This window comes from Jeotgalibacillus sp. S-D1, from assembly GCF_004358665.1.
In the GTDB taxonomy this organism is placed as follows: Bacteria; Bacillota; Bacilli; order Bacillales; family Jeotgalibacillaceae; genus Jeotgalibacillus.
Map to the genome: position 1 here is coordinate 173,015 of NZ_SMZR01000002.1, position 57,671 is coordinate 230,685.

Genomic DNA, 57,671 nt, shown 5'->3' on the forward strand with positions numbered 1-57,671 from the left:
GCCCATCAGCAGGGCGGAAACAGAGCCTATTATCAGAAAAGCAAAATAAGCATATTCAAAAACTTTGAAATCAAAAAGAGATTTAATGTTTTTTCTGCTGTTCCATACTACTTTTAGGAACAACATGAGAATGACAAGATCTGCAATTGCCCGCATTGCTGGATTATATTCTATGAGAAATGGCCTGATAGGCATATAGATAAAGAGCATTGTCAAACCATAAACCGGGCTTACAAAGGCCAGAACACCAAAGACAAGCGTGATCATCCATCCAACGACGGAGAAATTTAAAAACATTCCGATAAATAGCAGGACGATAACCGAAAGTATAAATAATAAATCATTCTTCTTTAAAGCCAACAACATTCACCTTCCAATCAAATAATTGAAGCCTTCTTACAGACCTGTACGTTCGTTATAAATTTTTTTCTTCAGCTTGATATTTTTATAAATTGCCCACAGAAGGGTTACTGTGCGGTTTGCCTGTTTAAATAGTGAATGATAGGCATATGCCCTTGTTTCCAGCTGCTCTGTTTGAGAAATAAATTCCTCCCTGGAGGATTGAATAAATGTTTCAACATACGCCGGAGATGAATTCTTCAGCAGCTGAGATTTCACCTTTGACAGCACCAAAAACCCGTCGAATGCAATGATCTGGGACTTGAATAGTTTGGTTGCTTCCTTTTTCACTGGAAACGATGATGAAATATCAATAATGCAGTTTATTTCATCTGGCGGAACGGGACAATTAATTTCGTATTGCCGGATTAGCGGGTTCAATCCGGGATTTTGTTTAAGCACCCTGGATAGCAGCTCGGCAGTCGCTACATGATCCGGATGTGCATCAACAAATCCCGTTGTATAGATTACCTCCGGCTGAATGTCCTGGACAAGCCGATTTAAGGCCTGTTCTGTTTGTATATTTCCTTTCACCTGTCCATCAGGGGTGTCCAGGTAGTAAATGTGATGAATACCGAGCAGGTCTTTTACCTGGTCAATCTCCTTTTTTCTTACAGCAGAAAGGTCCGCTCTTTTTACTTCGCCATTGCTGCTTGCTCCATCGGTGATAAAAGCACAGTGGACAATCGTGTTGTGCTGTTTGTATTCATATATTGTGCCGCCCAGCCCAATCGTCTCGTCATCCATATGAGGAGCAAGGATGAGGACATGCTTTGATGGCTCTAACGGAGTAAGGTTTTTTTTACGGTTATAATGTCTTTTTAAAATAAACTTAGTTGCCGGATTAATCACAGGTTCAGCTAAACTCATCATCGCTTTTTTTATATTCATAAAAATACTCCTTTATTTCCTGCGCAGGTTTGATAGTAAAAAAGAAAAGGTTTTAACGTTCAGCAGTTTAATGACCGCAATATAAATAATCGCTCCTGCAATGGCAACGAATATCATTTCTGCCAGGTTGGGCAGTGTACTGGTGAAAAAATCAATAGAATATAATACACCTACCATAACAACAACAGCAGCTGTTATTTTCATTATTTCAGCCAGCATTTCTTTTTGGCCGGATCCGCCTATCAGTCTGGTAAAAATGAAATAGCTTACAGCAAAATAAAAGAAAGCCATAATGGAGGACGCCAACGGAATTCCGTTATAGCTGTTCATCACTTCTGTGAGAATATAGTTGAACAGGATATTCAACAGAACAGAGAAAGAGCCGATTGTCAGGATAAGATGTCCTTTTTGCATAGCGTAAAACCCTTTGTTTAATACGGTCTGCAAACTGAAAAACAGGACGGATCCCACATAATAATAGGCTACAATGGTTGTTGCTTCAGCTGCACTTGCACTGAAGGCACCCCGTTGAAATACAAGCTCAATAATATTCGGCATCAGCCACATCATCCCGGCAACAGAAGGAAATAATACAAGACACATCGTTGATAATCCCCGCTGAATACCGGTTTGAAATAGTTCATTATTTTTTGTTGATTGGGCCTTTGATAGTAACGGAAAAATGATGGTTCCAATCGTGACGCCAATAATGGCCTGAGGAAAGTGAACAAGATTTTTCGCATTGTTAATATAGGTAATGACACCTTCCTGAAACCTTCCGGCAAACACATAATCGACTGTCAGATTAATTTGTCCAATCATAACCGTAACAGCTACGGGAATGAATACAATATAAAATGACTTGATCTCCAGCCAGTCAAACTTTCCTCGTAATGTATACGTCCCCTTTTGAATAAAAAACAGAGTTTTCAAAAGAAGCGATAATACAGTACCAAATGCATAACCCAAAGCAAGGGAGTAAACACCAATCGATTCTGCAAAGAGGATCGCTGATATGATAGAAGAAAGGATTACAACAATCTGGGACACGACGGATATAGCAAATCGATTATTCGCATCAAAAAACGCCTCTAACACTGAATTCATCCCAACCGCTACTACGGATGCAAAGAAAATAATGGCGATTAGTACAGCTATTTCTGTGGCCTGTTCGTTAAAGTTTGGATACAGCATGGGAATATAAAGCGGTGCAAGCGCAGCACCTATAACGGAAAAGATGACGCTTACGATCAGCGTGCCCTTCATCACCTGGGATAAATGATAAGGTCCCCGATTTTTTTCTATCGCATTTATATAGGTAGGAACGAGCGCGTTTTTCATTCCTGTATTCAAGAATAGTATCACCATATTAGGTATATTAAAGGCAGCAAAGTAAGCCCCCGCCTCAAAGCTGTCACCAAAATAAAAAGCAACCACCATATCTCTCAGCAAACCGGAAATCTTTAAAAAAAGTGAAGCGATAATAAACAGCAAACTGGCAAGACCTAATTTAGACTTCAAAATAACTACCTCTCTTAAACTTCCATATATTATAGCACTCATCTATTTATACCAAACAATCGGGGAAAAACCAAAGTTGTTTTGAAATAAATCGTGTAAAGTTTAAGTTTCAGTTTCGTGACACCTAATTTCCCCCAGGCAGCTTACTAAAAATCCGAATATAAATTGGGCTGTGACAAAATAAAGAATGTCTTCATGAAATAATTTCATGAAGACATTCTCTTTGTCATTCAGTGAGATGTCCCAGCCTGGGCAGGTTATTCATTGGTTTCAGTGATTTCTTCCAATTCCGTAGTGATCGTGTAGCCATTTTCTCCATCTACTTCAATAACCTCTTTAACGAGGCCAACATCCCGGGCATAGTAACGGATTGTACTCGTTTTTTGACCGGAAGTCTCAGACGTTACCGTTTTTTTCATCATAATCACATCATCACGAAAAGTATCATATGGAACGGACAACTCTTCCTCTAAAACGGTCATATCCCATTTATCGCTTTCACCAGTTCCCTGGCTTTTAATCGATACTGCCTCTTTTGGGGATTCAGCAGGTTTAAAATCTTCAATTATACTGCTTTCATTTTGAGGGTTTTCTTCGCTGTAGACTATTGAGAAACCTTCTTTTCCCCACTGGTAAACATGCTGTGAGCTGACATCTCCAAATTTCACGGACTCCTGTACATATTGATCATTTTGATCAACCACTTCATACGTAATTTGAAATTCATCCTGCACATACGTTCTGATCTTATCCGTTGCCGGCCGGTAGTCGTTCAGATTAATCTCTTCCTGGCCAGATGCAGTTGCCTGCTCTTCAGCAACTTCTGTTTCCTTTTCTTCAACTTGTTCCTGCGTCTCTACTTCTGCTTCATTCGCTGAAGGTTCAGTGGTTTCTTCTGATACTTCTCCGTTGCTTGTTTCAGAAATATTGGATCCAATACCACAGGCAGCCAATAGTAAGCTTAATGCAGCAAATAAAAACAATAGTCTTTTCAAATTGATCGCTCCTTCACTTTCTTATTTCGTCAATTGAATAATTCGGTTTAGCGGCGCTTCTTTTACGACGCCCCCAACAGATATCACTCTTTCCACTACATGTTCCTTTCCATACGCTGAAATGTATTCATCCAGTGACGGGTGTAATTGATCACGTGTAAGAATAAGAGGTGCAGCATGTTTTTTTGATAAAGACGAAGCTGTCAGTGCATCGGGGAAATTAGTCCCCGTTGATACTAATACAGTCGTTGAATGCAAGTCAGATTGGTAATGATTGAGAACCGCAGCTAGTGTTTCATATCGGTCTTTACCTGCTAACCGTTCAACACGGTCCGAACCAATATTGTCTTTAATAAGTGCTTCCACTTCAGGTGAAACAGCCGCGCTGCCTCCAACAATGGTAACGTCCTTATTTTGAAGATAGCTGGCCGTTTGTTCTGTCATCCTCTTAGGATTTACCAGTACAATGGAAGAATTATTATTTACAGCAACCGGTGTTGCACCCAGTGCATCAGGAAAATCGGTACTCGATACTACAATTGATTCAGTTACATTCTTAAGCTTTGAATTCAACTTTAAATTGGTTTCAATACGGTCTTTTCCTGAAATTCTTTCGACTGTATATCCAAGATTTTTAATCTCAGTCATAACCGGACCCGAAACTGCGTTCGTTCCGCCAACAACCGTAACTTTATTTGCTTTTAATCGTTTTAATTCATTTTTAAGTTCAGCAGATATTCTGTCCGGCCGTGTTAAAAGAATCGGTGCATTATTCAGCTGGGCTGCATATGGACCAGCGGCAAGTGCATCTGCAAATTGAAATGCCGTCGCAAGAATGACCGTTTTTTCAGAATGATTCGAATTGAACCCGTTTGGATAAAGTGTTTTCGACACTTCAATTGATGTCAGCATTCTGTCCGGTGCAGAGACTTTATCAGATGTAAAGGTATAGTTGTAGGAAGGATCCAAATTACTGTGAACAATACTGCCTGTGCTTTTATTAAATACTTCTGTGTTTTTCCACAAATCCGAATAAGCAATTGCTTCTTCCTCACTGTAGAAACCTGTTAATGCACCTTTCGTTTTATGACGAACTTCAAAATTCTTCGTTAAATAATTTGACCAGATAATATAGCCCGTCTTTTGATCAGAAACGCTGGTGTTTTGTGTTTTTTGGGCTGTCTCAATGGCATAGTTCCGATCATATCCTGTGTAGATTACACCCTTGCTTGTATGAATTACCTGGTAATCGGGCTCTAAATAATTAGACCACACCACGATTTCTTCTTCATTGTCTATCACACGGGTATTCGCCCACTCTTCAGCAAAAGCAATAGCCTCTTCTTCGGTGTTAAAATCATGCTTAAAAGAGGATTGGGAAGAATGGCGAACAGCATAACGAAGAGAAATATTGTTAAAAATTTCTTCATTTGTTTTTCTGTACACTACTCTCACTTTTTCTCTTGAGCCGGCATAATTTAGTGCACTCTCTTTTGAAGTACTCGTATAGAGAATGTTATCTTTTTCATCATATACAACATAAAAATCAAAATAACTGTCTACCCCGTTTGATATGCCTGTAGCTACTTTCTGCTGAAAAGAAGGATCTTTTATCAGCTTTTCCTCTGTAGGGTTGGACATATAGCCAACTTCTACTAACACTGACGGCATTTGTGCATTGCGGGTCACAAAAAAGTCCATTGGGATCATTCCGCGTCCTTCTGAAATCGGAGCATTTGCAAGCGTACTGCTATGTATGGCCCTGGCAGCTTTTTTACTTTCGGGCGAATAAATCATTTGCATGGGATCTGGAGGATATTCCGGATCAATTTCCTCATCTCTGTCGAAGTAATAGGTTTCAAACCCTCTGAAACTTGGAGAAGTTGTGGCATTGTGGTGTATGGAGATAAAAACAGCCTTGTCATTTTTACCCTTTACATAATCATTGGCAAAATCCATTCTGGCCTTTAAATCTTCTCTGTTTTCATTTTCAAAATGACGATCTGTTTCTCTTGTCATAACGACTTCATAACCGCGTTTTTCAAGCTCATTCCTTAGTTTCAATGAAACTTCTAAATTCGCATGCTTCTCATGATAACCAGTCGAAGCTCCCGAGTATCCAAGTGTACCCGAATACATTCCGCCATGACCCGGGTCAATAACAACAATATTCTTTTCTGATTCAGCTTTCCCTGTAAGAGACAAACATGAAAAAAGAAGCAAAGAAACAATAAATACCTTAATCTCCCTCATAACGACCTCCTGATTTTCTTAAAAAATAGTATATTTTAATCATACTATTGAATTTATCCTACTAATCAATCAAATAATAAAATGGTTCTTTATAATCTTTTTACTAGATATATATTGAATTAATTCCTTTAAAAAGAAAAGAATTAATGGTGTGTGGGAGGTTCTGGAGGTCTGTTGCTTTTCCGTTCGCGATCCCGGGCAGGCCCGGGAATCCAGCCAGTTATCGTACATCTTTTTCGTTTTATCGATCATCTCTTGCGATATATCGATCATCTTCCACAACTTATCGAACTACTTTCTCCTTATATCGGTCTGACAACACCTTACCGACGGTTTATCTAACATGATTTCACTTTTATCGATCATCTTTTTCGCTTTATCGATCATCTTTCCACTTTTATCGGTCTGGGCCGAAGCGACTTGAGTAATGCCACTCGCGATCCCGGGCAGGTCCGGGAATCCAGCCAGTTATCGTGCATCTTTTTCGTTTTATCGATCATCTCTTGCGATATATCGATCATCTTCCACAACTTATCGAACTACTTTCTCCTTATATCGGTCTGACAGCACCTTACCGACGGTTTATCTAACATGTTTTCACTTTTATCGATCAACTTTTTCACTTTATCGATCACATTTCCGCTTTTATCGGTCTGGGCATACGGGGCAAGCGAACGGCGTATGAACCGACGGAGCAACAAACGAGCAGACCCACCGTAACCCCCACCTGCACCGCCCGCGCCCCTTGAGCAGTCAATTTACAGAATCCTCAAGCTAAATAAAACTGCCCTCACGAACAAGTAAATGTTCGTGAGGGCAGTTTGCTCATTAACTTTCCGAAAATAAATGAAGCAGGTATTGATCAGAGGCATCCATTATTTTCATGACGTTTTCTCTGTCTTCCCTATAAGCATTTTCTAAAAGATTTTTTATTTCGTCCGTCTTATAAGCAGCGGAGGTTTCCAGATTGAACATTCTTTGGTCCCGTTTTGCTGACTGCTCAGAAAACATTACCTGGTTGTTAATAAAGGAACCCAGCGGTAAATAGTACCTCATTCCCAACAGGTTGTGATTATACTCCAGCAGATTATGTCCAAATATCGTCATGTTATCAGGTGTAATACCCAGCAGGTTTAACACTGTTGGCATCATGTCAATATGACCGCCTGTATGGCTGATGCGCTCTCCTTCAATTTCGCCGGGAACTGTTACAATAAACGGGACATTAAAGCGGTCTACTAAGGAATAACCTCTGCCGAAGTACTCTCTTAGAAGTGAAACATCTTCATCTAACAGCAGTTGGCCATGTACGCCCGAGTGATCGCCGAAAATGGTTATGAGGGAATCGTCCCACAGCCCTCTGTCTTTAAGGCCCTGGGCAAATTTCTCAATTTGTTTGTCCGTATAATGAATCGATTGCAGATAGTTTCCAATCAGTGTGTCTTCATACTCAGGAGGTAAATCTAACTCCTGATACTTCTCCGGTATGACGAATGGTGTGTGACTGGTCATGGTGACAACATTGGCATATATTTTTTCATTGTCTTTTAACAGCTCGTCAAAAATATTCAACGACTGATCAAATAAATATTCATCAGAAGAGCCAATGCCAATCACATCTTCTTCTCCTAACACCTCTTTATCATAAAATGTGTCGAAGCCTAAAGCAGGATATAAATGATCCCGGTTCCAATAGGTGACATCATCTGTATGATAAGTAGAACTATGATAGCCGTGTTCACCAAGCAGACGCGGCAGTGAAGGAATAGCCATTCCTTTATGCACTTCATTTACAGTAGGTTCAAGGCCGGACGGATATACAGACATATTAAATAATACTTCTGTATCAGATGTATTACCTGCACCTATCTGTTGATAGACCTCATCAAAATATAAGCTTTCATCAACCAGCTGATTTAAAAATGGTGTAATGACCTGTCCGTTTAGCTCCATGTCAATCACAAAATCCTGAAGTGATTCCACTTGGATCGCGATTAGATGCTTATCTTTTGCAGCGCCAAAATATTTCTGCTCTTCAAATGGCACTAATTCATTTCCTTTCAGGGCAAGAATGTCTTCATAGGACATGGAAGGATCATAGCTGCCCATCGCTGATACAGTCTCAGCCCGGCTGAAAGCCTGTAATAATTGTGAATTAATCAGACCATGTTCTTTTGCGTATAAACCAGAGTCGAGCAAAGGCTCGTCAATTTTCAGATAGACCAGCAAAGAAGATAATGCAAGGCAAAAGATCAACAGGATGCTTACCATCTTTCGCTGAAGCACATTGCTCTTCAGCTTTTTCGTACCCTTTTGGAACAAAACAAAAGCCCCTATTAAAATGAAATCAATAAAAAATAGCAAATCAAATGGCGAAAAAAGCATGGAAGCCGTATCTGAAACAGAGCCGGCCTGACTCATTTGATTCATATCGTAGTAGGACGGAATGACATTAAAATAACGCTCATATAAAAGCATGCTGACAAAAAGCAATGAGAAAAGTGCGTTTAAAAAAAGCATAAAATAAGCGGACCATGTTCTGAATAAAAGAGAGATTAATAGAAAGAGGGCAATAAGAAAGGGAAGTTCAAGGTAAGCCATTCGTAAAGGGTTAACATCGCCCAGTAATAAGATCCTTACAATATAAAGTTTTATAATAATAAACATAGCGATCATCACATGAGAAGATCTGAGCCACAAAAGAATTTTTTCCATAAATTTAACACCTCAGTAATATTATCTCACTTTCAATTTATTTTGTAAACATTCTGTAAAAATTGTTACAAAAGAAAAAACAGCTTACTGCGCCTGATTAGAAGCGCGCTGCAAGCTGTTCTGAGGAAAAATTTATTGCTCTAAATAATCGTTTAACTGCTGAATTACATCATCAGAAACGGCGTTAGCTCCACCGATAACTTTAGCGTAATTCATGTCTTCATCCTTAAGGTACTCACCAAGCTCATCCGATACCGATTTTCCTACCAGGTATAAACCGGAGTTCGCTTTAGCTGCAGCAGCTGCACCAGAAAGGGCATCGGCATAATTTGTGCCTGTTGCTACGTAAACTGTATCAGATTCCTGGCCAAAGAACTTAGCTACTTCAAGTGAAGTTGCATAACGGTCCTTACCAGAGATGCGGTACGCACCAGGAGCTTGATTGGCAATAGCATCCGGTACAACAGATTTTCCGCCTACTACATACGTTCGATCCGCTCCAAGCTTCACCAATGCGTCTTTTGTTGCTTTCGGCATTGATTTATCGCCAGTCAGAAGAATCGGAAGGTTTTGATCTGCCGCGTAGCTCGCTACTGACAGTGCATCCGGGAAGTTCAGTCCGTTTACAAGTACTGCATTTTTCGATGTGCCAAATTCACTGGCAATTTTAGCAGCTGTCTCATAACGGTCTTTACCCGAAATGCGGTTTACTTTGATTCCTTGATCCTTAAGTACTTTCACCACATCTGCTGAAATGGCTCCTTCACCGCCAAGGACTACTACATTTTTAGCGCCAAGACGCTTGATTTCATCTAATGAAGCTTTTGGCAATGCAGCTGTACGTGTTAATAGCAATGGTGCATCATGTTTCTTCGTTAGAGGTACACCAGCAAGTGCATCCGCATAGTTGTCGCCGCGAGCAAGAATCACAGTGTCAGCTGAATCCCACTCGGACTGGCTTAATTCAACCGCAGTGACATAACGATCAGATCCGGATACACGTTCAACAAACAAATCTGATTCGTTACGTGTAATGGTCAGCTTGTATGATGTCTTATTGCCTGCGCTGTCATTGGCATGGAAGTTAAATTCATTTTTCCCTAAAGCCAGGTCAACTGTTACCGGCACTTTGCCTTCAAAAGGCTCTAAATATTTCACTTCGCTGTCTCCATAGCTGTTAAACAATACATCGTCTTCAAGTGAAAGTTGAACTTCATTGAAGTTATCGCTTAATAACACGTCCAAATCTACTTTATCTGTCGCCTTATTTACCAGCTTGTCTGTATTGATCACGATTTTCGGAGCAACTGTATCTACAAAGTAACCGCGCGCAATAGAGACGGAGTTTCCGTTTACATCCGTTGCTTCAATGATTACGTCATGTCTGCCATCAGCATCAACCGTTACTTCGGTAGAGAAACTGTATAAACCTTCATCCTCTCCTTCAAGTTTTGTAAACGTTACTACCTTATCGTTCACCTTGATGGATTCAAGTGCTGTTTCCTCTGCCACAACTCCAGCTACAGTTATAGTTCTAGTATTGTAGTGTTTATAAGGTTCCGGAGATGAATCGTCTAAATAAATGACTGGTTCTGTCGTATCATCAGCATAGTTTGTTTCATAACTGAAGTTTAATGCCTTGTCAACAGCTACAACTTCTATTTCGTCCACATCCGCTGCTTTGATTCCATAATCATCCAGCTTTATGGAGGTAGTAGCAGAGTCAATATAATCTGTAGGCAGGATATCTTCATCATTAATATAGACGATATAACCTTCAATCCCAACTCCCGCGTCTTCACCTTTGAAACTCAACGTATTGGTGTCGCGGTCATAAGCAAAATCAGAAATTTCCGGAGCGGTATTATCCACATATAGAGGAATTTTCTTCGACTGCCATTTCGCCCCATCAAAATCTACCCTTGATTTAATTTCGTAGGAATACTTGCCGTCTTCAACTTCCTTGTTCTGCACAGTTCCATCCCAGGTACGTGATGAAACTTTAAGTGGAATTTCAAATTCCTCTGGTTTGCTCGGATCATAGGCAGGGAAGCTGGCTGCGTAATAATTTTTTCGAATATTGTTTTCCAGTATAATAGTTCTAAGCTTCGCGCCATCTTCTTTTAACACATTAAACTGAGTTTCTTTGGCATTTCGCATAAAGACCGGCAGTGGCAGTACATCATCATATAGTCCGTCCTGATTACCAGGTGATAGCGGGAATACAGTTTCCCCATCAACCTCTATTGGGTCAATTATGAGCTCTAATTCGTTAGATATAACATCTGAATATTCTTTACCTTCTGGATAATAGTTGTCAAATACAGATTTTTCGTAGAAACGGTCTCCCTCTTCAAATGTCATTTCATCAACAATATCCGGATTGTCCCATTTACCATGGAAGCCCAGATATGGAACAACGAGATCAGGATTCTCAATATCGGTTGAAACAAGCTTTACAAATCCTTCAACAAATTGGTCCTCAGGCAAATCGACTACTTTTTCATTGCCGTCTGCATCCGTGCCTTTAACCTTTGCGTTTGTAAGGTCGAGGGAAACGGTAATATCAACAGAGCCATTTGCCGGTACCGTGACCGATTCAGGACCATTCACAACTGCTCCTTCAAGATCTCCTGCAACAAGCGCATTAACAGTGACTCCACCTTTTACTTTAAACGTGTCAGAAAGAACAGAAGTATCAAGCGTGTACTCTGCAGCTTTATCTGATAGATTAGATGCTGTTAATGTCATAGAAACTGTTTTAGAAGTAAAATCCTTCAAGTTAACTTTTGCTTCTTTTGTTTCTTTATCCGTTACAAAAACAGGTGTTGAAACGGCTGCGTAGGTCTGCATCATACCTGCACCCTGACGGCGTGGTGAAAACGGCTGACCTTGGAGGTCTTCAATGACATTGGCTGTATTCATTAAGAGCGCCTTCGCCAAACGTGTGCGCTCGTCAGCTGTATAATCTTTAAAGCGGGTATCTTTTTTCAGGTATTGCTGTACGAGAGCACTTCCCCCGGCTACATGAGGCGCTGCCATGGACGTACCGCTCATTATGCCGTATTTATTATCATTTAATGTAGAATAGATGCCTCCGCCTGGTGCTGTTAGTTCAGGCTTAAATTCCAGGTCAGGAGTTACTCCCCATGAAGTAAAGTCAGTGGCACGACCCACTTCCGGTCCTTCTTCACGTGATTTTTGGGTTACATCCATGGTTAACGATGAACCATCCGCTAATGCTTCCTCAAGATCAAGACCTGCTGCCCGCTCAACCTTCATAAACGGAATATCCCAGCCGCCCTGGTCTTTATAAAATATATTACTGGTAGAATTATAAACAATAATACCTGCTGCCCCTGCTTTTGCTGCATTTATTGTTTTATCAACAAATGTCAGTGCGCCGCGCTCCACGACAACCACTTTTCCTGTTACATCAATTCCTGCATAATCCTCTGGTGCACCCAGCGCACCCGGTTTACCGGAAAGTCCTCTTAAGCTGACTACTTCCACTTCACCGAGCTCACTCCAGTCATCAATACCAAAGCCTTCAAAATTAGGAACTCCTTCACCTGAAACAGTATGAGAATAGAAATCTAATTGATTTCCAGATGCAGCCACCTGGATTGTATCTGCATTCAGACCCGGTGCTCCGACTAGCCCAATATCAGGATTTTCATAATGCGGATTATCAAACCCGCGGCCAATATGACCTGAGTTTCCTGCCGAAACAGTTGACACAATACCGTTTTCGACTGCTCGGGTAATCGCAAGATCTTCAGGTGACTCCTCTTCATAGAAAGAAGCAGTCGACCCCAGACTCATATTCAATACATCAGCACCTAATTTAATCGAATCATCGATTGCTTTTAAATAAATATCGGAGAAGGTAGAAGGAAACATAGGATCGTTTGAGAATACTTTCATTCCCAGAATCTGTGCTTCAGGTGCTACCCCTTTAATACCCCCGTTTTCAGTATCTCCATTCGCTGCAACTGTTCCTGCTACGTGCATTCCATGAGGCATCTCATCGGCACCCGTGTCACGAATCGTATTATTCAAATCGTAGTAATTATAGCCGTATGGTACTTTTTCTGTAAAAAAGTCACCTTTAACACTGGAATCAGCCTTTAGCCCGGCTACTTCTTCCTGTGTCAGTTCACCTTCCACCCCGTCGCTAAGGATGAAATCACGGTGTGTAGGATCGGTTCCGCTATCAATAACGGAAACAACCATTCCTTCCCCTTTATACTTGGCATCCGCCCAGGTTTGGTAGGATTGTATAAATTCATGGCTAGTGTCCATGTCTTTCTCAAATTCAGGACGTTCGTACTCATTGGCAATATACACCTTTTTAACGCCTGAGAGCTTTTCAATTTTTTCTAAATCTTTATATTTTACAATTCCGCTAAACCCGTTGAAAGAGGCAGAGAAGTCATTTTTATAATTTACCTTTACACCGCTTGAAGCAATTGCCTGCTTAACGGTTTTTTGAGAGGTGGCTGCATCTTTTTCAAAAGAGTCTTTTTCGCCTTCGGATAATTCTTTATATAAAACACCTTTTTTAGTAGCGTACTGAATAGCTGTCTCCCCGGACAATTCAACAATGACACGCACATCTTCACTTTCTTTTATAGCGGCTTTATCTTCAGTTACTTTCCCTTTTTTGGCTCCTGTCATCTTAGCCAGTTTAGCCTGAACTTTTGATGAAATATCGGCTGGAATAGCAGAATTAGTATCCTTTTTTTCTTTGCCTTCGTTGTTTTCCTGTCCAAGAGCTAAAGAAGAGTTGCCAAGAGCCAGTGAAAGTGCCAAAGCAGTGGTTACATTACGCTTCCATTTTTTCGTCAAGTACGTTTCCCCCTTAAGTATGTATGAAACTAAAATCTATTACACTCGTATAACAAATTTCACCCCACATTACCAAATATATCCGAACAATGTAATTTTATATAACCAATTCTGAATAGTCAATATTTTTCGAGAAATTTATTACATTTCTGTAATATTTGATAACCGAAATAAATACTCGATGAAAAAAGCATATAAAAAAGGCTGCCTTTTTTTCAGGCAGCCTTACTGAAACCATTATTTATTAATATAATCAACAGCACCAATATATGCTTTACTCCAATAGGAGTTGCTTAATGAAGTAATTTCCACTCCGTTGTCACCTGAGTGAATAAATTGATTATCGCCAATATAAATTCCGCCGTGAGATGCGCCAGGCTTATAAGTTTCAAACATGACAATATCCCCGATTTTTGGTGAACTGACTTTTTTCCCATTGCTCCAGATATCCGCTGTCGTGCGCGGAAGGTCAATCCCGTGTTTATCGAAAACGTAATTCAAATACCCGCTGCAATCGAAGCCGGATGGTGTGGTACCGCCCCATAGATAAGGAGTTCCGATGTATTTTTTTGCCGTTGTGACAATTTCCGCCCCTGTATCCACGTTTTTAATTGGTTTAGGCGGATCAAATGCTGAATCCTGCACCACTTGCTTTCCGCCAATCACCACAATATTGCTCGTTTTTTTCTTTTTTAATACGTCTCTTACTGCAGCTGGGACTGAAGCTTTTCTAACCAGCAGCACGGGCTGGTTCTTATTTGCCGCATAGGTAGAACCTGTTAACGCATCCGCAAAACCTTCACCGGTTGCTGCTGTTGCAGTTGAAACGGTTGAAGAATAGAGCGTTTCCGTCACCTTTGCTGCTGTTTCATAGCGGTCTTTACCAGAAATACGGGTTGGTTTAGGTAATGCATTATAAACAGATTTTGAGACTGCTGCCGTTCCGCCGACAACATATGTACTTGTATAGTTCCCTACCTCTTTTTTAACGGAAGGGTCCATTTCATTTTTACCAGTAAGCAAAATCGGATACTGGTTTTTAGCTGCGTAAGATGCTACTGCTAAACTATCAGCAAACGTAGCGCCATTTACAACGATGGCTTTGGAACCGCCTATGCGCTGGGCAATTTTAGCAGAGGTCTCAGACCGGTTTGCACCCTGTATGCGGTCGATTTTTATATTCAGATCCGTAAGTTGCTTTTCAGCCGCTTTTGAAATAACCGAAGGACCACCTAATATCACAACTGTGGAAGCTTTTAGTCTTTTTATTTCATTCAGTGTGTTTTTATTAATACTGTCTTTACTTGATAATAAAATCGGCGCATTTAATTTATGTGCTAAAGGAGCTCCAGCCAATGCATCCGGAAAATTATCTCCTACAGCAAGAACAACTGTTTTTGCGGTTGTCCATTGTTCCTTGGATATTTTAACAGCGGTATCATAACGATCCGCCCCTGAAATTCTGTCGATATTATAGGTTGATGCATCTGCCTGATCTATCTCTATGATCGAGAGGAACATCATCACAATCACAAAACATAAAAGAACTTTAGTCTTATACAATCGGTATCTTCCTTTCAAATATAAAGTTAGTGTAACGAGATTTATTGTAACATTAACTATGAAACTAGCATTTTACAATTAGGTTACATTTAGATTAATAAGGTTTATTTTCCAATTATATCTCTAACGGGACCAGTTAATTTCCGTTGCAGGCGAGGCTTTCCGCTCCATTAAACCTAAGCTTTGGTATTTTAAATTAAACCGAGAATAGGATAATTGACATAACAAAAAACGCCCTAACGAACACATCTTGTTCGTTAGGGCAACTTTTATTGTTTTATACAGCCTAATAGATTCGACTGTTTAATAATCTTTTTCCTGATCAAAGTTATATAAGTACAGATGCTGTGAAAGCTTCCACATAAAGGTGCGTTCAATTTCACTTACTACCCAGCGTTTTGGTACCTCTTCTGAAATATCCCACTGTGCATTGTTTTGAAAATAAAAACAGGCGTCTATGTACCAGGAGTGGAGAACGGTATGGTCAATAAATTCTCTTTCCAGCCCATTAACCCCTTCATCCTTTGCCAGGTACTTATGATAGTATTTGTCATGATTAGCCGTTATCAGTTCTTCCATATCGTTTCTGACACGGGATTGAATTTTCAGCAAATGCTGGTCCAGGGCTTGAACTGATTCGAACTTTTCACCGTGGAGCAGCGTGGATAGTGTCCGTTTAATTTCTTTTTCGACCTCTAAAAAATAAATCAAATTCTGCAGCAGCGATTGTTTATATTGCTCCAAAGTAGGATTTATGTATCGCTTTTTATCTACCTGCTGGCTTATGCTCTGATGAATTGAATCAGTTGAGTAGGATTTTGTCAGCCCGTCCACCATCATTTCAACTTTTCGCTTAAGCTGCTTTTTTTCTTCATTTGTCTGCACTTTTCTATCTTCAGTTGCTGTTTCACCATTTTTCTTGTTCCGTCCAAATGAAAATAAATTCATACAGCCGCTCTCCCCTTTACTTCGCCCTTAATTCTCCCATCCTTCTTAAAACAGACGGATCCCCTATTCCATAACAGTAATTTTCATAATAGCATAGTAATAAAAAACCGGTACCTATTTTCTCAAAAAAAAGAACCTTTTTTCCTGAGAAAAAAAGTTCTGACCACTTGTACTTTTTACTTAATTTTTTTCTTTTCTTTAAAAACCATTGCCATAAATTGCGGAATTGACAGCATTCGTTTCCATCTTGTTGGTTCCTGCGCAAGCCTGAACAGCCATTCTAAATATAGCTTCTGAAATAGAACCGGTGCGCGTTTTAAATTTTCAGAGTAAACATCAAAACTTCCACCGAGACCTACAAAAAGACCCTGATTAAACTGAGGAAGATTATGATGAATCCATTCTTCCTGCTTGGGATAACCCAATGCTACAAACACAATATCAGGCTGAAGATCATTAATCAATTCGACCATTGATTCATCTGATGGAAGATTATAACCTGATCTGTATCCTGTAATATCTACGTTCGGATATTCGTTTTTAACTTTTGAAACTACTTTTGATACATTTTCCTGGGTAGCACCTAGAAAAAAGACCTTTTTCTTATAATGATTTGCTTCTTTAAGCAAACGTAAAAATAAGTCATAGCCGGCTATTCGTTCTTCAACCGGCGTCTTTAGCAGCTTTGATGACAGCACAACGCCTATACCATCCGGTACAATGACATCTGCATTTTGAATAATCGAACTGAAGCCCTTATTGTTCTTTGCATACATAACAATCTCGGGATTTGCAGTGACGATAAAGTTTTTTTCTTTATTTAACAGCTTAGGCAGGATACGCTCCTCCATGAGCTTGTCCATGGAGTGGCGATAAAATTTATATCCCACAATATTTACAGTTGGTGGTTCATTATATTGTGAACTCATATGGATAACACTCCATTTTCAAATTGAGTACCTGACGGTTAATTTTTTGTTGGATCGTAGGCACTTTGAAGATCGGCTCCCTTTTGCCTGAAAGCTTTTTGTTCTTTTTTTGACATCGCTTTATACTCTTTTAAAAATGCTTCATATTTGGGCATTACATCTTCAATTTTTCCAAATTCCTTAACTTTTCCAAACTCCAGCCATAATGCTTTTTCACAGAATTCCTTCATCTGCCCGACTGAATGACTGACGAAAAAAATAGTTTTCCCCTGCTTCTTGAATTCATTCATTTTATCTAAACATTTAGCAGCAAAGGCTTTATCCCCTACCGATAATGCTTCATCTATGATTAAGACGTCGGGATCAATGGTTACTGAAATGGCAAAGCCAAGACGCGACTTCATTCCACTTGAATAGCTTTTTACAGGCTGATCAATAAATTTTCCAAGGTCTGCAAAATCAATAATTTCAGGCTCCAATGTTTTTACCTGTTCTTTCGTAAAGCCAAGCATTAAGCATTTTAACTCGATATTTTCCCGGCCGGAAAGGTTATTATTTAAACCGGATTGAACCGCAATAAGAGCGGATTGCCCTTTCACCTCTACTCCGCCAAATGTCGGAGGAACAATTCCTGCGATAATGTTGGAAAGAGTGGATTTACCTGAGCCATTGACCCCAATAAAACCAATAACATCACCTTTCAGAGCTTCGAAGCTGACCCCTCTCAAGGCAAAAAATTCTTCTCCAAAACTTTTAGGCAAAATAAGATCCAGCATTTTTTCGGACTGCTTGCTATATAGTTTATATCTTTTTGCAACATCTTTTACTATGACTGATTTTTCCATTTTACCTCACCTTGTATTATAAGAAGTCGATTAATTGGTTTCTGAATTTCACATGAAGAATCGAACCCAGCCATAATAAAACAAACATTAATGACCAAAAATAAATAGTGTAATCCCAATGTTCAATAAAATACCAGTTATGATTAAAGAAAGCTGCGCGATACCCTTCTATCAAGTAATACAGCGGATTGATTCGCATGATTGTCTGAACAAAATCCGGCAGACTGAACGAAACCCACAGAATTGGGGAGACATAGATCAGCATGCGCAAAACAGCCTGAACTATCATTTGAACATCGCGAATAATCGTTGCAAGCGTCGAAGTAATTAAGTTAATTGTAAACACTAATACGACGGTTGCAAATAAGAAATACGGAAGCTGTAAATAATAAATCGAGATTGGCGAACCTGTAAATTGAAAAATGATAATAGCAATTGCCAGTAAAATAAAGTGTGGATAGAGCTTGGAAAACATCACAAAGCTTGGGATCGCACTGGTAGGGAAGCTCATCTTGGCAATCATTTTTATTCTGGTATAAATTGATTTTGAACCATGAAGCAGTGCCGGCTGTACGAAAAACCAAACAAGCATACCTGCAAACAGCCAATGGAAAAACGGAACCCCTTCTACAGGTTCATCTCTCCTGATGGCATAACCGAATACAAACCAGTAAATGCTGAGCTGTATTGCAGGGTTGAGCAGTTCCCATGCCAATCCCAGATAATTGTTGTTGTTGATGCTTTTTATTTCATACATAGCAAGTCGCTGTATCAAGTAAAAATGATCGATCTGCTCTTTAATTACGGTTATTAAAGCTTTCATTGGTACCATCCCATCACTGGCGTTCGGAAGGAGAACTGTCAAAAAAAACTTCATCTACTACTCGTTTTGCAGCATTTCCGTCTTCCCAATCGCAATATTTATCATAAAATGAATGATTTATTTCCTTATTTTCATCAAGTTCAGTATTTTTTACTGCTTCAATCAAGATTGAAGTTGTTTTGACAAGCGGGCCGGGTGCAGAAAGCTCCAGATCAAAATAAAAACCTCTGAGCTGGTCACGATACTTGTCTATATCATATACGTAAAAAATAACCGGACGGTTTAAATTTGCATAGTCAAAAAATACGGATGAGTAATCTGTGATTAACAGATCTGACACGATATATAAATCACGAATATCATCGTAATCAGAGAAATTATAAGCAAAGCCTTTATAATTTTCAATATCAAGCTGATCAGCCACTAAATAGTGCATACGCAGTAAAATGATATAATCATTGCCCAGCTTCCTGCGCATTTCTTCTAAATCCATTTTTAAGGAAAATTTATATTTTCCTACTTCTATATATTCATCATCACGCCATGTAGGAGCGTAAAGAATGATTTTTTTATTCTTCGGCAGTTCATTTTTTTCTTTAAATTCCCTGGTGAATTCAGCATGATCTTTATTGTATAACGCATCATTTCTTGGATATCCGCTTAACAGCATATTTCCATTAAAACCAAATGCCCGCTTAAAAATATCAGCGGAGTACTTATTTGGAGCAATTAGATAATCCCAATTGCCAGACTCCCTTGTAAAATTTTTTCTGTATTTTTCAGTGGTAGTTCCGGGCATCTTAACATCAGCAATATCAATGCCTAATTTTTTTAATGGCGTGCCATGCCATGTTTGAATGTAAACGGTATTATGCGGCTTTTTCATCCATAATGGAAGACGGGCATTGATAACCCAGTATTTGGCCGTAGCCATATAGTATACCCATTTAAGCGTAAACCGGGTTAGTATCTGAATGTTTTCGTGTTCGAAATTTTTACGTTCATTTTTATTGATGCTCCAGTACATGTCGAATTCAGGATGGTTTTCAAGCAGGTACTCATAAATTGCCCTGGGATTGCAGCTGAACTGCTTCCCGTGAAAACTTTCAAAAATAATGACATTCTTTTTCCTGGGAAGCTTTCCAAACAGTACAAACAGCCTTTTGAAAACTTTAGATACAAGACCTTTTGCTTTCGCAATGCTTTTTTTCACCAACATACCTTCACCTACTATTTTGGTTTCTATAATTTCTCCAGCATATAATCAACCAGATTTTTGGAGGAATACCCTTTTGAATACTTGTTCCATTCTTCACAAAACATATTAATACGCTGCATCGGAACACTTTCTGCAGGTTGCTTTAGCGCTTCAATGAGTGATTCTGTATCCGTAACTACTGGCCCAGGCACGAGTTGATCATAATTTGCCCATATACCGCGTTCTTTACTATACTCCTTTAAGTCATATGCAAAGAAAATCATCGGTTTACCTAATAGACAATACTCGAATGGTATGGAAGAATAATCAGTTATCAGCACATCAGTAACCTGCAACAGTTCATTTACATCGTAGTCTGCATCAATCAGCAAAAAGGAGCTGCCTGATTGCTCCGGCAGAATAATGGATTGTTTTGTAACTGGATGGAATTTAATAATAAAGAAATACTCTTCACCCAGCTCTTTTTGAAGAAATGATAAATCCAATTGATTTTGATGATCGGGATGGTCCCTGAAAGTTGGTGCATATAAAGCAATCTTTTTGTCTGCCAGATGTGGGTAGTCCCTATAAAAAGATGCACGTATCTTGTCTTTTTCTTTATCAGAATAAAATAAATCAGTTCTTGGTATTCCAGTTCGAAGAAACACATCTTTCTCCAAACCGAATGCTTTTGTAAAGACCCCGGCCATTTCATCTGAGCCGACAACGATCTTAGTAAATCTGTTATAAACCTGACGAAATCTTTTTAATGAAATAGCTGTTCTTTCAGTTGTGCTTTTATCTTCCAAACCAAAACTTTTAACAGCACCTGCTGCATGCCAGATTTGAATGCATTCTACATCTTTTTTAAAACTTGAAACAGCCAGAAATGCAAAATAGTTGTCAACAACCACCAGCTTGGCTGTTGCCAAATGGTAAATTCTTTTAAAGTATAATCGTTTATCTTCCAATGATATAAGCTTGACCCGTTTATCATCCCTCTCAAGCAGGCCTTCATAAGAAGTTCGATTGCAAATCAAGATGATTTCCATTGAATCAGGGCGCTTTTTTAATTCTTGTAAAATGTAATGAGCATTTTGTCGAAAGGTAACATACATAACGATTTTTTTTTGCAGCGGCTGCATATTATAAAATGAAAATACAATTTTAAAAAGAGCTAAATAAAGCGTTTTGATCACATCAATAATCATGCATTTTTCGTTCCTATTAGCAAATCTTTTTTAATTTTGGTTGTTGAAATACCATTTGTACGATCTAAATAAACTACTTCGCAATATTCTTTAAGAAAATCAAATTCGCCTTTCCAGTCATCGCCCATTACAAAAATATCAACCTTGTTATCTATTACATCTGATATTTTTTGGTCCCAATTGTCTTCAGGTATAACTTTATCTACATACTGAATGGATTCAAGAATCAGTTTGCGATGTTCATAGGAATGGTAGGCATCTTTATGCTTCAGTTTATTAAATTCATCTGTTGATAAAGCAACAATTAACTCGTCTCCTAATTCTCTTGCTCGTTTTAATAAGTTAATATGGCCCCAATGAAGCAAATCATAGGTTCCATAAGTGAGTACCGTTTTTGTTTTCCCCATAGTGAGCACCTCTTTCAGTTTAATCATTTTTTTACATTATATTAATATTTACTTATTAATTGGCGGGTAAAATAAAGTAGATCATATAAATTAGACGTATCCCATTAAAATAAGTTACCAATCTTGCAATTCTATTTTTTATCAGTAATAGAAATATCTTACTTTTTCCCTTTTAACCCAAAAAATCTGAATAGATTTTATTCAGATCTTTTGGCGTTTCTTTCTTTCGTTATTTCCTGATATATTCTTTGGCAGTTAAGTTGATCCACCCTGTCAAAGATCAGATCTTTTTTGCTTTTCACTTCTTCGTTTTCTTTAAAGTTAGCTTCGATACTTTCCCGAATGAAATGGATTAGTTCATCCTCACTATTGGCAATATCCCCTAGAAATGTTTCTTCAAATGGACGCATGATGCCGCCTTTAAAAAACGAATCACGGTCAAAATGGTAGTAGATAACCGGCTTGCTCAAATAAGTGAAGTCAAACGATACACTGGAATAATCGGTAATCATCAGTTTATTTTCTTTCAATAAGTCCTGTACATTTTTTTCGCCCAGGCGAATAAATCGAATGGTTTCATCAAATGTTGTCCCAAACTCATCAAAAAACTGCTGCATTCTGTAGTGCGGGTAAAAATTCAATACTAAGTTATTTTCTTTCAGGATGCGGATGAGCTCAGGGTTTTTCAAGAAACTCGTATATCTGCTTAAATATTCAGATTGAAGCAGCGCATCTGTGGTATTTAACCATTCCCTCCATGTTGGAATGAGCAGAATTTCTCTTTTGGGATTGTGGTCTTTGAGAAGCTCATCAAATCGCGATAATCCAGTTACTCTCAGGTCCTTAGCATCATACCCAAGCTGTTCCATCACCATCGTCTTCTCATCGGTTGAACTTACACAGAAAATATCAAACGGCTGTTTGTAATATTTTTTGTTGTACTCCACCATTTTTCTGCCTAGAACTCCGTGCTGTAAAAACACTTTTACTGTATCTTTATAATTAGCCGATTGGATTCCTTTAAATGGAAGGAAATAATCAAAATCATGTGATCCTATCAAGACGGTCGCTTTTGACGCAATGTCAAAATGCTCTGGTGAACCTGAGATTAGGACATTCCCCAAATACTCAATGTTTTTCAGATCATGGGACCCTTCCTCTATCGCATAATAAACTTTTTGATCAGGGTAGGTCAGCCTGCAGTATTTAAAGAAATGGTAGCCGGTATCCTGTGCAGTATCCGGTCTTTCCCCAATCAGCCAAATCTCTTCCTGGTCTACTGATTGTTTTAAATACTGGCTATAGCTTTTATCCATCTTAAATGTTTCAACTTTTAAGTTCCCTCTTGGCGTAATTGTTAAACAATAACTGATATTAATTTGTTCATATTTCGACTGCAAGTCAGTGGAAGCAAGGACATCGTCTTTAAAGTAGTTATATTCCTTTAGCCCGATCTTTTCTCTTCTGATGATCTTCTCATTCTTTATCTCAACATAAAAATCAAGAATATCTTTAGATGAAACGATCAGCTGCTGAAGCTCAATTAAGGAAATACGTGCTTCAAACATTGAATTGGCATGATCTTCTTTTCGCTGAAAATTTCTAATAGACTGCAGCTTTGAAATCACTCTCGAAACAGGAAAGATGATTTCCTCTTCAGTTACCCTGTTGCGTACTGCGATTCTTGTTTCATTTTCAGCCGCCTGATGCAAACCTTCAATATAAGCGGAACCTTTAAGAATAAGATCCAGATTGTCAAACCTGAAGCTCGTCACATTTCTTTTAAGCGGCACCAAAGAATACGTAATTGACAGCCTTTTATAGATCGTCAGGTAAAAGTACATCGCATAGAGAGAATCATCTACAGGATATGTTTTTCTTGATGTTTTGGTAAAGTCACTCTGGTTTGTCTTTAATCTGAACCTTCTTGATTCATTGTTCATGGTTACCTCTATATAAGCATCCCAAATTTTCTTGACAGGCGTAGGTTCATGTAAAAGGTCTGCGTACTTAAAGGAACATACAGCGGTAAATTGTTTCTCTGACTGTTCGTACATTAAAGGAATAGACATACCTTCATCAGAATCACGCTGCCGCAGGAAAAGCGACATAGAAGTAAGTACGTCATCCTCTGCTAAGCGCATCCGTTTTTCTTTAAATTTAGCATGAAAATGAATCGTATCATCATCAAGATGAATATCGAGTGCATCAGAAGTGATCAAAATCGGTTTTATATTAATTGATAACCCTTTTTGTTTAGTGCGGTAGTGAACACCTTTAAGAGATTCTTTATCAGTTGGATAGAAAAATTCTCTTTTTTCATTAAAAATCGTTTTTTCAAATATCTTCATTCTATATTGGTAGATTGTCTCTTGATCTTTAAGACAGATATAATAATCCCAAATCCCTTTTGTTAGATCAAGCTCAGTTAGATCAGCCTCAACACTCCATTTTTCTCCAACAATATCCATTGGCAGGAAAAAAATATTATGTGAGCCTCTGCGTTTAATGCCGACAGATAAATCGAACTGCTGGTTGAAAAAAGCGAGAAATTTTGTATCCACCCACCCCTTCAAATGAAGCCGGCCATTTGTCAGATCGTATTGCTCTACTTTGTTTGGGAGATTCTTTGCAATCTCTATATTCTCCCTTGAAAGAGCATTGATGCTCAAATTGCCAAAAGAAGTGCGATAAGGAGCAAAAAGAGTGTCTCCTATACATATATAACTGTTTATAAAATCGTCCTCAACTGCTTTGACAGGAACGTACAGCCTGTGAGAACGCTGAACAGTGCCATTAAAATTAAGAATGACATTAAATTTGACATCATGATCCTGTAAATCGCTCAATCTGCTTAAATCGAATGCGACAGTAAAAGCAGATCTGCTTCCAGGGAGGATTTTATTAAAAAGAGTATCAATCGTCACTTCTTCTGTGAGTAACGCTTCTTTGGTTTTCGGATTAACTAGAGACATCGTCAAAGGCTTCACGCTTAGATCCGCGAGATGAAGGAACTTTGCCACGCCGCTTATTGTTAAAATACTATTTTCTATTTTAATTTCACTAGCTGACACTTCACTTTTGATCAATTTGACCAGTGAAGAACGAGTTGATTTGATTTTATTTATGAGTATTCTTTTTGATACTCGGGCAACCTTACGAGATGTACTTCTCATAAACGTTTCTCCTTCATGTTCATTTCTGGATACTTTATTATCAGCATATCCCAGGACTAATAATATATCCTCCCCAAAAACATTGCAAATTTCATTTTTGTGACGAAGGTGATGATAATAAGACAGATTAGAGAAAATTCAGAAAACCACTATGCTTTTATACATAGTGGTTTTAATCTGATTATCTGTTTAAAAGCTTTGACCAAAATCCTTTTTGCTGGATTTCTATCGGTGGATTAATTTCGATCGGAAGGCCATTTAATAGGTTTTCTGCATTTTGAATCACGCCAAAATCATTTCCGCAGGAATTCTCCAGCGCTTGAAGTGCTCTTTTCATCGTAAAACCGCGACGGACAGTGTCATGAGCATCAGAAGCGACGAAATGGGCTAGATGATGTTCCAGCAGTTCGATTGAGAACCGTTGGATTTTTTTCCCGAAATCACCTGACACACTTGCAGCCGTTACTTGGGAAAGAGCCCCTTGATTGATTAGCCGAAACAGCTTTTCCGGATCCTCAATAATGGCTGAATTCCGTTCTGGATGAGCAATGATCGGCACAAGACCAGCTACCAGCATGTCATACAGGACCCGCTCGGTATAGGCCGGCACTTGAGAGGACGGCAATTCTATTAGAACGTATTTTGATGTTCCAGCCAAAGTGAGTATTTCATCTTGCTCAAAATCCTCTACTATTTCCCCATAAATCCGGATCTCTTGTCCCGGATGAATTTTAATAGGAAGAGATTTTTTTTGAATAAGTGAATTTAGCTTGTCCACAGAAGAAAGAACATCTGATTTTTCATTGACGTAGCTCCTGTTGCGATGATGGGGAGTCGCAATAATGTCCGTGATGCCATCTGCAATCGCGTGTTCAAGCATGTCGAGTGTATCAGAATCCTCAATCGGACCATCATCAACACCAGGAATTATATGGCAGTGAATATCAATCAAACGCTCCCACCTCCGATTTAACCATTTCCATAATAATAATATTCATCGTTACTCTTCATTTTTTTATCATTTAAAATAACGCCCAATATTCTCGCCTTGGCAGAAAGCATCAGTTCTTTCGCTTTAACTGCCTTTTCCTTATCAGCAATACGGGATCGGACAACCAGGATGCTCCCGTCACATTGATGAGATAACACCTGGGCATCTGTCACCGCTAATACGGGCGGAGAATCAAATACAATTAGATCATAGACGCTTTTAGCTGCCGTAATAAAACTTGTCATGCCACGGGAAGATAACAGCTCCGAAGGATTAGGAGGAATAGGACCTGAAGGCAGAATATCCAGTCTTTCAATTTCTGTTTTTGTGACTGCACCGTCCAGCTCAGATTGTCTCGTTAAAACATTTGTTAACCCAAGCGTGTTCATTATATTAAATGTAAAATGAACCGTTGGCTTTCTCATATCGGCATCAACTAAAAGAACTCGTTTTCCCTGCTGTGCGAAAACGATTGCCAAATTCGCAGCGGTTGTGGACTTACCTTCCCCTGGACTTGAAGAAGTAACAACAACTGTTCGGATATCATCTTCAATGGCTGAAAATTGGATATTCGTTCTAATTGTTCTGTACTGTTCAGATGCAACAGACCTTGGATTTACTTCCGCAATAAGGTTTCTTTTTTTTATTTCACTATTTTTATTTTTTTTACCCGCCATATCGCTCACTCCTTACATCTGCAGTTCGTGATTTCTTTGGTTTTGGATCTTCTTCCACAATGCTCGTAATATTTCCAATGACGCCTAGGAGTGGCAAATCCAGGGTTTTTTCTATATCCTGTTCTGTTTTGATTGTATTATCTAGGTATTCTAATAGGAACGCTAATCCCACACCGATCATTAAACCGACAACCAGTGCAATGGCCATATTCAAAATAGGCTGCGGACTTACAGGCGCCTGACTGGATTTAACTTCTGCAGGTGCCAGAATACTTACATTATCTACATTCATTAATTCTACAATGTCTTCTTGAAAAACTGCCGCCGTACTATTTGCAATGTCAGCAGCTACATGAGGATCAGGATCCTGGACTGACACATTTACGACCTGTGATTCGCTTTCAGTCTGCACAGTAATTTTTTCATTTAATTGTGCCGCTGAAAATTTGCCGTTCATCTGTTCAGAAACCTTATCCAGAATGACCGGACTTTTAATAATTACGTTATATGTATTTATCAATTCCAAGTTTGCTTGAATATCAGAAACGTTTAAATTTGGCTGCTCTGTCCGCTCTTGATTGACAAGTAATTGTGTAGAGGATTGATAGACAGGTGTAATAAAGAAGTAAGATACAACAGCGCTGGCTGAAACAGCGATTAATGCGATCATAATAATCAAAAGCATACGTTTTTTAAGCGTATTAAATAATTCTTTTAAACTAATAGTTTCTTCCATTCTGGTGGTTCCTCCTGACATTGATAAAAATAACCACCTCATTATAGCATAACGGTTAAGTGGAATACGTACTATTTCTCATAATTCGTCAAACTTTTACAAATTACCTACCATTCAATTACAACATCTTATATAATAATAATCGGATATTTACCACAACTTTTATATCATTTTACAAAGGGAGTTTTAACCTATATGATTAGAAAAATATTGATTGTATTATGTTTTTTAGTATGTGCATCCATTATTTTCATAGGAAACCGCATATGGGTAGCTTCTCAGGAAGATATGCTCCGCCAAAAACCGAAAGAAATTCATCCCGCAGATCAATCATCAACAGAATCAACTAATGCAGCAGCTGATGAACAAAAGACTGATTTAGAAAAAAATCTTGAACAGCTTCCTGTTAAAACCATCGAAATGTGGGTAGAGAATCAAGAAAGCGAAAAACCTGTCGATATAACATTCGTAGCCTCTGCATCAGCACTGTCTTCGGATGAGAACTGGACAACGATCGTAGAGGACGAGCTTTCTTCTATTTACAGTGAGACAACGCTTAATTTCTCTGTTATATCAAATGATGGCACATCGGAAGAATGGTTTAAAGCTTTTGAAGAAGGAAGTTTTGAGTTGGATGACGAAGATATAGTGCTGTACGAGCTGCCGACTCTTATGGATAATGGTGTTCTTTCTTCTGAAGATCAAGTATTCTATACTAGTAGCTTCCTGGAAGATTTTACTTCACTTTATCCTGAAGCAAGTATGTTCGTTCTGCCGTCACAGCCACTCTATGACTCTACCTTTTATCCACAGCAGGTTGAAGCTGTTCGGGAAGCAGCAGAAGAGTATGACATTACGTATGTAAATCATTGGACCGACTGGCCTTCAATGGACGATGAAGATCTGAAAAACTATTTAACAGAGGAAAACGATCCCAATGAATTGGGCCACATGACGTGGGGAACGTATCTAGTTAACTATTTTTCTGCAAATTAATTTTTAGGAGAGTGACGTATGAAAAAAACAATGTTCGCTATCGCCGCTACAGCTGCTCTGTCATCTTTTTATGGAGCTGATAACGAAGCTGAAGCAAGCACCACCCACAAGGTAACCTCGGGTGACTCATTATGGAAAATCGCCAATAAGTACAGCACTTCGATTAGCAGTTTAAAAAGTCTAAATAACCTGTCTTCAGATCTTATTCACCCAAATCAAGTATTAAAGATTTCTGGAAGCTCAGCATCACCCTCAACTCCCTCTTCCAGCACGGGATCGTATACAGTAAAATCAGGCGATACTTTAGGCGCGATTGCACAGCGGAACAATATGACACTTTCCACACTGAGACAGCTTAATAATATCAGCGGTCATTTAATTTATCCCGGCCAGACTCTTAAACTATCTGGAGGCTCTGCACCATCAACTCCAGCGCCATCTCCATCTATTTCTCAGCCGGGCACATCATCTACATACACGGTTCGTTCAGGTGATACTCTTGGAAGAATTGCGTTAGACAATAAAGTTACCGTATCAAATCTTAAATCATGGAATAACTTATCTTCAGATCTGATTAGAGTCGGTCAAAAGTTATCAATTAAAGGCGGCAGCAATCAGGGATCATCTCCTGCTCCATCTGCACCTTCTACCGGCGGAAATGTATCAAATAACGTAGTGAGCATTGCGAAAAATCAAATGGGGGTACCATATGCCTGGGGTGGCTCTTCACCAGCCGGCTTTGATTGCAGCGGATTTATCTATTACGTATATAAGCAAGCCGGGGCAGACATCTCCCGTACAAATGCAGAAGGTCAGCACGCACGTTCCTATGAAGTTTCCAGCCCTGCAGTCGGGGATCTGGTTTTCTTTGAAAATACATACAAGAGCGGTATTTCACATGTTGGTATCTATGTAGGCAATAATCAGTTTATCCATGCGAATGATGACGGTGTGCAAATTACAAGCTTAAGTAATTCGTACTGGAAATCTAAATTTGAAAGTTTCAAACGTTTTTATTAAGCTACACTTATAAAAAGCTGTTTCAACAATCGATCATCCATATCGATTGTTGGAACAGCTTTTTTATTTGTTGTGTAGTCTTCCATTGAAAATAATAGTATTTGAGATTTAAAGCCTTTACAGGTTTACATTAATATCAGATGTCGTATTAATACAGGTGAATAAATACAGGCAGGATAGAACATTACTAATCTGGAATAGCAATGTTCTTCCAATATATGATATTATCACTAAAAAGGCTGTAAAATTAAAGCCCCTGCTCTCACTTCAAGCAATCTTCACTCCGAGTTATACGTCATGACTAATCCCTGCCATTCTATAATCGAAAGGACGATAAAAGTGAATGTAGGCTCCATCATCAAGTACTACAGAACAAAAAAGGGGTTAACTCAAACAGAGTTAGCAGAAGGAATATGCTCGACCTCCCATTTAAGCAAAATAGAAACCAATATGTATACAGCTAATGAGGACACGCTCAATATGCTTCTGAAACGGCTGAATTTGCGGCTGGAAGAGGAACATAGCAGAATGAAAGAGCTCCACGATCTGCTGCATGATTTTATTTTTTCAATTTTTATGCATGATGGCGACCGGGCCGACATATTATTTAATGAGATCATCCAAAAGCATGACTATATGGAAACGAGCGATTATGTAAACCTCTACCACCTTTATATATACCGGTATTACTGCTGGAAAAAATCACATGACAAAGTAAAAGAAACACTTAAAGTAATTCAGAGAATAAAAACCACGTTTACCAGTGTTGAAAAAAATATCTACGTTATTTTTAAAGCCATTAACGCAAGTATTGAAAACGACAGTGAAGCGGCAATTCGTTTAATAACGGAATTCCTTCAAAATCCGCTTCCTCTTGGACGTTTTTGGATTGGTGAAGCGTATTACTTACTATCGCATTCACATAGCCGACTCAATCAGCCCGAAGCTGGTGTGATGTTTGGAAAGAAAGCATACGAAATTTTTGAAGATGATTCAAACTGGATCCGGATCATTTATGTCCAAATGATTTTAGGCATTAATTATATGAAATTACGTCTTTTCTCTGAAGCAAATGCTATTTATGAGCCACTTCTCAGAAACACCAGGCTGTTCTTTAAAGATAAGTTTTATCCTCATACATTGGTCAATTATGCAAGATGTTTACTGCAATCTAAAGAATATATCAGATCAAAGAAAATGTTTGAAGAGGCATTATCAGTACTTCCTCCCGGATCGGATTATTATGCAGTGGCATTGCTTGGCTGGATTGAAATTGGCTACAGAACAAATCACACTACACAGGAATGGGAAGGGAAACTTCAACAACTGCATGATATAAGTTTAAATTTAGAAGGTAAATTCTTTTTCCATTATGCTGTTTTCTATAAAAAAAGCCAATTTTCCCAAGTCGAAGGCACCAAATATGCGATAAAATGGTTATATCCCTATTTAATCAAAAATTCTTACTATGACGAAGCAAGAGAAATCGTTCAGGAAATTATTGATTATTATAGCGGAGAAAACGACATAGTTAATGCTAAACACTATTACGACCAATGGAGAAGACTGGTCGAAAAGGAGAGAATGTATAATGAAGAAGCTTACTAAAACATTAATCTCACTCGCTTTTGGTGTTACGTTGTTGATCAGCAGCGGGTTTGTAACTGGATCGTCCTTATCAGCAGATGGTTTTTCTCAGCAAGGTGGCAAAGTCATTTGGCCTCCTAGCGAAGGGACCGCTTGAATTTTCCCAATAGACGAAAGTTTTAAACTATTTTACACTTAGAATATGAAATGACCCAGCAATACCCTCTCATTGACCGTCCATTTTAATGGGCGGTACTTTTTTGTAAAAAACTATCTCTCCATAATAAAAGCCGCCTGCCACGTTCAAAGTTTTTGTCCTAACTTTGAGCGCAGTAAGCGGCTATGGCATTACTAACTGTGACATTAGAGCGCAGCCTCCTCTGTCAGCAGCCGATCAGTCAGCTTCATAAATAATTCACGGTCTCCATCCTGCAACGCCTTATCAATTAATCGGTGAATATTTTGTTTTTCCAAATGATATATCTCTTCGTTATACTGTTCTTCTTCAATATCCGACTTAACCTGCTGTACGTAAAAAGTCGTAATGGATTTTAAATGATCCACTAAATCAGATATCTGCAGCAGCTGAAATAGAGGAATGCGGAAAATTCTTGTTCCACGCTGAAAAACAAATACATCCGTTAAATTGTCGATTTGTTTTGTTTTTAAATTAATGCGAATTTCGTTCGATTCAACGGGAATAAACTGATATACTTCGTTACCTTTAACAACGGAGAAATATTGATACGCAAAAACAAGCTTAAGATCATTGCCTTCCTGGAGTGTATAAAATGGTTTCATCATTTTGATCATCAGCAGCACAGTACCCTCCCCCTTACATTATTAGTGGGAATATTCAGTTATTTAATTATATTATCATACATTTTATGAGAAAGATAAAGGGAAAATACTTGGTAATTTCAATTCCAATGTACAACACGTCCATCCGCTTCTTCTCCATCGCCCCAGTTAAGGGTTAATTTAGTATGCTATAATAATATAAAACTTTTTTTATTCTGAATTATGAAGCAGGTTAATTAAAGAAAAACCACTTCCCATTTAGGAAGTGGCGTAAAAGCAGGTTATTTTATTGTAAATTAATCAAGAACTTTCACTTGAACTTCTTGTACACCATAGTTAAGTGCTTCTTCTTGAGAAGGAATGAAGATATCAATTTTATTTCCTTTGATTGCTCCGCCAGTATCTCCAGCGATCGCTTCTCCGTATCCTTCAACCCATACTTTTGAACCTAGTGGAATTACATTAGGATCTACTGCAATGACACGCTGATCAGGATTTGCACGCAGGTCTATGCCTGTCGCTGTAGTACCTGAACAACCGTTACAAAATGCAGTGTATGCTGTTGCTGTTACGGTTAATTCCTGTGTTGCTTCAGCAGGAGCTGATTCTTCTGCTGGTGCTTCAGCCGGTGCTGCTTCTTCTTCAGGAGCCGCTTCTTCTGCAGGTGCTGCTTCTTCTGCAGGGGCGGTTTCTTCTGCAGGTGCTGCTTCTTCTGCAGGGGCCGCTTCAACTGGTGCTGCCTCTTCTGCAGGGGCTGCTTCCTGAGCTGATCCACCTGCTACAACAAGTTGATCTCCAGGGAAGATTAAATCGCTGGATAAACCATTCCAGCTCATGAGTTCTTCAAGAGAAATATCGTGATTTTGAGCGATTTTAGATAATGTATCGCCACTGACTACAGAATATTTTTCCTCAACGTCATTGCTGACCTTTAGTTGCTGGCTAGGGTATATGATAGTAGATGATAGTTTATTCCAGTCAGTTAGTTCTTGAACCGTGACGTTATTTTCTTGAGAGATCGCCCACAGCGTTTCTCCTTTTTCTACTGTGTGGGTTGATGATGCTGACGCTTGACCTGCTGCGCCTGCTGTTAGTGCTGCTACTGCTGTTAATGTAACGATTTGTTTTTTCATGAAATGAAGCCCTCCTTTTCATTAACAGTGCCTATCATATCATCTACACATGACAAAATAGTGTCAATAGAGTTAGAATCTAGTAACAATTAGATTACGTGATTTTATGTATTCCTCTCATTGACACATGTCTACTGGAGAACTATACTAGAACCTATCTTTGTGAAGAATGTTTCATACTATAAGGAAATCTGGAGAGAAATAGAGGAGCTGATTAAAGATGGATCGCGTAGTAAATTTTTCTGCTGGACCTTCTGCACTTCCCTTAGAAGTGTTGCAGCGAGCACAATCTGAGCTAATAAACACCCACCACTCAGGAATGTCGGTTATGGAAATGAGTCATCGATCGAAGGCGTTTGAACGAATTCTTCAAGAAGCAAAAAGCCGACTTAGAAATTTATTAGAAATTCCTGATTCCTATAAAATTCTTTTTTTACAGGGGGGTGCTTCATTACAATTCTCTATGATTCCATTAAATTTGTTACAAAAAGATCACGAAGCTGCTTATTTAATCACAGGTTCCTGGTCAAAAAAGGCAGTAAAGGAAGCAAAAAAGATAGGAAATGTGAAAATTCTTGCTACATCAGAAAATGATTCATTTCGTTCTATTCCAGATTTCTCAAAATCAACCCTTTCTTCAAAAACATCTTACATTCATATCACCGGAAACAATACTATAGAAGGAACCCGGATTTCAAGCGTGCCAAAAATAGATTCCATCCCTGTCGTCTCAGATCTCTCATCGAGTATTCTCTCGGAAAAAATTAATGTAGAGGATTACGGTGTTATTTACGCAGGTGCTCAAAAGAATTTAGGTCCGTCGGGTGTTACAGTGGTCATTATTCGGGAGGATTTGGTAGGCAATGCAGATCCAAATATCCCTTCCATGCTGAATTATGCTACTCATGTAGAAGCTGATTCGTTATATAATACTCCTCCAACTTTTGGAATTTACATGATGAATCTTGTGTTAGAATGGATTGAGTCACTTGGTGGCGTAGCAGAAATTGAAAGCAGAAATCGAAAAAAAGCCTCACTGCTTTATGAAGCAATTGATCAATCACCTCTTTTTTATTCACCGGTGAATAAAGCGGATCGTTCATTAATGAATATCCCATTTAAAACCGAAAGTGATGAGCTTGATCAAGCATTTCTTCAATATGCTTCGTCAAATGGGCTGGTTGAATTAAAAGGGCACCGATCAGTCGGAGGAATGCGTGCCAGTTTATATAACGCAATGCCTTTTGAAAGTGTAGAGAGATTAGTAGAAGCTATGGCCGGTTTTGAGAGACAGATTTCAGCAACATCAAACTGAGGAGGACATTCATCGTGGCATACCAGATTCAGACCTATAATCAGATTGCAGAAGCAGGACTTTCTTTATTAAAGGATCCATATGAAATTAACACCGTTCAAAATCCCGATGGTATTTTACTGAGAAGCCATTCCTTACACGGTCAAACAATTCCATCATCCGTTAAGGCCATTGCAAGAGCAGGTGCCGGGACAAATAATATTCCACTGGATAACTGTTCAGAGAACGGCATTGTCGTTTTCAATACTCCAGGAGCAAATGCTAACGCGGTTAAAGAGCTTGTACTGTCATGTTTAATTGCCAGTGCACGAAATTTATTCGAGGCAATTCAATGGACCGGAACACTAGCAGGCACCACCAACGTAGCAGGACAGGTTGAAGCCAATAAAAAAGCGTTTATTGGTCACGAAATCAGCGGTAAAAAACTTGGTGTTATCGGGCTGGGCAATATCGGTTCAATCGTAGCAAATGATGCTTTGGCACTTGATATGGACGTTATGGCTTATGACCCTTTTGTATCAGTGGATGTCGCCTGGACCATCTCCCGGAATGTTCAGCGTGTTCATCAGCTGGAAGAGCTTTTATCTTCTTGTGACTACATTACCATCCATGTACCGTTATCAGAAAAAACAACTGGCTTTATTGATACAAAAGCTTTTCGTGCGATGAAAAAAGGCATTCAGTTTATAAATTTTGCACGCGGTGAACTGGTTGATGAACCTTCTCTTATAGAGGCGCTTGAGAATGGAACGGTTGGCAAATACATAACTGATTTTCCAAATGACCAATTGTTTGGTCTTGAAAATGTTGTTGCCATCCCCCATTTGGGCGCTTCAACATCGGAGTCAGAAGAAAACTGTGCAATTATGGCTGCCCGTCAGTTAAAGATGTTTCTTGAAACTGGAAACATTCGCAATTCTGTCAACCTGCCAAATGTAAGTTTGCCATTAACTTCACCAGGCAGGCTCACCATCATGCACAAAAACATCCCGAACATGGTGGGGCAATTCTCTACGCTGCTGGCCGAACGTGAATTTAATATTGCAGATATGCTGAATCGCAGCCGCGGAGACTGGGCATATACGTTAATTGACATTGACAATAAGCTCTCTGAAGATCAAGCGGAGGACATCCTAAGCCGTTTACACAACATTGAAGGTGTAGTCAAAGCCCGACATCTTCCGAATGGCTGGAGTTAATAGAATCGAAAATCTTGGTTCACTTACAACCTTGTAATTTTACACAATATCATTTAAAAAAAATAAAGCCGCTGTTAGTTCCATTCTTAAGGAATTAACAGCGGCTTTATTTTTTAGTATATAAGTTATTTTCCCCTATCGCTTCTTTTGGCGGAAGCTTTAGTTCGAGAAAATTAACCGGCCTTCGATTAGATGCTATACCTTTTTCTTAACCCTCACAATGATAAGAGGAGAGGGTTTTATGATGCTAAACGTTTTTCCAACGTTTCTTCCTTAGGTTGTCGTTCACGTTTTTTTACTTTTCCAATTATGAACTCTCCAAAAGGCAGCAGCGAAATAATTTTTATAATAACTGCAGCTATGATTAATGTTCCTGCAAAGATCGAACCAAGCTGTAAATAACGATTATCGAATAATTGAACCAAGTCCTCTGCGACGAATCGCTGGATCTGCCAATGGAGCAGATAGATTCCAAAAGAAAGACCGCTGATCAGATTTATAAGAGAATAGTGCCTGATTGTTCTGCCAATCATTAATAGCATAAGTGCAAAAGAGATAGTGAACGGGAACAGATCAAGTCTTCTTGAATTGACGGCTGTCAGTCCATTGAAATAGTTGTATACAATGATCAATGCTGAAAGTGCTGTCAGAAGAAGAATACTCCACCAGTACTTTTTCATAAATGCTGCAATTTTATTATAGTGTTTTCCGATTACAAAACCGGTTGTGAAATAGCCAAACCATGCCAGAAACGGCAGTTGAAGCAATGTTGTATTGCTGCCAAGCATCGGCAGATCGAGTGTGATGGCCCATAAATAACTAAACATCACCACATAGCTGAAAGGCAGAAGCCATTTCATCGAAAGATTGAATCTTACGACCAGATAATGAAGAATGTAAAACTGGAAAATAATTAAGATAAACCAGCCAATAAAAGAGCCCATAAAGATATTGTTGAATATTTTCAGCGGCACATCCACCCCAGGGCTGAAATAATTGCGAACGAGTGCATCAACAACAGCAAAGAATAAAAAGGGAAACAAAATCCACTTAATTCTTTTCCCAAAGAAACCCTTTGGCAAATTTTTATTATAGCGATTAGCTAAGATGATTTCTGATAGTACGATAAATACAGGTGTAGCAAAGCAAAGAAAGATTCGAACAATATGAAATAAATCTCCTTCCGGATAACCGGATAATCTTCCAAACTGTGTAGTACTATGCAGAAGCACAATACTTAAACATGCAAATGCTCTAAGAAAATTAAATTCTTTTATCATAAAAATGACCTCAATCTTTTTAAGAGTGTCCATTAAAGAGAAACGAATGGATGATTGAATGGTGAAGAACGTTTCGGTTAAATTCAACAATAATCGTGCATTTTCAACAGCATTCTTCCATTAGATATATTTACATGAAAAAAAACATGCGTCAAGCTAATTTCTAATCTAACAACTAACAATTATTAGGGATAATGATAATGATTGGAGTTACTGCAAGGCAGGCGGAGGATATACTTCTCTCACTAATGGCGATATTTACAAGAATCAGAGGATGATTCTTGATTGTTTTAAACCTTTTATGCTAATTTAAAATTGTACTGTAAACTTAAAATAATGAGATGAAAGCATGGATTTTTCTGTATAAAAACGCTATAGTATAAGTAGTAATGAAAATGGGGTGCTGTGAACACCCCACTTCCAGTGCAGCTTCTTAAAGGACGGCTGGCTCGGAATCAGATTATCAGGAAATAACCGTTATCCTTGCCAAAGAGGGACGGTTATTTCTTTTTTTGATTGATCATCAGTGATACGACCAGTGTCAGCACGCTGATCGCAATAATACTATACTGCCCCACTATACTCACTGCTTCGTATACGGTCACCTCTACCACCTCCCTCCTTATGGGAAGTAGCCGGCCGCCTCTTTAAAGCTGGGCTGCATCCTAATTATACCACTATCAGAACGTATGTTCTATTATAAATTCTAATAAGTACCATATCCCATCAATGTATCTAGTTTCAGTATGCCTGATAAGCATTTTATCCCATGAATACCTGCTATGGTTGAACAGTGAAAAAATTGACTGCACCTTGCAGTCACCCGCTAAAATTTACTTTATTTTGACAAAGTTTTTGTGGATTTTCTTAAGGTCATATTCCTTTTTTTTCTGCTACATGCTATGTTTAGTATTAGACAATTCTGAAATGAGGGACAAAGTGAATGCGTAAAAAAAGAACTCGTAAAAAGAAAAAGTGGCTGAAATGGACACTGATCACTCTTTCAATCGTGGTTATTGGATTAGCGGCCTATTTATTTACTATCTATCAATCTCTAACTTCTGCAACTGAGAAAATGCATGAGCCAATAGAACGGGAAGCTTCACAAAAAAGAAGTGATTCAGTTAATTTTAACGAAAAAGATCCATTTTCAGTTTTAATGCTGGGTGTGGATGAACGCGAAGATGATGCAGGACGATCAGATACGATGATTGTAATGACTGTCAATCCGACAGAAAAAACAACGAAAATGCTGAGCATCCCCCGTGACACCATGACCGAAATTGTCGGAAAAGGCACAGAAGATAAAATTAACCATGCCTACGCATTTGGCGGAATTCCGATGGCCATGGACACAGTCGAAAATTTTCTGGATATACCGATTGATTATTATGTACAAGTGAACATGGAAGGCTTTGAAGATATTGTTGATTCCGTAGGCGGTGTAACAGTAAACAATAATTTATCTTTTGATTATGACGGATACTCGTTTCCTGAGGGCGAATTAGCCATGGATGGCAAACAGGCTTTATCCTACTCACGCATGCGCTATGATGATCCAAACGGAGACTTTGGCCGCCAGGAACGACAGCGCCAAATTATTCAGGGGGTCATTAAAGAAGGTGCAAGCATTAACTCCTTATGGAATTATGGAAACATTTTCAAAGCCTTGGGCAGCAACATTAAAACCAATTTTTCATTTGATCAAATGGTAGACATTCAAAAAGAATACCGTGCAGCAGCTTCCAGTTTTGAGCAGACTTCAATAGAAAATGGAGTAGGCGAAAAAATCGATGGCGTTTATTACTATATTGTTCCTGAAGAAGAACTAAATACGATTCAGGCAGCTTTAAAAGATCATCTCGATATTTAATAAAGGAAAAACCAACCCCCATCCGGGATTGGTTTTTTCTTTTTATACCAGACTCTTTACGTACTCATGACCCTCTTTAGTTAGTCTGTAATAAATTTTATTATCTTTCTTTATTTTAATAACCAGGGGGCGAGCTCTGCTTAAAGCGGTTTGCACGCTTCGCTGTGTATCCTTATATTGAAACAGCTGAACAAGAATTTGATAAATCATGGCCGTTCGAACCGGCTTTGAAATCCCTTTTTCATATAAATAATATAAAATAAGAAGGAGCTTGTGTTCGAAGTTAGTAGGTTTTTTAATAGCGTCATAATCTTCCGGCTTAATATGCTGTATAAAATATTCTGCCTGCTTTTTCTGTTCCTCTGTTTCGTACCGCAAGAAAGTGCTGTCTTCATTCCTGCATTTCTCGCTATATGTAATTCGTTCTTCTATATGCTTTTTACCTTCATATGTAATTTGATAAATTTGCTTTCCACAAGAAGTCCCAATTAACTGCAGAAAGCCTTTGTTAACGCATTGAAAAATGGATAAATGGATATTGCCCGGCTGCATCACAGCTGCATGGTCGAACGCATTATTGATCGATTTAGCAGTAATAAGTGTTTCTTTCAAATAATACGAGAGATAATAAGAAAAACATAAAACGTGCAGCCACTCAGCACTTGGCTGAACATCGGCAACAATCGACTGCAGCTGCTGTTCCTGTGATTCAGATAGCGCAATAGGAAGTGACTCTATGATTTCTGAACCATTGATACGCTTTTCGGGTGAAGGCGAACCGATGTCGATGTGAATCTTTTTTTCATCTGCTTGCTGGGCATTTAGAGCAGCTAAATGATTAAAAACTTGTTTAATATGATGTTCGATAACCGATTGAGAGCCTTGAACAGAGTATTGATCATTTGAATATTGAACGGTGAGAATAAATTCTTGATCTTTCAATTATTCATCTCCTCCAATCCCATGAGGTTGTACCCATACATATGATTAAATAGTAAAGGAAGAGAGCAATTTCTACAAATAATACTATCATTTTACAACTAAAATAGTTCTTTTATAACAGTTTATATCAATACTTTCGTAGCCTTCTTAATGCCAGCAGCAATAATATGGCCAGCAGCATCATTCCAGCCATAAAAAGCCAGGACGCTGCAAAGCTGCCGTTTAAATCGGCAATCCATCCAAATACGGGAGGAAGAAACATTACCCCCATCGAACCAATTGTTAAGCTGAAACCGCTCGCCAAGCCGGCTTTTTCCGGAGGTGTGAGCTCAGTTGCGATATTCATCCACAACCCGTTAAAACCGGAAACCGCAAATCCGAAAATAAAAATCAGCATACCCAAAAGCCATACAGGCGTATCAGCTTCAAGAAATATCATCGACAGCGAACCACTGAATGCAAGCAGCGTAAGAATAAACATAACCCCAAAACGGCTTCCTCCAAAAAAGGTATCACTAATGGTCCCCCAAACGATCCGGCCAGCTGAGCCTCCTGCTTCAGATATTACAAACATAGTCCCGGCAATAGCGAGGCCAAAAAGCAGCTCATTCCCTACATAAAACAACAAGTAAATATTTAAACTCATTTGTGATCCGTTAATAATAAATGCAACTAAACTGATTAAAAGGAGCGGAGGATATTTTGCGATACTTTTAATTTGTGTTAGCAGAGTATCTGGCTTGCCACCTTTGAATTTAGGCTGTACAGGGCTTTCCTGATAGTTAAAATAAGATAGTATGCCAACCGCTATCAAACACAGGCAGCCCGTGGCCAATGCCAAGCGCCAGCTGGTTACAGCAGCGAGCGGCAGAAGCACGACTGCAGCAAGGGCAGAACCAAACGTAATGCCCATCTGCTTAATTCCCATTGCCATTCCCCGCCGACGCTGCGGGAACCAATATAAAATACCCCTGTTCGTTACAGGATGCATGGTTCCGTAAGCCATTCCGCCAATAATAATACAAATTAATATGAGCACATAGGAATTAAACAGAGCAGCTGCCGTGTAAAAAGTTCCTAATACTAAACATGTGATCAACAATAATTTTTTGGTTCCCATCCGGTCAACCAACAAGCCTGATGGAATACTTACAAGCATCTGCCCTGCGAAAAGAGCTGAAGGAAGCAGTCCAACCTGTGCGTTTGTCAGCTTCAAATCACTTGCTATAAAAGGTGAAATGGGAGCCAGTCCCCTCCCCACCAATGCAACCAGAATTTGCGCGATAAGCAGCCAGCCAAGCATTTTCCAAGCCATTTTAGCTTCAAATTGTTCTCCCGCCATTACTTCTGTTTTCATTTTTTCTCATCTGCCAGTATACGAATCATTCGACCACTTCCCTGTCTTCTCTGCCTATATTGGGCAACTTTATGTTGTTTACTTTACTACCACCCCAGCAATATGTAAAACATTCCAATTACATAAAGAATAACCTGTTATACTAGTTTCATATCCAGGCAGCAAAAGAGGAGACCGCTGAATTATTATAAAGCGTATGGTAATACAGGATATAATACATAACCTTAAACTCTATTATTCTAAGTATTAGGCAGCTATATTATTCTGAAAGGAAGCGATGGAAATGGATCTTATAAAAACCTTTGAAGCACTTCATTCAATCCCGGAGGTTAGTTTTCAAGAAGTGAAAACCACCGATTATCTTGAAACACTATTAAAAGCTCAAAATATTGACGTTGTCCGCTTTCCAAATCACACTGGGCTGACAGCACAGATTGGTTCGGGTAAACCCGTCGTTGGCATTCGGGCGGATATCGATGCATTATGGCAGGAAGTGGACGGCAAAATGCAGGCTAATCATTCATGCGGCCACGATGCTCACATGACGATTGGTTTAGGTGTATTATCCGCCTTAAAAAAAGAGGAAGCCTCTTTAAAAGGCACTGTACGCTGCCTCTTTCAGCCTGCTGAAGAACAGGGAAACGGTTCACTATCCGTTATAAAAACAGGTGCTGCAGATGATTTGGATTTTTTATTTGGCGTGCACTTAAGACCAAAAGAAGAATTACCTTTAGGGCAATCAGCTCCTTCTCTTCGTCATGGTGCAGCTATTTTCTTTGAAGGGAAAATTCAAGGAGATGATTTTCACGGAGCACGTCCGCATCAGGGAGTAAATGCGATTGATGTAGGGATGATGCTTCAGCAGCAGCTCAACCGATTGAGGCTTTCTCCAATGCTTCCCCACTCAATTAAGATGACTAAATTTATGGCAGGCGGTAAAAGCCCAAATATTATTCCGGGAACAGCTTCCTTCAGTATCGATGCAAGGGCCCAGACCAATGGGGATTTAAAAGGACTTCAAACCCTTGCTCAGCAATGCATGGACTCCATAGGATCTGTTTACGGTGTGAAAATTGAGGGCTCATGGATTGATTTTACTCCCGGAGCAGAGGTTTCAAGTGAAGCAGAAGATATCCTTGCCTACGCTATTCGGCAAACACAGGGAACAGATATGCTTGCAGAACCAATTATTACACCCGGGAGTGATGATTTTCATTTCTATACCATTGAACGTCCGCATCTGAAAGCATCCATGCTCGCACTGGGAGCTGATCTTTCTCCAGGCCTCCATCATCCGAAAATGACGTTTGATCATTCCTGTCTTCAACAAGGCGTAGATATTCTGACTTGTGCAGTTAAAAAAGTACTTAAACCGTGAGCTTTACCAAATTTAGCAGAAAACAGGCAGATGACTATCTGTCTTTTTTCTTCTTATTGATTCGATAAATACAATACGTAATAATGGCAGCTGTTCCTCCGATCGTATCTAAAAAAACATCCTCCATTAAAGGAGTTCTACCTCCTGTAAGATATTGGCGATATTCATCCAGCGCTGCAAATAGAACAATAAACAGCAGTGTAAAAAGAGAAGAAAGCCATAATTTTTGAATAAAGTAAAATAGAAAGCTGCCCAGAAATAAACCAATCATAAAGAAAATTGACAGATGGGCAAACTTTCTCAGAAAGAATTCAATAAAACCCGCATAGCCGCTTGCTGAGATACTAACAATGGATCCCCCATAAGAAAATTCAATGCCATCCAAAAAGCCTATTAATAGTTCCTTTTCTGACAAGAAAATGTTTAAAAAAGGAATCAGACTCTGTTGGTCATATGTCAGTGAAGAGGAATACCATATGACTCCACAAAACGCTAAAAATGGTAGGAGCCTAAATAGCGCTCCTTTCACCCTGGCATTATGTATCTTTTTTTTATAAAGCTTTCTCAATTAAAAAACCACCCTGTCTGTTCTCTATAACTCTTTTATTAGTAGTATATGAATTATTTGAATGATCGTTCCATTAAAAATAGATTCCTATGACACGCCACCTATATTAAAAGATATCAAAAAAATCCTTTGATCACTGTTTTGATCAAAGGATTAAATATATTTATATAATGTTAACCTGATTTTCTACCCGATGAAGCAGGTTTTCTTTTACCGCACACAATGCACTTGTCCGTATAAAAACTGTACCGGTGCTTCCTTTTTATTCTGCAATCAAACCAATATTTAAGTTTCATGTGTGAAAGCACCCACTTACCTGCAACTCACTAACATGCTCCATTCGTCTTCCCTCCCAAAATACAAGAAATCCAGTATTTTCGGCAGAACAGCCATCATCGTGCATATACACATTAGATCTGTAACTTTGCGTCCCGGTTTTTCAACAGGTTTGCCTTTTTAATCGAAAACAAGATATTCTTTCCTTTTTAATATACATTTTTTATGAGATAAAAACAAGGGTAGTCCAGTTATTACCTGATTAAGGAAACTATTTCTCTGTTATCTTAGTATATTAAAATGTACAGTTCGCTTCTTACGTTATCAGCCTAATCTTAACTCTTAGTTAATAATAATTTCACACAAAACAATGCCCTTACGAATTTTTGTTGTTCGCAAGGGCATCTATTTTTAGATTTACTGAGTTTCTACCAATCTCATAACAATGTCTTATTATTATTCTGCAATAATACGTCCTTCTACCTCAGGAATCTCTTGTCCTGAACTAATCGCTTCAATCAAAATGGCACTTAAAAGTTCTCCGCTGTCAAATTCAATTAATTCCTCGCCGAACATCTCATAACCATCTCCACCGATAGCTGTGAAGTCATTTGTAGCAACTGTGTATTGTTTATTAACATCCAGCGGCTGGCTGCCGACAAGAACTTCCTTCACCCTTGATCCTGCAGGTAAAGAAGGATCGTACGTAAAGCTCATGCCTGAGATATGAAGAAAACCTCCATTTTCAGCCGGAGCAAGACGTACAGAGTGTTCAAGAGCTGCTTTAATAGCTGCCCCGTCTACATTTATTTGCACAAGTGTGTTGACAAATGGCAGCACCTGTTCAACGTCGCCTCTTGTAACCTCTCCTTCATCAATGCTTGCGCGTATCCCTCCGCCGTTTGTCAGGGCGATATCCGTTTCTAATGTTGCGCGCATAGAATCAGCAATTAAATTGCCAAGATTCGTTTCCTGTGTTCTGACCAGGCGGCGGTCCCCTTCCAGCTTAACATCCGTTGAGCCAATGACTACATTTAATAGTTTATCAACTTCTTCCTGATAGGGCTGAATGAGAGAATCAATATCTTCTCTGCCTTCCTTATCCTCGCTGTCCCGGTAAAGGAATCCATTCACTCCGATTAACTTATCCTTATGGAAAATCAGGTTGGTATGACCCAGTGCTTTGCCGTATTCAAATGCTTGAGTCATGTATGAATTTCGATATTTTTTTGGTGTCTCTACCGTATCATGACTATGTCCGCCAAGTATCAGGTCCACACCTTTTACTTGATTAGCAATGTTTTCATCCGTTTCTAATCCGGAGTGAGATAAAAGAATGACATGGTCCACATCATCTTTAATTTTATTCACAAGCTCCTGCGTGCGCTTTACCTCATCCTGGAACGTAATGCCGACAATGTTTTTAGGACTTGTTTTAACGGCTGTATCAGTTGCAGTCATACCGATAATCCCATAGCTCTTGCCGCCTCTTTGAACAATCGTATACTGATCAAGAAACGGTTTTCCATCTTTTAAAATATTGCCTGAAATGACAGGTAAATCCATATTTTCAGCTGCTTCAAGCAAATATTCATTGCCAAAGTTGAAATCATGGTTGCCAGGGACCATTGCATCGTATTCAAGTGCGTTTAGCGCCTCGATTGCAGGTAAACCTTGAAAGTTGTTTACAACAGCCGTTCCGTGCAAGGTATCTCCCATATCAAATAGTAAGGCATTCGGATTTTTCTCTTTTACGGTGTCAACAATTGTTCCTACTTTTGCAAGACCCAGTTCACCCAGCTCCGCATTGTGCTGAATTCTTCCGTGAAGATCATTCGTATGGATAATTGGCTGAAAATCAAAGTTCTCAGTATATCGTTCGAGCATAGAATCAAGATCTTTGTGGTTAAGAGGTTTTTTTGGATGTGCGGTCTTTCCATTCTTTGCAGTCAAAAGTCCAAGCTTTGCTGCGGCTGACAGTTCATTTATATAATTAGGGTTAAATGCGTGGCGGTCTTTAAATTGAGCCAGATTGCTTTTTGAATATTTATCTCTCAGATTTAAAGAACGGATGAGAAATACATATGCTTGCTCTTGCGTTATTTTTTCGTTCGGACCAAATTTCGCGGCCAATTTTTCATCTAAGATGCCAACTCTTAAGGCGGCTTCCAGGAAAGGTGCATCTTCTGCTTTTACGTCATCGAATGGTAAATCCTCTGCGTCCTGCAGATCAATATCCAATAGTGTTACTAATTCTGTAATAAACTGTGCGCCAGTGACATACCCGGTCTTTTCAGGGGCCTGAGTTGGAGCTGCCTCCACGGCTAAGTTAGACGAAGAAAAAACAAGTGAAAATGTTATAGCAAACATAAGAAAAAATCTCATTCTAGCATTCAAATAAAACCCTCCCATTTCACAAAATATTCTTACCTTTCTATGATACCGCTCCCCCGTACTTCCCAACAACATGTTTTATGTAAAAATAATTAAACAAGTCTATTTGCCTAGCATTTTGCAACGTTTATTCCTTCTTCAAAATTATTTCCCGGTAAATAATTGGTCGAAAATAAAGAACTTCTGACAAATCAAAAAGCTGCCGAAGATCAGCGGCTTTCACTAATCTCCAGACAGCTCTTTTCACTTTAATTCAGACTAAATCCCAGTATGATTGATGCAAGATAAACCATGCCGCAAATAGCTAAAAGGATACCTGCCACAATGAACGATGCCCGGGAATAATTTTTTTTCTGACCTTCCCTTCCGAATGCCCAGACCGCTAATAAAACAAGATTCACCAGAGGAATCATCAGGAGCAGCAAAGTCCATACCCATCCTTTTGTCGACATCTCTCCGCGGGGACTGCGGGGTGTATGATCCATTAATGCTTCCTTTTGCATGGATAACAGCTCCCTTTCATCAGTTTATGTCGAAAAAATAAGAAAATTCTCATCTTATGTATATACCATTTTCCGCAATGCCCTAAACTATCTCTCTGATTAAGCAGTAAAGATGTTTTATTCTGTAAAATAAACATGCTGGCGCTTTAATCGTTTTAGGATCAAGGCGCCAGCATCGTCATAAATTCATGTTATTAGCGGGCTTTCATTTTTAAAAGCCGTGCAATATTTTCCGAAGTCTGTTCCACGTTTTCCTTTCCATTCAACAATGCTTCCTCCAAGGTTGCAACGCCATTCACAATACTGAACAGGGCATCGATGCCATAGTCATAGACATCTTCTGCACCATTTCCCAGGCTTCCTGCTATAGCAATGACGAATGCATTTCCAGCCCGCTTTGTCCGGCTCGAAACACCAACCGGGGCTTTGCCGTGTACGGTTTGATAATCAATTCTTCCTTCTCCTGTAATGACAAGGTCTGCATCCCTGACTTGATCTTCAAACTTAATCACGTCGAGCACTAAATCAATGCCGCTTACTAATTCTCCTTTTAGAAAGGCCACAATGCCGGCACCGAGTCCGCCAGCTGCACCTGCTCCAGCCAGCTCATTGACAGAAATGGCAAGCTCCTGCTCAATCGTGTCTGCAAAATGCTTTAAACAGTCATCCAGCTCTTTCACCATTGCAGAGGTTGCCCCTTTTTGCGGACCGAAAATGGCTGAAGCTCCGAAAGGGCCGGTCAGGGGGTTGGTTACATCACACGCTGCCTCAATCTTTACTGAAGATAAACGTGAATCGAGGCCTGATACATCAATTGAATGCAAAGCACCGAGCAGCCCGCCTCCCTGCGGAAGCTCTACACCATTATGATCTAGCAGTTTTGCACCGAGAGCCTGAGCCATTCCGGCGCCGCCATCATTTGTCGCTGATCCGCCCAGTCCCAATACGATTCTTTCAACTCCATGATTAAGCGCATCTTTGATTAATTCCCCAGTACCGCGTGTAGAGGCGATTAAAGGATTCCGCTGTTCACGAGGAACCAAATGGAGACCGGAAGCTGCAGCCATTTCAATAACAGCTGTTTTGTTATCACCTGTGATGCCGTAAAACGCGGGTACCTTCTCCCCCAGCGGTCCGGATACTTCTACCGTAACAATGTCACCGCCAGTTGCTTCAACAATGGATTCAACCGTTCCTTCACCGCCATCTGCAATTGGCATATGCACATAAGCGGCACCGGGCAGGATTTTTTGAAATCCGGCTTCTACGGCAGCGCATACTTCTTTAGCAGTCATACTTTCTTTAAATGAATCTGGAGCAATAACGATCTTCAACAGTAAACACCTACTTTATTTATTATTCCAATCTCCAGGATTAGATATGGTCCTTCAGAAACTGTTTCAATACTCTTCTTTATCACTTTATCTCTTAAACTTCCCTTATTAATCAGGTTCGCTATCTTAAAGCTCAAAATAACATAATTAAACTAAATAAAAAAGAGCGGGAGAAAAACCTCCCGCTCAAATATGTGTTATTTGGATTTTTTAACCAGCTTTACCGCTTCTTTAGAAACAAAGAAATCCCCTTTTGTGCTGACCGTTACACTATCAAGCTCTTTTTCCTTGCCGTTTATTGTGACTACGTTTTTATTAACAGGAAATTCAGCTGTTTTCTTGCCCTTTGTTACGACCAGAACAGGGTTTTGTTCATCGGTAACATCTTTTTTAACAGTAAAGCCTGCTGCTTTAAATGCGATTTCAGCATCTACAAACAGCTGCTTGTCCAATTTTTTCAAATCAAAACCAAATGCTGACGCAACCGAGTGAGCTACATCTGTGTTTTCAATAAAGCCAACCGGTTTACCTGGTCCGTATGAATATAAGAATAAATCTTCTCCTGTATGTCCGCCGGTGGTAAAGCCGATATCAGCACGTTGTGCGAGGAGTTCGACAAACGTTTTTTGAAGATTTTCCGATTTATTAAGCGCTCTTTTTTCTTTTTTCGACAAATCGGCAAGACCATAAAGTGCAGCTACTTCTTCTAAGTTAGACCGATCTTCCTCAAGCTGCTTCATCGCACCTTCCAATGTCAGTGTTGCTTCTTTAAGAGGATCTATATAATTTGATACGGGAGTATTAGAGTACGTCTTGGTTGTGTTCTCATTGCCAATTGAAATCCCGCTGTTTCCATGATCAGAGACAGCAATGACCATTGTATGCTTATCTTTTTTGGCGAACTCAATTGCTTCACCCACCGCTTCATCAAAGGCTAAAATATCGCTGATCATTCCGATCGAATCATTTGCATGGGCGGCCCAGTCAGGCTTGCTGCCTTCAACAAACAGGAAGAATCCGTCTTTGTCCTTAGATAAAGTGGAAATTGCTTTTCCTGTCATTTCAGAAAGCGTTGGCTCATCAGGATTGGTAGTTTCACGATCCATATCATATGCCAGTTGAGCCGGTGCAAAGGAGCCCCAAAGCTTGCTGGATTTAGAACTTAACAGGTCATCCCGATTTTCCACAAAATCATAGCCACGGTCCTCAATAACTGACAGCAGATCCTCGCCGTCTTTTCTTGTTCCGCTGTTATCTTCTGTCGTTAGAGAATTCTTTCCTCCACCCAAAATAACGTCCATATCCTGATAGACTTGCTGTTCAGCAATATTATCATATTCACTTCGATTAGCTGCATGGGAAGAAAACGCGGCAGGAGTCGCATGCTGAATCTCGGAAGTTGATATAATACCAGTTGCTTTGCCGTTTTGCTTAGCCCCTTCAAGAACATTTGCTACAGGTTTAAATGGATCATCCGCTAATGATGGATCCACTCCGGGAGAAGTAATGACCTCCGGAAGAACGCCAACAAACTTGTCGTTTGATTTATTGCCAGTAGCGAATGCTGTTCCGGCCGGAGCCGAGTCTGTAATTGCTGAGTCAGCTGAATATGTACGAACGCCGCCGGTTAAGATTTGATCCATCGCCAATGGCTCTCCTTTATACCATCTTGCCAAAGTCGTAGCACTTGAGCTTGCCCCATCCATTACCAATACGATTACATTATCTACCTTTGGTCCTTCCTTTTTAGCCCCTACGCTTTGGGGAGCTGTATCAATCGATAATGAACCCACAGCTAAACTAAGTGCCAGTGAAACCCCGACTACCTTTTTCGAAACCTTCAATGAAATCCCTCCGTGTTAGTATTTTGGAAAAGCAGTATGTAAAATCGTTGATGATATTCATATTTTAACCAATTATGGAAAATAACCATATGGTCAATTAGGCTTAAATACGATATCTGTTTTTAGATTAGCAGATTCATATTAGTATTTTTAATACATATATTGTAAAGAAGAGTAAAGATTGTTAACTCCATATTAATAACTGTTTACAATCACCCTTTTAGCATCTGCAGACCATTAAGTGATTTCCATCCGGATCTTTCAAATTAAAATAATGTTCATGTTCAATATCGCTGGTTAACTCAATTCCTTTGTTTTTCACAAACTGATACGCTGCCTGGATATTTTCAGTGTTAAAATGAAATGCTGGCGTATTGAATATAGCAGATTCCGAGTAAATTTTACTGTCCAGGACGACCCCTGTGCCCTTCATAGGCAAGACATACAGATGACCGAATTGGATTTCCCCGTCTGCAGGAATACTTAAAAGATCGCAATACCATTGCATTGCTTTATTAATATCGCTTACAGGTATAAAGACTGTCCCGAGCTGATTTTGAATAGGGCTGCTGTTCATAAGGAAACCTCCTGGTAAATGGTATTTAAACAGATTTCTAAAGCATAACTTCTTCCTTTTCAGCCTGTTGCTGAACAGACAAATAAACCTCTCTGAATGAGCAATTATTGTCCTCTGCTGCTCTTTTTACGTCTTCATATTCCGGATAGATTTTTATTACTTGCCCCTCGAGTTTTCCTAGTTTAACTGTCATGATTCCAAATGAAGTGTCTATGTTTTTAAATTCTCTTGATAGAATCCGCCTCGACCATTCAGATTTTCGAACACCGAATGTACTTGTCTCGCGCAGTAATAATTCTTCTATTTCAAGCGCTTTTTCTGGTTTTACCAATACCGTAATCAATGTTCCCGGCCTGCTCTTTTTCATGGATACAGGGGTGAAATAAACGTCCAAAGCACCCTCTGCTAATACTCTTTCCATGGTGAAACCAAGGGCTTCCCCTGTGAAGTCATCAAGCTGACATTCCAGTACAGCGATTTTTTCCCGCGGGAGAGTTTCTGTCTGCTGAAACAAAAGCACTCGCAAGACATTCGGATGGCTGAAATTTTTTTTACCTGCCCCATAGCCAATGCTTTCGATGGCAAGAGGAGGCATATGCCCGTACTCATCCGCTAATGCCCTTACGAACCCTGCACCTGTTGGCGTGGTTAGTTCTCCTTCAACATGAAAGTCTGCTAAAGGGATACCCTTTAACAGCTCAGCGGTGGCTGGAGCCGGGACAGGATAAAGTCCATGTGCGATGTTGATTTTTCCATAACCGGTCGGCACCGGGGAGGAGATAATCCGGTCGACAGCCAGGCTTTCAAGAGCCAGACATACGCCGATCACATCAATAATCGAGTCCATCGCTCCAACTTCATGAAAGTGAACGTCTTTTGGATCCATCCCGTGAATTTTCCCTTCTGCTTCAGCAATAACTTCAAAAACCGCTTTACTTCTCTTTTTCACACGCAAAGGCAGGCTGCTTTCTTCAATCATTTGCAGAATAGCAGAAGCTTTCCGATGATGGTGATGGTGGTCATGGTCATGGTCATGGTCATGGTCATGATGATTATGTGAGTCAATTTCTTGTAATTGCAAATCCAGCATCTTAGAAGATATTCCTCTTTTATCAACCTGCTTTACATCCATTGTGAAAGAATCAATGGGCAGTGTTGACAGGTGTTTGAGGATATAGTCAAGGTCAGCTCCTGCATCCATTAACGCAGCGAGTGTCATATCACCCGAGATTCCGGATTGACAATCAAGATAAAGTAACTTCATGATTTACCCCCTCCGAAACCAGCTTTAAAATCATTGCTGCCTGATAAGCGGCACCAAAACCATTATCAATATTCACAACACTCATCCCTGAAGCACAGGAGCTCATCATTGCCAGCAACGGGGTTATTCCCTCCAGGTGAGCACCATATCCGATCGAGGTGGGAACAGCGATTACAGGTCGCTGCACCAACCCTCCAACTACGCTTGGCAAAGCGCCTTCCATTCCTGCGACGGCAATCAGTACATCCGCTTCTTCAATCTCACTTCGATACGCTAGCAGCCGATCGATTCCAGCTACTCCGACATCATATATTCTTCTAACCTTACAGCCCATCCACTCCGCAGTCAGAGCTGCTTCTTCCGCGACAAACAGATCTGAAGTTCCTGCGCACAGCACCAGCAATTCACCACCAAACCTTACTTCTGAAGTACCATATGCCAGAATGCGGGATTGTGTATCATAACGCGCCAGAGGAAATGCTTCCAACAGCTCGCTGCTTTTTTCCTGATCAACTCTGGTAACCATTACTTTTCCATGCTTTGCGATGAGTTTTTCCATAATCAGCTTAATTTGCCCGGCAGTTTTTCCTTCTCCATAGATTACTTCCGGAAACCCCGTGCGATTTTCCCTGTCATAATCTACTTTACAAAATCCCAAGTCTTCAAAGTTATTCATTTCATCACCCGCTGTCTCAATTTGTAGTCGCTAGTATTTTATTCATGCTTCCGCTCTTATAACCGGTCAAATCCATTGTTACAAAGGTATAACCAAGCGCTTGAAGTTCCTGTGTGATTTCCTGATGATGGGCCATTAGTGTGGCCATTTCTTCAGCTTCAACTTCTATTCTGGCAATATCCCCGTGGGTCCTGACACGCACCTGCCGGATGCCAATTGATCGAATTGCTTGTTCCGACCGGTCAATTTTCCGCAGCTTTTCCATGGTAATTTCTTCGCCATAGGCAATTCGGGAAGACAGGCAGGCAAAGGATGGCTTGTCCCAGGTAGGCAGTCCCATCTGCTGGGATAACTCGCGAATTTCACTTTTGAACAGATCCGCTTCCTGAAGAGGTCCCCTTACATTAAATTCTTTTGCTGCTCTCGTTCCCGGCCTGTGCTCACCGAGATCGTCTGCAATCAAGCCGAACGCCATGTTTTGATAATGCTGTTCATTCATGATTGGGACAAGATGTTCAAATAGACTTTTTTTACAAAAATAGCAGCGGTTCGCTGTGTTTTCTGAGTAGCCTTCTATGGCAAGCTCGGATGTTTCAATAATTTCGTGTCTGGCTCCGATTAGAATGGCAAGCTTTTTTGCTTCTTCCAATTCCTCAAACGGGTAGGTTTCACTATCTGCTGTCACTGCCAAAACATTTTCCCGCCCAATCGTATCAACAGCCGCCTTTAGCAAAAATGTACTGTCCACACCGCCTGAAAAGGCGATAACCACTGTTTTCATATCCCTTAAGATTGCTTGAAGTTTACTGTATTTATCACTCAGCACTGCGCATCATTCCTTTATGTGTATTTCCTTCTCTCTTATTCTTCTACATATGGAATCGTAAGAGGTCCAAGCGGCATGACAGCGATTGACATCCCCTCCCCGTATGTATCCTTCAGTTTCTCAAGTGTCTGTTCAATGCTTTCACTGTTTTTTAACATGGCGCCAGCCACTTGTTCTTCAGTTAATTTTGAATAAACGTAAATATCCGACCATATTTGAATAACGGCCTGTTTTTGAACCTGCCATTGATCAAACATTTTAAATTCTGGATTGTTAATCATCGAAAGGAGCTGTTCCGGGCTATCTGCCATTTCAAATATTTTCGAAAAGTTACCATGGCTCGGAAGACCATCTGAGCATTCCGACGCGATAATGATGACCCCGCCCTCTTTAACAATTTTGTGAGCGGCGCTCATTCCTTTTACAGCCTGGTACAAATTCTGGTCCAGCGGATAGCCTGAATTAGATGTGATGACGACGTCAAATCGATTATCACACCGAATCATCGCATGCTCCTTTGCAAAAGCACATCCTTTATCATGAGCCTCATAAAGTTCTCCTGCGAAAACATTGGTAATCTCTTTTTCTCTATTTAATGTGACATTTAACATAAAGTGAGGCTTGCATAACTGATTGATTTCTCTGGTCATATTCTGCACCGGATTATCCGTCATATTGCCCCACGTGGAGCGGGGGTCGCCGATCATTCTTGCATTATGAAAGGTCATAATCGTCTCGATCCCGGCTATTCCAGGCATGATTCCTTTAGGACCTCCTGAAAAGCCGGCAAAAAAATGCGGTTCGATAAATCCGGTTACGATGCGGAAATCACTTTCTACGTAGTCCTTGTTTAAATAAACATCACAGCCAAATGTGCTTTTACCCAGGTTAACCAGCGTATCTTTATCGTGGCAGCTATTGTTAATAATTTTGATATTGTCCACTACCCACTCTCCGAGCATCCCGATAAACTCTTCTCTCGTTTGATCACGGTGGGTGCCGGTCCCGTTAATAATGACAAAGTTTTCATACGGCACATGGTCAAGCTCTTCAATGAGCCAGGGCACCAACTTATGATTTGGCGTCGGTCTTGTAATGTCGCTGATGACAATGGACACTTTGTCTGTAGCCTTAACCATTTGCTTCAGCGGGGGTGTGCCAATTGGATTTTCAAGTGCATTCATCACTGCTTCCTTGTCCTTTTCAAGACCTGCAAGATTGATAGGTTCGACTAAAAACACACCATCTGGCAGCGTCAGCGGCAGTCCTTCTTTTCCATACAGCAGCTCTGTTTTCATTTTTTGATATCCTTTCCTGGCTGAAATGTAACGCGATAACCATACAAAAACTAAGAGGATTCTCTCCAGGCTTTTGTATGGCTCATTTATTTAGAAATGCTATTTTGCTACTCTGATTTCTTTTTGAGGAGTGACAGAAAGTGAATTTGCTCTTTTTTTGTTGGTGGCAATAATATAAATGGCAGCAAAAGCGATAAGTGCTGCAATAAAGCTGCCAAGATTAAAGAGCCCTTTTTCTGCATACCAGACGATTGAATATCCTACCGATCCTGTAAGCAATGCATAGTAAAAGAATGGGAACAACGTTTTTCGAATAATGGCTCCTTCTTTTCCAACCAGTCCCACTACTGCTGAAGCCGCTACAACATTGTGTACGCAAATCATATTGCCAGCCGCTCCGCCCACAGCCTGAAGGGCTACAATCCATGTAGCATTAACGCCCATTTGTGAACCGACATCATATTGAAATAGCGCAAACATCATATTGCTGACAGTATTGCTTCCCGCAATAAAAGCTCCGATGCCGCCAATAAAGGTAGAGAAGAACGGCCAATAATCTCCTGCCAATGCGACAACGCCATTTGCCAGTTCAATAGGCATTTGATCATACCCTGCCGCTCCGCCGCCTGAGTTTAAAAATACCTGAACCATGGGAACGGTAAAGACCAGAGCAGTCGAAGCTGCAATCATTGTTTTACCGGACTGCACCCATGCACGCTTATATGATTTCGTGTCCATTCCATGCAGAAAGTACGTGATAAGAGAAACCAGGATAAAAATCGTTCCCGGAAGGTACAAAGGCTGAAAGCTTGCTGTAATTCCCGAATCAAAAATATTCTCAAACTGCACCGTCCACGACTGTAGCCAGCCCATAACCGGAAGCGCTGTCAACCTTGTCAAAACCAGAAATACCCCAATCAAAATATAAGGTGTCCATGCACGCATCATCGTCATATTTCCGCTTTTATGTGTAACCTCTTTAATTTCCAGCTTTCCAATCCATTCAGGATCCCATTTTGACTTTTCCTCGAAATCCCAAGTTTCATGTTCAGCAGGCATAAGAAATCCTCTTTTTGAAGCGAGAACAACAACGGTTAATCCGACCAGCCCTCCAATTAATGAAGGAAATTCAGGCCCTAATAAATTGGCAACCAGCACATAAGGAATGGTCATGGCAAAAGCTGCAAATAGCGCAAACTTCCACATTTTCACCCCTTCTGTGAACGATTTGTTTTTACCAAAAAACTTTGTCATTAATGCTACTACAAAGAGAGGAATCAAGGTGCCTGCTATCATATGCAGGATCGCCACCTGCCCCCCAATGACCGTCACAAGAGCAAGAAAATTGTCCGTAATTCCTGCATCAGCTGATAGTCCGGTTTGTATACCAACAAGCATAGGCGTGCCAACAGCTCCAAAAGAAACTGGTGTGCTTTGAATGACCATTCCTGCTACAACGGCTGCCATGGCCGGAAAGCCCAAACCGACCAAAAGCGGCACAGCGACTGCAGCCGGGGTTCCAAAACCGGCAGAGCCTTCAATAAAGGAGCCAAATAGCCACGCAATGATAATAACCTGTACACGCCGGTCAGGCGATATGTCGGTAAATCCCCGCCGGATCGTTTTGATTCCGCCGCTTTCCTGCAGGGTATTTAACAGTAAAATTGCACCGAATATGATAAACAGTAATGTTCCGGCAACAACAAGTCCGTTAATGGACGCAGCAGCAACATTAGCACCCGGTATCTGCCATACAAACAGGGCTAATGCGATGGCAACCAAATAAGAAATAGGCATCGCCTTGCTGGCGGACCATCTGAGACCGACTAAGAAAATGGCAACAGCTAAAATGGGCAAAAGAGATAAAAAAGCTAGCATTCCAGTACTCATAAATTTTCCCCTTTCATAGTTGGAACTTGGCTAAGAACATGCCTTAACTAAAAGCGTCGCACAATGTTACTTCCATTTCTTACGCCGGACTCACCTCACTCATCTGATTCTTGTGTATAGCATCATAGAGAAAATCAACGATATGTACAGCCTTCATTTTTTTATCCAGCCCTTCCCGCTGAATGCCTACCTGCATCTGCATCAAACAGCCCGGGTTTGATGTGACGATTACAGCCGGCTGCAGATCTTTCACCCCGTTCATTTTGGCATCAAGTATGCGCCTTGCCATTTCGGGGTGAAGGAGATTGTATATTCCAGCCGAACCGCAGCAGCTTCCTGCATCAATCAGCTCTTTAAATTCAAAGCCGGGTGCATCCATTAACAGGGTGCGGGGTTCCAGGAACACCTTGTTTACATTTTTCAAGTGACAGGAATCCTGATAGGTAACGACCGTTTCATCAATTGCTTTCATTTCCTTTAAGTCCTCATTCAATCCAAGCTTGATAAGCAGTGAAGAAATGTCGATTTGTTTTTCTGTGAACCGGGCTGCCTTTTCTGCATAATGAGGGTCCTGTTTTAAATGCTGTTCATACTCAGATAGAAACGCACCACATCCTCCTGCGTTATTCACGATGAAATCGAAAGCATCTGAATCAAACGCATCGATGTTCGCGCGTGCATTACGCATTCCTTTTTCCAGTTCACCGCTATGGCCATGCAGGGCTCCGCAGCACTGCTGTTCTTCAGGAATGATGACTTCAGCACCCAGCCATTCCAGCAGTTCAATGGTTTTTCGATTCGTTTCCTGAAAAAGAGTATCCATTAAGCATCCTGTAAAAAAAGCGACTGTCGCTTTTTTAGGGTTGTTCGAATGCTTACGTTCTTTTTTCTTTTCAATCGCTGGCAGCACGCCTTCCATCTCCTTCATAAATGGAGGAAATAGCGTCAGAAAACCAAACTTCCTTGTTACCTTTTGCAGGCCTGATTTTTGATACAGCTGAACCAGTTTAATGGTTTTCTGCATTTTATCCTGATCGGCGAATACCCCGTCAAATGCCCCTTTTCGTAAGATTTTTTCTTTACTTCCTTGGGGTTTAGCATGCAGGATGGCTGCCCTTGTTTCTTCAATGAGAGGACCATACTGCACTCCTGCAGGACAAGCCGGTTCACATGCCCGGCAGCCCAGACATAAATCGAACGCTTCTTCCACTGAGCTGTCCCACACCACATCCCCATCCCTCATCGCTTTCATCAGGGCGATACGTCCTCTGGGGGAGTGCGTTTCATCATAGTTGGTTGAAAGATACGTAGGGCATGCAGGCAAACAAAAGCCGCAGCGCATACAATCCATAATCAGGTCTTCATTTACATGTTCCTGGAAGCTATCCTGCATTCGTTTTTGCAAACCGCTACTCATTGTGAACCACCAGCCTTTTCTTTGAAGCTTTTGCAAACACTTTTCCAGGATTCATGATGTTTTGAGGATCAAGTGACTGCTTGATAAGCTTCATCACCTGAATTCCACTTTCCCCGATTTTCCATTCAAGATAAGGAGCTTTCATTTCCCCTACGCCATGTTCTCCTGTGATCGTCCCGCCCAGCTGAATTGCTGCTTCGAATATTTCTTCCAGTGCTTTTTCAACCCGTTCCATTTCTTCTTTGTTCCTAATATCCGTTAAGCAGGTTGGATGAAGATTGCCGTCACCAGCGTGTCCAAATGTACTGATTTGCACATTGTATTTTTGGGCTATTTCCTGTATCGCCCGTACCATCTTAGCGATTTCAGAGCGCGGAACGGTTGCATCCTCCAGGATCGTGGTTGGCCGTTTTCTGGCTAATGCTGAAAGAGCAGAACGTCTGCCTGCTTTTAATACATCTGCTTCTTCAGAGGAAGCTGCGATCGAGGTGGAAGTTGCGCCTTTTGCCACCGCTATGTCAATCATCTTTTGAATATCCCTTTCCACAAGCTCTTCATCGCCGTCCTGTTCGAGCAGCAGCATTGCTTCAGCATCCCGCGGGAGACCCATCTTCATAAAATCCTCAATAGCCCCAATGGTGCCGCGGTCCATAAACTCGAGTGTAACTGGAATAATTTTATGGGCAATAATCGAAGAAACCGTTTTTGCCGCATCCTCCAACGAGTTGAAATAGGCAATGCCTGTTTTCTTATAAACAGGCAGCGGGATGAGCTTCAATGTGATTTCTGTGATG

At 40.0% G+C, this 57,671-nt stretch carries 46 protein-coding genes and 1 riboswitch (2 of these 47 running past the window's edge); of the genes, 8 read left to right on the forward strand and 38 right to left on the reverse strand.

All coding sequences use genetic code 11. The features are described 5' to 3' along the window. From E2R51_RS07935 to E2R51_RS08025, 19 genes are all read right to left on the reverse strand, one after another. On the reverse strand, nt 1–360 hold the beginning of the coding sequence (locus tag E2R51_RS07935) for an O-antigen ligase family protein (protein ID WP_483299922.1). The gene continues 1,104 nt to the left of window position 1, outside the view; only the first 360 of its 1,464 coding nucleotides appear in the window; the start codon lies at nt 358–360; the stop codon falls past the left edge of the window. Nucleotides 361–396: 36 nt separating this feature from the next. Then, nucleotides 397–1,290 (reverse strand): PIG-L deacetylase family protein, encoded by an 894-nt coding sequence (locus E2R51_RS07940; RefSeq protein ID WP_133376526.1) that lies wholly within the window; start codon nt 1,288–1,290, stop codon nt 397–399. A 12-nt stretch (nt 1,291–1,302) separates the two neighbouring features. Continuing rightward, complete coding sequence (gene murJ, locus E2R51_RS07945) at nt 1,303–2,811, reverse strand: murein biosynthesis integral membrane protein MurJ (RefSeq protein WP_133376527.1); 1,509 nt, start codon at nt 2,809–2,811, stop codon at nt 1,303–1,305. 257 nt (nt 2,812–3,068) lie between these two features. Continuing rightward, nucleotides 3,069–3,806, reverse strand: coding sequence for a hypothetical protein (locus tag E2R51_RS07950; protein ID WP_133376528.1), 738 nt, complete (start codon nt 3,804–3,806; stop codon nt 3,069–3,071). A 21-nt stretch (nt 3,807–3,827) separates the two neighbouring features. Further along, nucleotides 3,828–6,059: a cell wall-binding repeat-containing protein gene (locus tag E2R51_RS07955; RefSeq protein ID WP_133376529.1), complete on the reverse strand. Its 2,232-nt coding sequence runs from the start codon at nt 6,057–6,059 to the stop codon at nt 3,828–3,830. An 828-nt stretch (nt 6,060–6,887) separates the two neighbouring features. Further along, on the reverse strand, nt 6,888–8,774 hold the full coding sequence (locus E2R51_RS07960) for an LTA synthase family protein (protein ID WP_133376530.1): 1,887 nt from the start codon (nt 8,772–8,774) through the stop codon (nt 6,888–6,890). A gap of 132 nt (nt 8,775–8,906) precedes the next feature. Continuing rightward, complete coding sequence (locus E2R51_RS07965; RefSeq protein WP_133376531.1) at nt 8,907–13,625, reverse strand: cell wall-binding repeat-containing protein; 4,719 nt, start codon at nt 13,623–13,625, stop codon at nt 8,907–8,909. A gap of 237 nt (nt 13,626–13,862) precedes the next feature. Next, the gene (locus E2R51_RS07970; RefSeq protein WP_240733003.1) at nt 13,863–15,188 is read right to left on the reverse strand and encodes a cell wall-binding repeat-containing protein; all 1,326 of its coding nucleotides are present in this window, start codon (nt 15,186–15,188) and stop codon (nt 13,863–13,865) included. Between the two features lie 303 nt (nt 15,189–15,491). Next, on the reverse strand, nt 15,492–16,136 hold the full coding sequence (locus tag E2R51_RS07975) for a hypothetical protein (RefSeq protein ID WP_133376532.1): 645 nt from the start codon (nt 16,134–16,136) through the stop codon (nt 15,492–15,494). Between the two features lie 176 nt (nt 16,137–16,312). Then, nucleotides 16,313–17,065 carry a WecB/TagA/CpsF family glycosyltransferase gene (locus tag E2R51_RS07980; RefSeq protein ID WP_133376533.1) on the reverse strand — a complete coding sequence of 251 codons (753 nt, stop codon included), beginning with the start codon at nt 17,063–17,065 and terminating at the stop codon, nt 16,313–16,315. A gap of 38 nt (nt 17,066–17,103) precedes the next feature. After that, nucleotides 17,104–17,910 (reverse strand): teichoic acids export ABC transporter ATP-binding subunit TagH, encoded by an 807-nt coding sequence (gene tagH / locus E2R51_RS07985; RefSeq protein WP_133376534.1) that lies wholly within the window; start codon nt 17,908–17,910, stop codon nt 17,104–17,106. 16 nt (nt 17,911–17,926) lie between these two features. Then, on the reverse strand, nt 17,927–18,733 hold the full coding sequence (locus E2R51_RS07990; protein ID WP_133376535.1) for an ABC transporter permease: 807 nt from the start codon (nt 18,731–18,733) through the stop codon (nt 17,927–17,929). 13 nt (nt 18,734–18,746) lie between these two features. After that, entirely contained in the window at nt 18,747–19,946 is a 1,200-nt protein-coding gene (locus E2R51_RS07995) for a CDP-glycerol glycerophosphotransferase family protein (protein WP_240733004.1), read from the reverse strand. Nucleotides 19,947–19,975: 29 nt separating this feature from the next. Continuing rightward, nucleotides 19,976–21,142: a CDP-glycerol glycerophosphotransferase family protein gene (locus E2R51_RS08000; RefSeq protein WP_133376537.1), complete on the reverse strand. Its 1,167-nt coding sequence runs from the start codon at nt 21,140–21,142 to the stop codon at nt 19,976–19,978. Then, nucleotides 21,139–21,549, reverse strand: coding sequence for a glycerol-3-phosphate cytidylyltransferase (tagD, locus tag E2R51_RS08005; RefSeq protein ID WP_133376538.1), 411 nt, complete (start codon nt 21,547–21,549; stop codon nt 21,139–21,141). Before tagD ends, E2R51_RS08000 begins: the two co-directional genes overlap by 4 nt. Before the next feature lie 197 nt (nt 21,550–21,746). Then, a complete protein-coding gene (locus E2R51_RS08010; protein ID WP_133376539.1) occupies nt 21,747–24,725 on the reverse strand; it encodes a CDP-glycerol glycerophosphotransferase family protein in 2,979 nt (992 codons plus the stop codon). A gap of 181 nt (nt 24,726–24,906) precedes the next feature. Further along, a complete protein-coding gene (locus tag E2R51_RS08015; protein WP_133376540.1) occupies nt 24,907–25,677 on the reverse strand; it encodes a tyrosine-protein phosphatase in 771 nt (256 codons plus the stop codon). 17 nt (nt 25,678–25,694) lie between these two features. Next, nucleotides 25,695–26,393, reverse strand: a complete 699-nt coding sequence (locus E2R51_RS08020; protein WP_133376541.1) for a CpsD/CapB family tyrosine-protein kinase — start codon at nt 26,391–26,393, stop codon at nt 25,695–25,697. Continuing rightward, nucleotides 26,383–27,129: a YveK family protein gene (locus E2R51_RS08025; protein WP_133376542.1), complete on the reverse strand. Its 747-nt coding sequence runs from the start codon at nt 27,127–27,129 to the stop codon at nt 26,383–26,385. The genes E2R51_RS08020 and E2R51_RS08025 overlap by 11 nt, the downstream gene beginning before the upstream one ends. A gap of 195 nt (nt 27,130–27,324) precedes the next feature. Here E2R51_RS08025 and E2R51_RS08030 point away from each other — a divergent pair, with 195 nt between their 5' ends. From E2R51_RS08030 to E2R51_RS19770, 4 genes are all read left to right on the forward strand, one after another. Then, the gene (locus E2R51_RS08030; RefSeq protein ID WP_133376543.1) at nt 27,325–28,125 is read left to right on the forward strand and encodes an SGNH/GDSL hydrolase family protein; all 801 of its coding nucleotides are present in this window, start codon (nt 27,325–27,327) and stop codon (nt 28,123–28,125) included. 18 nt (nt 28,126–28,143) lie between these two features. Continuing rightward, nucleotides 28,144–29,145 (forward strand): C40 family peptidase, encoded by a 1,002-nt coding sequence (locus E2R51_RS08035; RefSeq protein ID WP_133376544.1) that lies wholly within the window; start codon nt 28,144–28,146, stop codon nt 29,143–29,145. Between the two features lie 339 nt (nt 29,146–29,484). Next, nucleotides 29,485–30,753: a helix-turn-helix domain-containing protein gene (locus tag E2R51_RS08040; protein WP_165967174.1), complete on the forward strand. Its 1,269-nt coding sequence runs from the start codon at nt 29,485–29,487 to the stop codon at nt 30,751–30,753. After that, nucleotides 30,737–30,889 carry a hypothetical protein gene (locus tag E2R51_RS19770; protein ID WP_165967175.1) on the forward strand — a complete coding sequence of 51 codons (153 nt, stop codon included), beginning with the start codon at nt 30,737–30,739 and terminating at the stop codon, nt 30,887–30,889. Before E2R51_RS08040 ends, E2R51_RS19770 begins: the two co-directional genes overlap by 17 nt. A gap of 206 nt (nt 30,890–31,095) precedes the next feature. Here E2R51_RS19770 and E2R51_RS08045 read toward each other — a convergent pair whose 3' ends face one another. Together E2R51_RS08045 and E2R51_RS08050 are read right to left on the reverse strand one after the other, a co-directional pair. Beyond that, nucleotides 31,096–31,545, reverse strand: a complete 450-nt coding sequence (locus tag E2R51_RS08045; protein WP_240733042.1) for an IDEAL domain-containing protein — start codon at nt 31,543–31,545, stop codon at nt 31,096–31,098. A gap of 284 nt (nt 31,546–31,829) precedes the next feature. Then, nucleotides 31,830–32,666, reverse strand: a complete 837-nt coding sequence (locus tag E2R51_RS08050) for a 3D domain-containing protein (RefSeq protein WP_133376546.1) — start codon at nt 32,664–32,666, stop codon at nt 31,830–31,832. Nucleotides 32,667–32,886: 220 nt separating this feature from the next. On the opposite strand from E2R51_RS08050, the gene serC reads away from it, so the two are divergent. Next, nucleotides 32,887–33,981: a 3-phosphoserine/phosphohydroxythreonine transaminase gene (gene serC, locus E2R51_RS08055; protein ID WP_133376547.1), complete on the forward strand. Its 1,095-nt coding sequence runs from the start codon at nt 32,887–32,889 to the stop codon at nt 33,979–33,981. 14 nt (nt 33,982–33,995) lie between these two features. Continuing rightward, nucleotides 33,996–35,180, forward strand: a complete 1,185-nt coding sequence (locus tag E2R51_RS08060) for a phosphoglycerate dehydrogenase (RefSeq protein ID WP_240733005.1) — start codon at nt 33,996–33,998, stop codon at nt 35,178–35,180. A gap of 239 nt (nt 35,181–35,419) precedes the next feature. On the opposite strand, the gene E2R51_RS08065 is transcribed toward E2R51_RS08060, so the two are convergent. Continuing rightward, nucleotides 35,420–36,547 carry an acyltransferase family protein gene (locus tag E2R51_RS08065; RefSeq protein WP_133376549.1) on the reverse strand — a complete coding sequence of 376 codons (1,128 nt, stop codon included), beginning with the start codon at nt 36,545–36,547 and terminating at the stop codon, nt 35,420–35,422. 413 nt (nt 36,548–36,960) lie between these two features. Then, nucleotides 36,961–37,065, reverse strand: a complete 105-nt coding sequence (locus E2R51_RS19965) for a putative holin-like toxin (RefSeq protein ID WP_240733006.1) — start codon at nt 37,063–37,065, stop codon at nt 36,961–36,963. A gap of 338 nt (nt 37,066–37,403) precedes the next feature. On the opposite strand from E2R51_RS19965, the gene tagU reads away from it, so the two are divergent. Beyond that, nucleotides 37,404–38,333, forward strand: a complete 930-nt coding sequence (tagU, locus tag E2R51_RS08070) for a polyisoprenyl-teichoic acid--peptidoglycan teichoic acid transferase TagU (RefSeq protein WP_133376550.1) — start codon at nt 37,404–37,406, stop codon at nt 38,331–38,333. 42 nt (nt 38,334–38,375) lie between these two features. Here tagU and E2R51_RS08075 read toward each other — a convergent pair whose 3' ends face one another. Next, nucleotides 38,376–39,275 (reverse strand): hypothetical protein, encoded by a 900-nt coding sequence (locus E2R51_RS08075; RefSeq protein ID WP_133376551.1) that lies wholly within the window; start codon nt 39,273–39,275, stop codon nt 38,376–38,378. Nucleotides 39,276–39,402: 127 nt separating this feature from the next. Then, nucleotides 39,403–40,632 carry an MFS transporter gene (locus E2R51_RS08080; RefSeq protein ID WP_133376552.1) on the reverse strand — a complete coding sequence of 410 codons (1,230 nt, stop codon included), beginning with the start codon at nt 40,630–40,632 and terminating at the stop codon, nt 39,403–39,405. Between the two features lie 283 nt (nt 40,633–40,915). Here E2R51_RS08080 and E2R51_RS08085 point away from each other — a divergent pair, with 283 nt between their 5' ends. Beyond that, nucleotides 40,916–42,010 carry an amidohydrolase gene (locus E2R51_RS08085; protein ID WP_240733007.1) on the forward strand — a complete coding sequence of 365 codons (1,095 nt, stop codon included), beginning with the start codon at nt 40,916–40,918 and terminating at the stop codon, nt 42,008–42,010. A gap of 34 nt (nt 42,011–42,044) precedes the next feature. Here the strand turns inward: E2R51_RS08085 and E2R51_RS08090 are convergent, their stop codons facing one another. From E2R51_RS08090 to E2R51_RS08150, 13 genes are all read right to left on the reverse strand, one after another. After that, the gene (locus tag E2R51_RS08090; RefSeq protein WP_133376554.1) at nt 42,045–42,578 is read right to left on the reverse strand and encodes a VanZ family protein; all 534 of its coding nucleotides are present in this window, start codon (nt 42,576–42,578) and stop codon (nt 42,045–42,047) included. 376 nt (nt 42,579–42,954) lie between these two features. Further along, nucleotides 42,955–43,041, reverse strand: a riboswitch (cyclic di-GMP riboswitch). A gap of 269 nt (nt 43,042–43,310) precedes the next feature. Continuing rightward, nucleotides 43,311–45,251: a bifunctional metallophosphatase/5'-nucleotidase gene (locus E2R51_RS08095; RefSeq protein ID WP_240733008.1), complete on the reverse strand. Its 1,941-nt coding sequence runs from the start codon at nt 45,249–45,251 to the stop codon at nt 43,311–43,313. 245 nt (nt 45,252–45,496) lie between these two features. Further along, entirely contained in the window at nt 45,497–45,751 is a 255-nt protein-coding gene (locus E2R51_RS08100; RefSeq protein ID WP_133376556.1) for a hypothetical protein, read from the reverse strand. 194 nt (nt 45,752–45,945) lie between these two features. Beyond that, complete coding sequence (locus E2R51_RS08105; protein ID WP_133376557.1) at nt 45,946–47,085, reverse strand: glycerate kinase; 1,140 nt, start codon at nt 47,083–47,085, stop codon at nt 45,946–45,948. A gap of 197 nt (nt 47,086–47,282) precedes the next feature. Further along, on the reverse strand, nt 47,283–48,929 hold the full coding sequence (locus E2R51_RS08110) for an alkaline phosphatase (protein WP_133376558.1): 1,647 nt from the start codon (nt 48,927–48,929) through the stop codon (nt 47,283–47,285). Between the two features lie 220 nt (nt 48,930–49,149). After that, nucleotides 49,150–49,506 (reverse strand): VOC family protein, encoded by a 357-nt coding sequence (locus E2R51_RS08115; protein WP_133376559.1) that lies wholly within the window; start codon nt 49,504–49,506, stop codon nt 49,150–49,152. Between the two features lie 37 nt (nt 49,507–49,543). Continuing rightward, nucleotides 49,544–50,770, reverse strand: a complete 1,227-nt coding sequence (larC, locus tag E2R51_RS08120) for a nickel pincer cofactor biosynthesis protein LarC (RefSeq protein ID WP_133376560.1) — start codon at nt 50,768–50,770, stop codon at nt 49,544–49,546. Next, nucleotides 50,751–51,446, reverse strand: a complete 696-nt coding sequence (larB, locus tag E2R51_RS08125) for a nickel pincer cofactor biosynthesis protein LarB (protein ID WP_133376561.1) — start codon at nt 51,444–51,446, stop codon at nt 50,751–50,753. The genes larC and larB overlap by 20 nt, the downstream gene beginning before the upstream one ends. A 16-nt stretch (nt 51,447–51,462) precedes the next feature. Next, a complete protein-coding gene (gene larE, locus E2R51_RS08130) occupies nt 51,463–52,272 on the reverse strand; it encodes an ATP-dependent sacrificial sulfur transferase LarE (RefSeq protein ID WP_133376562.1) in 810 nt (269 codons plus the stop codon). Between the two features lie 35 nt (nt 52,273–52,307). After that, complete coding sequence (gene larA / locus E2R51_RS08135; protein ID WP_133376563.1) at nt 52,308–53,570, reverse strand: nickel-dependent lactate racemase; 1,263 nt, start codon at nt 53,568–53,570, stop codon at nt 52,308–52,310. Between the two features lie 99 nt (nt 53,571–53,669). Beyond that, complete coding sequence (locus E2R51_RS08140; protein ID WP_133376564.1) at nt 53,670–55,460, reverse strand: L-lactate permease; 1,791 nt, start codon at nt 55,458–55,460, stop codon at nt 53,670–53,672. 79 nt (nt 55,461–55,539) lie between these two features. Next, nucleotides 55,540–56,877 carry a (Fe-S)-binding protein gene (locus E2R51_RS08145; protein WP_133376565.1) on the reverse strand — a complete coding sequence of 446 codons (1,338 nt, stop codon included), beginning with the start codon at nt 56,875–56,877 and terminating at the stop codon, nt 55,540–55,542. Continuing rightward, a protein-coding gene (locus E2R51_RS08150) for an FAD-binding oxidoreductase (RefSeq protein ID WP_133376566.1) crosses the window boundary here: on the reverse strand, nt 56,870–57,671 show its 3' portion. The gene runs 611 nt beyond the window's last position; 802 of the gene's 1,413 nt are visible here — the last part of the coding sequence; its start codon lies beyond the right edge, outside the window; the stop codon is at nt 56,870–56,872. Before E2R51_RS08150 ends, E2R51_RS08145 begins: the two co-directional genes overlap by 8 nt.

What these genes read in the sequence shown, in the direction of transcription:
- tagH (WP_133376534.1), bottom strand. Translation starts at nt 17,910, where the DNA reads ATGGAAAAATCAGTCATAGTAAAAGATGTTGCAAAAAGATATAAACTA.
- E2R51_RS07975 (WP_133376532.1), bottom strand. Translation starts at nt 16,136, where the DNA reads ATGAATTTATTTTCATTTGGACGGAACAAGAAAAATGGTGAAACAGCA.
- E2R51_RS08050 (WP_133376546.1), bottom strand. Translation starts at nt 32,666, where the DNA reads ATGAAAAAACAAATCGTTACATTAACAGCAGTAGCAGCACTAACAGCA.
- larA (WP_133376563.1), bottom strand. Translation starts at nt 53,570, where the DNA reads ATGAAAACAGAGCTGCTGTATGGAAAAGAAGGACTGCCGCTGACGCTG.
- E2R51_RS07980 (WP_133376533.1), bottom strand. Translation starts at nt 17,065, where the DNA reads ATGAGTTCACAATATAATGAACCACCAACTGTAAATATTGTGGGATAT.
- E2R51_RS07990 (WP_133376535.1), bottom strand. Translation starts at nt 18,733, where the DNA reads ATGAAAGCTTTAATAACCGTAATTAAAGAGCAGATCGATCATTTTTAC.
- E2R51_RS07955 (WP_133376529.1), bottom strand. Translation starts at nt 6,059, where the DNA reads ATGAGGGAGATTAAGGTATTTATTGTTTCTTTGCTTCTTTTTTCATGT.
- E2R51_RS08030 (WP_133376543.1), top strand. Translation starts at nt 27,325, where the DNA reads ATGATTAGAAAAATATTGATTGTATTATGTTTTTTAGTATGTGCATCC.
- E2R51_RS08045 (WP_240733042.1), bottom strand. Translation starts at nt 31,545, where the DNA reads ATGATCAAAATGATGAAACCATTTTATACACTCCAGGAAGGCAATGAT.
- serC (WP_133376547.1), top strand. Translation starts at nt 32,887, where the DNA reads ATGGATCGCGTAGTAAATTTTTCTGCTGGACCTTCTGCACTTCCCTTA.
- E2R51_RS07960 (WP_133376530.1), bottom strand. Translation starts at nt 8,774, where the DNA reads ATGGAAAAAATTCTTTTGTGGCTCAGATCTTCTCATGTGATGATCGCT.
- E2R51_RS08035 (WP_133376544.1), top strand. Translation starts at nt 28,144, where the DNA reads ATGAAAAAAACAATGTTCGCTATCGCCGCTACAGCTGCTCTGTCATCT.
- E2R51_RS19770 (WP_165967175.1), top strand. Translation starts at nt 30,737, where the DNA reads ATGAAGAAGCTTACTAAAACATTAATCTCACTCGCTTTTGGTGTTACG.
- larC (WP_133376560.1), bottom strand. Translation starts at nt 50,770, where the DNA reads ATGAAGTTACTTTATCTTGATTGTCAATCCGGAATCTCGGGTGATATG.
- tagU (WP_133376550.1), top strand. Translation starts at nt 37,404, where the DNA reads ATGCGTAAAAAAAGAACTCGTAAAAAGAAAAAGTGGCTGAAATGGACA.
- E2R51_RS08025 (WP_133376542.1), bottom strand. Translation starts at nt 27,129, where the DNA reads ATGGAAGAAACTATTAGTTTAAAAGAATTATTTAATACGCTTAAAAAA.
- E2R51_RS08010 (WP_133376539.1), bottom strand. Translation starts at nt 24,725, where the DNA reads ATGAGAAGTACATCTCGTAAGGTTGCCCGAGTATCAAAAAGAATACTC.
- E2R51_RS07940 (WP_133376526.1), bottom strand. Translation starts at nt 1,290, where the DNA reads ATGAATATAAAAAAAGCGATGATGAGTTTAGCTGAACCTGTGATTAAT.
- E2R51_RS08020 (WP_133376541.1), bottom strand. Translation starts at nt 26,393, where the DNA reads ATGGCGGGTAAAAAAAATAAAAATAGTGAAATAAAAAAAAGAAACCTT.
- larB (WP_133376561.1), bottom strand. Translation starts at nt 51,446, where the DNA reads ATGAATAACTTTGAAGACTTGGGATTTTGTAAAGTAGATTATGACAGG.
- tagD (WP_133376538.1), bottom strand. Translation starts at nt 21,549, where the DNA reads ATGGGGAAAACAAAAACGGTACTCACTTATGGAACCTATGATTTGCTT.
- E2R51_RS08115 (WP_133376559.1), bottom strand. Translation starts at nt 49,506, where the DNA reads ATGAACAGCAGCCCTATTCAAAATCAGCTCGGGACAGTCTTTATACCT.
- E2R51_RS08000 (WP_133376537.1), bottom strand. Translation starts at nt 21,142, where the DNA reads ATGATTATTGATGTGATCAAAACGCTTTATTTAGCTCTTTTTAAAATT.
- E2R51_RS08100 (WP_133376556.1), bottom strand. Translation starts at nt 45,751, where the DNA reads ATGCAAAAGGAAGCATTAATGGATCATACACCCCGCAGTCCCCGCGGA.
- E2R51_RS08080 (WP_133376552.1), bottom strand. Translation starts at nt 40,632, where the DNA reads ATGAAAACAGAAGTAATGGCGGGAGAACAATTTGAAGCTAAAATGGCT.
- E2R51_RS08145 (WP_133376565.1), bottom strand. Translation starts at nt 56,877, where the DNA reads ATGAGTAGCGGTTTGCAAAAACGAATGCAGGATAGCTTCCAGGAACAT.
- E2R51_RS08140 (WP_133376564.1), bottom strand. Translation starts at nt 55,460, where the DNA reads ATGAGTACTGGAATGCTAGCTTTTTTATCTCTTTTGCCCATTTTAGCT.
- E2R51_RS08085 (WP_240733007.1), top strand. Translation starts at nt 40,916, where the DNA reads ATGGATCTTATAAAAACCTTTGAAGCACTTCATTCAATCCCGGAGGTT.